Here is a 52383-nt window from a genome sequence, read left to right on the forward strand (position 1 = left end):
TTATCTCTTAACACTTCCATTATGAGCCGCTTTCTGCTCTATCAGGAGGTTATAAGTTACGTGTTTTACTTGCACAAAGTCTATTTAATAATCCCGATGTTTTACTACTCGATGAACCGACAAATCACTTAGATATTATTTCAATATATTGGCTTGAGAATTATTTAAAAAACTCGTTTAAAGGAATATTAATTTTTATATCACATGATTTAGCTTTTTTAAATAATGTCGCAACGGATATTTTAGACATAGATTATGGAGAGATAAAACTATATACAGGAAATTATGATAATTTTGTTTAAGAAAAGCAGATAATAGCTGCTCAAAAATTAAGCGAGAGAAATTTCTTAGAAAAGAAAATAGAAAATATGCAAGCTTGAGTTGATAAATTTAGAGCAGGGACGAGAGCAAGGCAAAGTGCCTCTAGAGAAAAGCAGTTAGAGAAAATAGAATTGCCGGATATACAAAAATCTTCAAGAATTAGTCCGTTATTTAGATTTAAACAACTAAGAAATTCAGGAAAATTAGTATTAAAAATCGATCAAATAACTAAAAGCTTTGAGGATAAGCAAATATTAGACCTTTTGCATAACGAAGCTAATAAAGAGGAATTTAAAGGAGACACGGAACGCAGCACCGCAGCGTACACAAGCGTACGTGAGGATGCGAGTACCGGATCGACGTATAAATTACCTTTAGAAGCAAGTTATGCAAAAGGTCTATTAAATAAAGTTAGTTTTAACGTATTACGAGGAGAAAAAATTATTATTATCGGTGCAAACGGTATTGGTAAATCTACTTTGTTAAAAATCTTAATGAATAAAATATCAGCAGATCAAGGTAGCTATGAGTGGGGATATGAATCACAAATATCTTATTTCGCTCAAGACCATCATGAGCTACTTAATGAAAATATTAGTATTATTGATTGGCTCAAAAAGCAATCTGAAAAGGAAACAGAAAATACTATTAGAAATACGCTTGGACAAGTATTATTCCGTAGTGATGAAGTAAATAAAAATATTTTGAGTTTAAGCGGAGGTGAGGGTGCAAGGTTATTACTTGCTAAAATGATGCTAGAAAAAAGCAATATTTTGGTTCTTGATGAACCGACAAACCATCTTGATATAGAGTCAAGAGAAGCCCTTAAAAAAGCTTTAATTGATTTTGAGGGTACGGTAATATTAGTAACGCACGATCGTGATTTTGCAAAATTCATAGCAACAAGAATTATTGCTCTTTCCCATAGGAAAAATATTGTTGATTTTAAAGGTAAATATGATGATTATATTGAGAAATACGGTAATGATTATTTAAGTTCCGCTATTAAATTATCTTAAGTTTTAGGCATTGTTCATTAAATATAGATATCGTCATTGCAAGAAGAATTACGCAGTAATTCGACGAAGCAATCCAGTTAAAAAATTCTGATTTACAGAATTTTTTTAATCTTTTTCTGGATTGCCGTGCAGTCTGCGACTGCTCGCAATGACGGGGTGGTATCCACGCAGGAATGACATAAATGTTACTCCACATTATAAAACTCCAAATGATGACCGCTAATAAACTTTTTTACTTCAGCATGGTTACCATACTCATCAAACTTTAATAATAACTCTTGTTTGTTAAAATATAATATATTTGTAAATAGTCGATCATCACAGTCCCACTTAGATTTAAAAGCCTTGTCCTTGATAAGTTTAACTCCGTTTACTCCTTGTTTATGATATATTATTCCTTTTTTTAAAGCAGAAACAAAAGACATAATTTTACTTTCATCAAAAATATTATAGATTTTTTTAGAAATTGTACCGTAACACTTGAATTCTCTATATTTACCGATGAATATAGCCGTACCTTTATCTAATTCTTTATCAATTTTAATCTGTCCTTCTTTAGGAATATTCCAAGAATTATTATTGAAGTGGATAATTTTTTGAATGGCTAGATAAAATTCATGTTTCTTTTTTAGTTGATAATATTGATGAATTTTTTTTGCATCATATTGATCAATTAATTGTTCTAAATTTTCTATTTGCTTATTATCGGGGGAATAGCTTGCAATAATTTCTTCTTTTTTTTCTAAGCTTAATTTATTTGTGTATTCTTGTACTTTTTTTTGATTATTATTTAATAGGGCGGTAACTATCCCAATCTCTAAAGTGCTTTCATTACGATCATCATTTTGTAAAGCATCTTCAACATTTTGGAAAATCTTTTTAGACTTTTTAGTAGTTAATTTATTCTCATTATCTGCTATTAAAGAGGTATTAACAGCATTAAGAAGTTCTGCTTTTTCATCGGGCTTCAGAGTATTATTTTGAGGCAATATATAATTGGGGTCTACGTAACTCCGAAGCTTTATAATAGCCTTTTCATACAAATTTATTTGATGCTCAGGCATATTATTTAAAAGATCGGAAGCAGTTTTAAATTGCTTACTACATAGGGCGAGTGAGAATGCTAGAAGTATATTGCTTGGGTCATCACTAATTGCTTTTAGTTTTTCAGTTAATATTGATTGTTGGTTTTTATTAAATTTTTTTATTGAAAATTCTGTTATAAAAAGCCATGTATTCACTGTCTAATTTATATTCAAAAAAGCCGGCATTTTTATTTATTTCATATTTTTTTAACAATTCATGATTTCTGTAGCTTTCATATGAATAATTATATATTAATCGCTGCATTAGTGAATGCTTGAGTTCTTTAGATTTCATGTTACTAACTATAGCTTTTTCGCTATCTAAATGCCTAAATATATAAGTAATCACTTCTATAGCGGCATCAACAGTAGGTATACATAAAAAGTTTTTATCTATTGTTTCTACATCAAGACCACGACTAGTTTGTCTAAAATTTTTTATACTAGTTTGTGATAATATATTGGTGGTGTTATTAACTTCAGCAATATTAAGCTTAAAAGTAATCGAAGGCTCTGTATTTTTCATGAATATAGTTTAGTATTGTAGTTGGGCTTAAGAACTATTAGATTTCCTGCATAACTTGTTTCTAAAGATAATTTGTACGTCAATCCTAGCCCTTCATCCTCATGTTACTTGCGTGTACGCTGCGGGTTGGGGCTTCGTGTTTCCGGAGGAATTCCACTTTATTAACTACGTTATGCAGGAAATCTGTTACAATAATGATGAGAAAAGTTTGAAACTTTACATAGAATTATTATTAAAAGATTAATCTAAAAATAATAACAAAGGAGTTTAAGAAGACAATAGATTTTTTAATTTAAAATGATAGCGAATGTTTAGTTAGAAATAAATGTATTGATTTTTTTATTGTCACCCCATGGCTTGACCATGGGGTCCATAAAAACAATAAAAAATACTAATAATTTTAGTATTTTTAACTGGATACCGTGGTCAAGCCACGGTATGACACCGAACGGATTTTTCGGTCCACGCAACAAAGCTACGCGGGAATGACATTGAAGAGCTAAATTAACTTATAAAGTAATATCTATTCAAACTCAAATCCAGCAAAATATTTATGAAAATATCCTTCCTGTAATTCTCTGCTTAATTCCTTATCTCTCAACACTTCCTTTATCGGATTTTTGTATAGTTTCTGATTTCAGTATATTGGTTTCCTTAATAAATTATTATTTTATTATATAATTTTTATATCTTATCACAAGAATAATTATAATAGTTATCTGAGCCTAGAAATTCAAATTTATAAGTTGTCGTATTATATTCATAAGGATATTCTAAATATTTTTGTAATTTTACGGTATTTTCTTGAAATAATGGGTAATTATTTGCCGGTTCGTGCTTTGATAAATTGAAATATTTCCTTGCTAACCATTTCTTATCTTGAACATTATTAAAAGCTTTGATTTTTGAATATCCACCTTGTTGTTCTTCTTGTAAAAAATAATCTTTATAATCCTTATAATCTTTGGGAAGATTTAATATAAATCTAGAATATTGCTCTAACTGAAAGTCAGTTAACCAAGTAAATATACGATATAAATGTTCTCTATGATCCAAAGAAAAAATAACTGCAGCTTCTAATTGATTTATATTTTCTCCTACTTCTGTTTCAATAACATCATTAGATAATATAACTAACTCTTTATTAAAATGTTTTTTATTATTCTTTGATTGAATCATTATATCAAACATATCGGTCTCAAGTTCCTTCATGGTAAATAATTTTTTGTATTTATTTAGCCATGGACCAAAAGCTATAGATTCAAGTTTTTTAAAATATTCGGTTAATTTCATTTGCAATTCTAAGTTAAATTTAAGAGCGGCGCTTTATATAAAAATTGAGATAAGTCAAGAGATATTAAATTAATGATTTAAAAAATATGTATCATCCCGTGATTTATTCACGGTATCCAGTTAAAAATGCTAATTTTTAGCATTTTTACATTTTTTTCTAGATACCGTAGTCAAGCCACGGTATGACAATGAATTGATTACTAAAATTTTTCACATAACTTAATGACAAAAGTAAAATATGAATATATTATTTTATATACTCGTTTAATTTGAAAAATTGGCTACGTTATTTTTTACTTTTAATCCTCACGTACTAAATAATGTACGCTGTGGTTAAAAGCTTCAAAATGCCTTGCTTTTTTCCAAATTAAACTTCGTCTATCATTTATCAAGGAAGTTATGAGTACGGATATTAATAATATTAGCGATAGCTTAGAAGTCGTTACGCAAGGTCATTTATCGATTTTTTCTTTAATAAGCTCCTCCGACATTATCGGTAAGTCGGTTATGTTGATGCTTCTTATTGCTTCCATTTGGTCATGGGCTATTATTTTGGATAAAATATTTAAGCTAGCACAAGTGCAGCGAAGAATGAAAAATTTTGAAAATGTATTTTGGTCCGGTGGAGTATTAGAGCAATTATATGAAAGCATAAAGAGGTCGGTTAATAATCCGCTAGCTTTGATATTTGTCTCGGCTATGGATGAGTGTAAGAGTTTAAGTACTAGAGGGCTTTCCGATGCATTAAAAAACAACCATAAAGAGCGTATAACGGGTGCAATGTACTTAGCTCAAAATAGGGAAGTCGAAAAGCTGGAGAAAAATTTAAGCTTCTTGGCAACCGTCGGGTCAAGTGCTCCTTTCGTGGGTTTATTCGGCACTGTTTGGGGAATTATGCACAGCTTCCAATCGATTGCTACTTCCAAAAATACTTCTCTTGCCGTAGTAGCTCCCGGAATCGCTGAGGCGTTACTTGCAACTGCAATAGGCTTGTTTGCAGCTATTCCGGCAGTAATTTTTTATAACTATCTTATTTCCCGTATTACTCTTATAAATAATAAGATTGAAGATTTTAGTAGCGAGTTAAATTCTATACTTTCTAAGGCAATTGATCAGGAGAAAATGTAATGGCTATAAAGCTTGCCGGAAGTAATAGAAAAAGTAAAAGGGCAGTAGTTAGTGAAATTAACGTTACTCCGCTCGTTGATGTGATGCTTGTGCTATTAATTATTTTCATGATTACTTCTCCAATGCTTGTTTCGGGTGTAAATGTGGATTTACCTGAGACAAATTCAAGTCCGATTTCAGGGCAGGATGAACCGCTAGTCGTTACTATCAATAATAAAGGTGAAATTTTCCTGCTTGAAACTCCTATAGAGAGAACACATTTAACCGACAAGCTTGCAAATATCACTAAAGAAAAAAAGGATGCTAGAATTTTTGTAAGAGGCGATAGGAATGTTTCTTATGGGCAGGTGGTAGAGATAGTTGCCGAAATTCATGCTGCCGGCTTTTCTCGTGTAGCTCTTATTTCAAATATTAAAAATAATGAAAAGTAACCAAAATAGGGATAATTTTACGGTTTTCCTTAGCTTCTCTGTTGTTCTGCACTTACTTCTTTTATATTTTTTTCTATTCGGTATGCCGTCACTTTTTGAAAAATTACCGGGAGAGCAAACTATAACTTTTGAAATGCTACCTGTTAGCGATAAATCAAATATTATAACGACGACAAAACAGAAAGAAGCTCCTATAGAAAACGAAGATGCTAAAAAGTCTGAGCAGAATAAGCCAAAAGAAGAAGAACCGCAACAAGATTTGCCAAAAGAAGAAAAAGCAAAAGAGCCTGAGGCTAAAACAATAGAAGAAAAGCCAAAAATAGAAGAGAAAAAACCTATAGAAGAACCAAAGCCTGAAGAATCGAAAGAAGCGTTACCTGAGAAGAAGGAAGAAGTAAAGGAAGAAAAGCCTAAAGAAGAGAAAAAAAAGCCGATAGAGGAAGTGAAAAAACCTGCAGAAAAGAAAGAGGAAAAGAAACCGGCAGAGAAACCTAAAGAGGTAAAGAAAAAAGAGTTTAAAACCGATGAGCTTGATTCTTTACTGAAGAATTTAGAGCAATCTTCGGAAGGAAATAATGTAAAATCCAATAAGCATCAAAGGTCAAAAAAAGTTGATAATGCAAAAGAAGCTAAAGGTGTTTATACGGATGGGCTGCCTCTTTCCGATAGCGAAACATCTTTGATAAAAAGACAGATTGAAAGACATTGGAGTAATGTACCGGCAGGGGTTAGAGGTAATAATAAGGTAAAAGTTATTATTAGTATTACGCTAGATAAAGCAGGAAACGTTGAGCAAGCAAAGGTTAAAGAAAGAATTTGTCCTAATATTCCGGCTAGTGTTTGTGAAGCTTTAGCGGATAATGCAATTAGAGCGGTATGGCAGGCAAGCCCTATCGAAAATCTTGACCCTGCTCGTTTTAACCATTGGAAAGAGATTAATTTTAGCTTTGATCCAAGTAAATTGTAGGCTGGGTATTGCCTGTGTGGATACTAAAGGTTATCATTGCGAGGAGGTATTGGCTGCGTGGATCAGTTTTACCTCTGTCATCCCGTGGCTTGACCACGGGATCCAGTTAAAAATACTAATATTATATTAGTATTTTTTATTGTTTTTATGGACCTAGTTAGCAAGCCACAGGGTGACACAGTAGGTTTTACCGGTCTACGCAACAATGCTTTCCCGCGTAGGCAGGAATCTAGTAAAAACCTATAAAAAACTTGTTTTTTTAGGTTTATTTTTTAAACAAATAACTCCCATATCGATATTTGAAGTTATTTTTCTGGATTCCCGCTTTCGCGGGGATGACATTAAGAACTATGAAATAATTTAAAAATATTATTCATCATGTTCGTGGTGGTCACCGATTAATTCAAGCCCCATATCTTTTCGTTCATTATCAAAACAACAGTAGCAGCAATAACCTATCAAGAATAATAAAGTTGCTCCCATTAAAAGTAGAGTCAAAGCAGTATTACTAGAGCTTGCTAACTCATATTCTGAAGGTAATAAATCCGTAGGGATGTCTTTGTTCATAAAACTTAGTTATTATGTTTACTATTTATAAATAAAAAAACTATATAACTTTGTCTATTAAAATTACATTTATTTCACAAAGTTTTAAGAGCAGGATAAGTAAATAACAATAAATGGCATAAATTTAGACCAAAATGGACTATCATAGAGCATAATATTTTACTGGTCTTGTAATATGTATAACCATAGAAAAAACCGCATATAGTACTTAAGGCTATATATATTAGCCCGCCTTGAAAATGTGCGACTCCAAATATTAAAGATGCTATAATAACAGCTAAAATTTGCCGGTTCGGTAAAAGATTTTGTAATGTTCTTTGTAAAAATCCTCGAAAGAATGTTTCCTCAGCTATACATACGAAAAAGAAATTATTAATTGCCCATATCGGTAATATGCTTGGGATTTTAGGTTCAAATAAGACGTAACCGCTTATTAAAGATAGAACCATAATTATTACTATACATAGTAATAGAGAAAGAGAAGTATATCTTATAGCATTCGTATGTTCTTGTTTTTCTAAAATATATAAATCACTGACAGAAAAAATTATTAAAGCCGGCATTATCTTGTCAAAATTTAGATACATAGAAAACGGTATGGATAATTCCGATAATTGTATTTTATTAATAGCAAGTATATTAAAAAATCCTGGAACTTTATGAAAAGCAAATAAAATAAAACAAAGGGAGATTAATATAAATAATGAGGTTTTTAGTACTTTATTTAGCTGTAAATTAAAATAGGCATAGGTAATAGCAGTAAAAATAGATAAAGCCCCAACTCCTATAATATTTATTACGCCTTGATATAAAGCGGCTAAAATCGTAACGCCTATTCCTAAATATGCAGGTCTTTTATCACGACAAAATAAAGATATTAAGATTATTGTAATAAGAAAAATATAGGTGATAGTTAAGGATGACATATAAATCTTTGTAAAAAACTATTTTTAATATATAGTTATTTTTTAGCATTAAAAATAGAAAAATTATTAAATATTGGATTTTAAAAAGAAAATATAAAAAATAATCATAAGAAAAACCAATAAAATAATATATATGTAATTGGAATATTTTATGAAAGATATAGAATATTGGGAAAAAAATTTTGAAAGCTGTAAATATTCAAATAAATTAATCGAAAGGCTTTTATTTTTAAATAACCAAGTAAAACAACCTATTGATATTAGAGAAGTTAAAAAAGGTATTTATTATGCTCGTAAATATCATGGTGATCAAATGCGTCAATCGGGTGATCCTTATTATTCTCATCCAATCGCAGTAACAATTATGGTAGCGGAATTTGTAGCAAAAGAAGTGCCTAAACTCTTTACTTTTAGAATGCTACAAGCTGCATTACTTCATGACACTATTGAAGATACTGAACTTACTGAAGAAATGATTAGTAACATTTTTGATGAAGAAGTAGCAAGGCATGTAGAAGGTCTAACTAGAATTAAACCTTGTGGAAAAATAAGTAGCGAGAAAAGTCTTATTTTATTAATTAAACAAGAAAGATACGATACTGCTCTTATAAAACTTTTTGATAGGATACATAATTTACAAACTTTAGAAGCAAAATCGCCTGAAAAAGCTCATAAAATAATTAAAGAGACATTAAAAAGCTTTTTAGTGTTAAGTGAAATACTTGAAATACCTTCAGTTTCAGAGCTTATATATGCTGAATGTTATAAAAATAATTTAAAGTTTAATATAAATTCTACTTTTAATAAAATTATAAATTTTGATTCTTTTCCATTCTCTCAAAATAAGTTACTCCCATAAAGAAAGTTATACCTACCGGAATGAAAATTAAAAATAATCCCCAATATCCTAGATAATTGGTAATATAAACTAAACCAAATGACGTTATAATATAAGTAAATAATTTTGCTATTGCACTTAGCATACTAGTATATGTAAATCTCTTAAAAACCGGAAAATATTTATAAAATATAGGAGCTGCCGGTACGTGATCAAATACGAATAATGCAGCTAAACATTGAAAAATAAAAATATATAAAGGAGTAGGGTTATAATTTAACATTATAGGAAAAAAAATGAGAGAGGTAAAAAATAGATATAATTTTACCTTTAGGATTTTTAAAGGATGGATTTTATAGCTAATAAATGCAAGACCGATAATACCGAGTAAATCTATTATAGATACCCAAAAATTTTGATTTATAATTTGATTCGGAGTAAAACCACATTCTCTTTTTAATATATCAGCACAATATATATACACGAAATAAAAACACGGAGGTCTAGCACATTGGATAAAGAAATACCAAATAGAAGTGGCGTTTGGAACTTGTTGATCTAGAATATCTTTGTCAATTTCTTCAAGCGTAATATTATTTTCTTGAAGTCTTAGTTTTAATTTATTTTTTTTATTTGAAAATGCCTCTGCTTCTTTTAAACTAGTCCTCGCAATAGTACCTACAAAAGCAATAGTTGCACCAACAAAAAAGGCTATACGCCAACTTGATTCATGTTGATAAATATTTTGATTAGTAAAAATTGATGCAATACCTAGTGCTACCGTCGTGCCTACGGCAGAAAATACGGTTATAATTGCTACTAATGGATATTGTATAGGAGGAGATGAATTTTCGGTTAAATACAGCTCTGCACCTCGTGCTTCTGCAGTTGCCGACATACCTTGAATTATACGACATATAGTAAGAACCCAAGAGGCTGTTATACCTATCTGTGCATATGTTGGCATACTGCCTATAATCACACAAGTAATAGCCATTAATAGAGTAGTAAAAACAACTACAATCTTACGTCCAAAATGATCTCCTATATATCCGAATATTAATGCTCCTATAGGTCTTAACAAGTAGGTAGAGCAGAAAGAAAAAGCAGTAAGCAGCGAAAAAGTGAAAGGATCATATTCCGGAAAAAATAAATTATTTAAAAGCACCGCCATATGCACATAAAGCATAAGGTCAAAATACTCTAGAAATGTGCCTATAGAAAGTAATCCAATAGCTTGTTTTTGTTCTTTACTTAAACTTCTTTGTTCTTTTTCATAGCCTAACATAACCTTTCCTTTATATATAATTAAATAAGCTATACTTTATTTGGTTAAAAGTCAATAAAGGATTAAGAGTTTTAATAAATTATTACAAAATATTTAGGTTCCGTAAAGTTATCTAGCCTAAAATCTTCAAATTATCTATTTTTCTCTGAAAGCTTTAAATGCAGTATCAGTAACGGGATCAAGTAAATATCTAAGTAGTGTTCTAGTACCGGTTACGATTTGTACCTCAGCTTGCATACCGGGATGTAATTCAAGATTTTTAACTTTAGCAACTTTGTTAAATTCATCCATATCAATTTCAACTCTTGCAACATAATAATTATCTTGCTGTTGTCCCGGATGTTGTCTTTCATCTTGTACGATATCGGGTGATATACTTACTACTTTACCGGTAAATGTTGGAGTCGTTCTTGATTTAAATGCACTGAAACGTATTTTTGCAACTAGTCCCTCATATACTGAGTCAATGTTTTTTTGAGATACCTTTGCTTCTATTATTAATGGATCATTAATTGGTGAAATTTCCATAATAGGTTGTCCGTGACTTATAACACCGCCTATTGTATGATATTTTAAATTATTAACTATACCGTCAACAGGTGATCTTATTATCACACGATTAAGTGAATCCGTCAGGGAATTATATTTTTCTTTAAGAGATGCTGTTTGTACTTGAGCTTCACGAAGCTCTGTTAAGGTTTTTTCCGTGTATTTATTTTGTAAGCTAATTATGCTAACTTGAGCTTCGGTAATAGCATGATGTGTTCCTGCTATTTCTGTTTCGTTTGTTGCGACATCGCTTTTTGCAGCTGCAACTTTAGCTTCTTGTTCTAATAATGCTGCTTTTTGTATAAATCCCTTTTCTTTTAAGGCTCTTAAAGCTTTTAAGCGATCTTGATAAACTTCAGCTGTTTTAGAGGCTGCAACCTTTCTTGCTTCTAGACCTTCAATTTTTTTCTCAAGCTGAGAAATACGTTGATTTAAACCGTCTTTTTCTGAATTAAATAATTCTTTTCTAGATCTAAATAAATTTTCCTGTGTATGAATTATTTTAGCTACTTCCGGTAAATTTATATCCTGCATTAGAAAATCAGAGAATTCAATTTGTTCTAAATTATCACGTTCGGCAATTAAACGATTTTCAGTTGCTAAAAAATTACGGTACTGACCAAGAATATTTTCATGTTCGCTTTTTATTCTAGTTTCTTCAAGCTCTATTAACTTATCGCCTTCTTTGACTTTGTCACCTTGCTTAACGTAAATAGCATTGATTATTCCACCTTCATTATGTTGAATCGTTTTTTTATTTGTGCTTGGCATTACGATACCGACAGCTACAGCACCGCTATCAAGAGGGGCAAGAGCCGCCCATAATCCGCCTATTAATACTAAAAAGATAATAACATAAATACCGAAAAGTATAGGCGATCTTGCAGCTTGGGCTACGTTATTACGATCTTTATCTGTTTTTTTGGTAGTAAAATTAACAAACCTGTCAAGCTTTACTAATAAGAACTCTATAACGTGAGAGGTTTTTTTTAATGTGGTATTTATTAAAGCTTTACGTTTAGAACTTTGACCTTTAAGGTTTAATGAACCTTCGCGTAAGGACAATAATTGTTTCAATTGTTCCGGAGTAATTTGAGGTTTATTGTGTTTTAAGTCCTGCATAATATTTAATCATTATTATTTTTAGTCGGTGTTTGTTGCTATGTTCACCCTGTGACTTGTATCTACTTTGTTGCATAGCTCAAAAAACGTGTTCAATGTCATTCCCGCGAAAGTGGGAATCCAAAAAAATAACTTCTTAAAATAAACCTAAAAAAACAAGTTTTTTATAGGTTTTACTGGATTCCTGCTTTCGCAGGAATGACATAAACGAGCTGTGCAACAAAACTATGACTTAACCACGGTATGACATTATTAGTTATTAATATGAATTGTACCGCTTTTTAAAGTTTTAAAGTGTTTTTGAATCTCTTCTTCCGTTCCGTAAACTGCAACGGCTCCATCCTGTAATATTAGAATTTTATCAACAACGGATAATACGGATGGTCTATGTGAAATTACAAGAACTGCTATTCCTTTAAGTTTTGCTTGTTTTAAGGCACTTGCAAGGGCAACTTCACCTGCCTCATCTAAATTAGCATTAGGCTCATCTAAAATGATGAGTTTTGGATTGCCGTAAAAAGCTCTAGCAAGCCCGATACGTTGTCTTTGACCACCTGATAGATTAGAGCCTGCAGGACCGATATCAGAATCATAACCGTCAGGGAATCTTAATATCATTTCATGAGCTCCGGCTATTTTAGCTGCTTCAATAACTTTTTGCGGATCGGCATCTTCTTCCATTCTAGCTATATTTTGTTTAATACTACCGCTAAAAAGTTCTATTCCTTGAGGAAGATAGCCAACATGTCTACCAAAATCTTCTCTATTCCAACGATAAATTTCAGCACTATCTAAACGTACGGAACCTGATGATTCTTTCCATACCCCGACTATGATTTTAGCTAAAGTTGATTTTCCTGTAGCTGAAGGACCGATAATTGCTAAAACTTCGCCCGGCTGCACTGCAAAACTAACGCCTTTTAAGATATATTTCGGTACGGGAGGTTGTGGTAAATGTTTCGGTATAGGATGAGCATAATAAATATTTTCAACAGTAAGATGACCATCAACGTTCGGAATTGGCATCGCTTCATCTCTAGAAGAATAAGTATTAAATAAATTATTAATGTTTTTGTATGATTTAATAGCACCGCTCATACTTTTCCATAAATCAATAGCATTATCGAAAGGAGCAAGAGCTCTACCGACTATGATAGAACTCATAATCATATTACCGGGAGTCATATCTGCACTGTGAGATTTTACAACAATGTAAGCGCCGACTCCGGTAACAGCCATTTGCATTATGTTACGGATAAACCTTGAAAAGTTAGAAATAACACCGTTACGATAGCTAGCAACTGATTGTTTATCAAGTGCTAATATGTTAAATTTATGCCAATTTTTTGTAACATTCTTCATCATTCCCATTGCTTCAATTGCTTCTGCATTTCTGTTCGCAATATCGGCTTGTGTCATACCTTTTATCGAAAATTCGGTAGCTTCACCGAGCGTTTTATTAGTAGCGGCAGCGTTAAAGAAAGCGGTTGAAACTATGATAACTACACCAAAAACGGTAATAAGACCGATATATGGATGAATTGAGAAAATAACGGCAATATAGATAAGGCTCCAAGGGGCATCGAATAAAGTATTAATTCCGGTACTTGTTAGGAATGTTTTAACGGCTTGAAAATCACGTAATAATTGGCTAGAACCCATATTTGCTCGTGTTGCAGCTGCAGAAATTGAAGAAGCAAAAATTATGGGAGCTACTGTTCTATCAAGCCATTCTCCTACCTTTATAAGTGTAAAAGAACGAGCAATTTGTAATAATCCATAAACAAAATAGATATATGCGATTATTATTGATAAAAATAATAATGTTTGTAGATTACCGCTTCCAAGGACTCTATCAAGAACTTGTAGCGAGTAAAGAGGAGTAATTAACATTAGTAAGTTGATTACAAAAGCAAACCAAAAGACTATCCAAAAAGCTGTTCTACATTCACCTAATGCTATTACTAGCGGTTTTTTTTTATTTAGATTATTATTGTTATTATCCATATTAGTTACATTATAAATAATTATTAATTAGTTCTTCAGCAATTTGAACGCTGTTTAAAGCTGCTCCTTTACGTAAATTATCACATGTGATCCATAGATTTATCGTATTAGATTTACTTACGTCATTTCTAATGCGGGAGACATATACGGCATCTTCGCCTACTACTTCAACGGGCGAGATATAAGCGAGGTCATTATTATTAGAAATTGTAACAATTCCATCTGCGTCTTGTAATATTTCTTCAGCGATGTTAGCATCCATTTTGTCGTTAAATTCTATGTTAACCGATATAGAATGACCGATAAATACCGGTACTCGCACGGAAGTAACACTAGCTTTAAAGTGATTGCCCATAATTTTGTTTAGTTCAAAAGCAATTTTTGCTTCTTCACTTGTATAGCCGTCTTTATTTAAATCACCTATATGAGGAAAAAGATTAAATGCAATCTGTTTTGGAAATTTCTTAGGATCATTCTCTCCAAAAACATATTTAGATTTTGTTTGGTCGTAGAGTTCGTCCATTCCTACTTTACCTGCTCCTGATACTGATTGATAAGTAGATATCACTACTCTTTTAATCTTTATTTCATTATCTAGCGGTTTTAATGCTACTGCAAGCGGAATTACTATACAGTTAGGGTTAGCTATGATATTTTTAGTATTAAACTCTGTAAGTGTTGATAAATTAACCTCAGGTACAATTAACGGTACTTCATTGTCAACTCTAAAAAGTGAGGATTTGTCGATAACTACACAATTACTAGCAGTAGCTTTAGGTACAAATTCTTTTGAAACTTCTGAACCGACACAAAAAAAAGCAATATCGATATCATCAAAATTTAAATTAGTTAAACTACTGATTTTCAGTATTTTTTCTCCATAACTTATTTCTCGTCCGATAGAGTTATCTGAAGCTATAGCATAAATTTTATTAACGGGAAAATTACGCTCAGCTAGAATATTTAGAGTTTCACGCCCTACATTTCCTGTAGCTCCGATTACTGCAATATTGTATTTTTTAGTCATTTATTTATTAATCCGATGAGTTTTTCGCCTCCGATAATATGGAAGTGAAAATGAAAAATAGTTTGTCCCGATTTTTCGCCTTTATTAGTTATTAAACGATAACCGTCTTTATCTAAACCCCCTTCATTCGCTATATCGGAAATTTTAGCAAAAAAATGTTTTATTTCGTCTATTTGAGCTTTAGAGATAAAATCCGCATAATCTATATATTCGTTTTTAGGTATAACGATAATATGTACAGGTGCTACGGGTGCTATATCTTTAAATGCTAAAATTTGTTCGTCTTCATAAATTATTTTTGCCGGAAGATTTTTATCTATAATTTTTGCAAAAACATTTTCTTTGTTATACATCATTTTATTCCTGTTGCCATCATTGCGAGAAAAATTAGGTGTTGTTGTATGAACACTAAATCGTCATTGTAAGGAGCAAAGCGACGTGGCAATCCAGAAATGCGTAGCATTTTTATTATTTTTCTGGATTGCCACGCAGTCTACGACTGCTCGTAATGACGTTACCTTCTAAAAATTTCAATTCAGCTTCAATGCTAGAGTTGGCGATTATTATATCTTCTAGTCGGTAATTATTTCTTTTTAAATAATTTTCTCTAATATCTGAAGCAAAAAAGCCGAAGCCTAATATTAAGACTATTTTAAATATAAACTTTAACTCTTCGATATTAATCGCCGTAACGATTATATTCGCTATTACGGCAATAGCAACAACTAACCACATTTTATGGTATAATGCCCAAAATATACTTAAAAGAGCAGCTATCCATGAAAAGCCTTCTTCAATAACAATAAAATTATTATTTTTTTGTGTGGAGTTAATGTATATTGCGTATATATTCATTATTTAAGTTTAAGCCTTGAAAATTCAAGGAACAATAATTAATTAAACCTGATTAGTCAAGTATACTCTGCTGCTTTCAAGAATTGCTCTTTGTTATCTTCATGGATTCACGTACTCACTTATTAAGTATAAGCTGCATGCGTTCACCATTTGATAACAAATTCAATTCTTGAAATCATTTGAGTATATACTAAGATAGAACTTCAAAAATTGGTGACAATGTTCTACAAGAGCTGCGGTACGAACTATATTAAGTAACGGCTTTCGTTCCGAGGACTTTGAACTCCTAGCTCTTTTTGAAGCTGTGTCGAATAACTCTTCATTTTATTTAGGAGTAATTCAATACTATATAGTACCTAATTAACAACTTAATATCAATAAATTTTATATTATGTCAGATAATTTAGCCTTACACGGCACAACAATACTTTGTTTAAAAAGGAACGAAGAAATAATTATAGCAGCAGATGGACAAGTCTCGCATGGTAATACTATACTAAAATCTACAGCACGAAAACTTCGGACTATAGCAAATAATAAAATTATTGCTGGTTTTGCGGGTTCTACGGCTGACGGTCTTGCGTTATTTGAAAAACTTGAAGTAAAGATAGAGCAACATAAGCATAATCTACTTAGAAGTGCAGTTGAGCTTGCAAAAGATTGGCGTAGCGATAAATATTTGAGACGTTTGGAAGCAATGATGATTGTTGCCGATCGTAATCATATATTAATTTTAACCGGTAACGGTGATGTCGTAGAGCCTGAAAATAATGTTGCGGCAATAGGTTCAGGCGGTTTATTTGCACTATCTGCCGCTCGTGCTTTAATGTCTTACGAGAACAATTTAACTGCTGAAGAAATTGCTTTAAAATCTATGAATATAGCTGCAGATTTGTGTGTATTTTCTAATCATAATATTATAATGGAAAAAGTTGTATGAAAGCTACTAAAACTACTTATCAAAAAGACCCTATGGGGCTTACCCCTTCTCAAATAGTTAATGAACTTAATAGATTTATCGTAGGTCAAGAAAAGGCCAAAAAAGCTGTTGCTATTGCACTTAGAAATCGCTGTCGTCGTAAAAGAGTAGAAGGTAATTTACGTAATGAAATAGTACCAAAAAATATTTTAATGATCGGTTCAACCGGTGTCGGAAAAACGGAAATAGCAAGACGCCTTGCAAAGCTTACTAATTCTCCTTTCTATAAAATTGAAGCAACTAAATTTACCGAAGTCGGATATGTAGGGCGTGATGTAGAATCAATAATTCGTGATTTAGTCGAAATAGCCGTTAATACTGAAAAAACTTTAGCAAAAACAGAAGTAGATATTAATGCACGTGAAAAAGCGATAGAGAGAATATTAGATAGTTTAGTAGGTAAAACTTCTAGTAGTGAGACTAGAGAAAAGTTCAAAGAAAAAATTTTAAACTGCGAACTTGATGATACGGAAATCGAAATTAGCGTAGCTGATACTACACCTGTCGGTGGTGGAAGTTTTGAAATACCGGGCATGCCGGGAGCATCTATGGGCGTTCTTAATCTTGGCGATATGATTGGACGAGCCCTTGGTAGCAGTAAGACTAAAACAAAAAAAATGCTAGTTAAAGATGCTATGGCTATTATTATACCTGAGGAATCAGAAAAATTAATAGATCAAGAAAAAATTATTCAGCAAGCTATAAATTTAGCTGAAAATGATGGGATAGTTTTTATTGATGAAATTGATAAAATAGCTTCAACCGGTAGTTCCAGAGCAAAAAATGCTGAAATAAGTAGAGAGGGAGTGCAAAGAGATTTGCTACCTTTGATAGAAGGAACAACGGTTAATACTAAATATGGACCGGTTAAAACTGATCATATATTATTTATTGCTTCAGGTGCTTTCCATATTGCTAAACCTTCTGATTTATTACCGGAGTTACAAGGAAGATTACCGATTAGAGTGGAATTAAATTCACTCACCAAAGATGATATGATTAAAATATTGCTTGAGCCTGAAACTAGTTTAATAAAGCAATATTCGGCGTTAATAGGTACTGAAGACGTGCATCTTGAATTTGCTGCTTCTGCTATTGAGAAGATAGCGGATTATGCGATCACCGTTAATTTAGAAGTCGAAGATATAGGGGCTAGAAGGCTGCATACTATACTTGAGAATTTGCTTGAGGATATAAGCTTTGAAGCTAGCGAAATGAAAGGCAAAAAAATAACTATCGATGATAAATTCGTAGAAAATCAATTATCAAAAATAATAACTAATCTTGACTTAGCTAAGTTTGTTCTATAGTATGCTTTTTTGATTAATGATTGTTGTTTTCGTCATTGCGAGCAGCCGTAGGCCTTGTTGCATGGATCGTTTTATGTCATTCCCGTGTAGAGGCGGGAATCCAGGGTAAAGCGAGATAAATCGAGCTTTTAGCTTTAAAAATCTACCGTATTCATACTTTTTTTACTGGATTCCCGCCTACGCGGGAATGACATCGAGTAGGTTCTTCCATCCGTGCAACAAGGTCTTCAGTCGCTCGCAGTGACGATTTGAGCCTCCAACAATACTTGTCTCACAAAATAGCATTTGAAGAAAAATTTTCATGATAATTCATATAGCAAGTCTAACGTTTAATGGAATTGATATTATTGATGTTGACGTGCAGGTACAAATATCACCGGGTATCCCTGCTTTTACTATAGTAGGGCTTGCCGATAAAACTATAGCTGAATCAAAAGAACGAGTTAAAGCAGCGTTATCTTCTATAGGGCTTGCACTACCTACTAAAAAATTTTTAATAAATTTAGCTCCGGCAGATTTAGTAAAAGAGGGAAGCCATTTCGATCTTGCGATTGCCTGTTCGATACTTACCGCAATGAATATTTTACCTGAACTTGAAATTGCGGAATATTTAATAATAGGAGAGTTATCATTAGACGGTTCAATCTTACCGGTAGGCGGAGCTCTACCTGCAGCGATTGGGGCTTCTGCTAGAGGTAAAGGACTTATTTGTTCAAGTAAAAATAGTTCAGAAGTTGCTTGGTCGGGTAATGATAATATACTTGTTCCAGGTAATTTAATTGAACTAGTAAATCATTTTAAAGGTTCACAAGTTTTAACTCCTCCGGAAGCTAAATTGCAAGATGAGCCGATAAATTATCCCGATTTTAAAGATATAAAAGGTCAAAAAATTGCTAAACGGGCTTTAGAAATTGCAGCATCAGGAGGGCATAACCTTTTAATGTTCGGTCCTCCCGGAACCGGTAAATCAAGGCTTGCTGCCTGTCTTCCCAGTATACTACCTAAAATGTCTACAAAAGAAATTTTAGAATGCAGCACGATTACAAGTATCGCTGGAAAATTTTCAGACGGTAAGCTTACAAAAGTAAGGCTGTTCAGAACTCCGCATCATTCATGCTCGCTTGCTGCTATGATCGGTGGGGGTGTGGGAAAAAAAGTAAAGCCAGGTGAAATTACGCTTGCTCATAACGGCGTATTATTTTTAGACGAATTACCTGAATTCCCACATAATGTTATTGATTCCTTAAGACAACCTATTGAAAACGGTGAAATATTGATTTCAAGATCAAGTGCTCATATAAAATATCCAGCGAATTTTCAGTTAATAGCAGCTATGAATCCTTGTAAATGCGGTTATTTGGGTGATACTTATAAAGAATGTATGAAAGCCCCCAAATGTGCTAGCGATTATCAAATGAAAGTTTCAGGACCTATTATGGATAGATTTGATTTGCATATAGAAGTATCAAATATTAATATTTATAATTATGACTTTATTACAGATAATTCTGAGGAAAAATCTGAAGATATAGCTGCAAGAGTCGAGAAAGTGCGTTTGATTTAAGAAAAAAGATATGATGGTATAATATTAAAACAAATAACAGATTAGACGGGCAGTTATTAATAGATTACGCTATGCCTGCAGATGAAGGTAGGGATTTACTGAATGAAGCGGCAAATAAATTTCGTTTATCAATGCGTGCTTATAACCGAATACTTAGAGTAGCACGCATGATTGCCGATCTTGAAAATTCATATTGCTGAAGCTTTGAGTTACCGTAAAATGGAATTTAATAATATGTATACTCGGTGAATTTCAAAAATTGGCTACGTCGTTCTACAAGAGCTGTGGTGCTCACGTATTAAGTATACGCTCCGCTCCTCGCCTTGTGAACTCCTTGCTCTTTTTGAAATTGATCTTCGTATACCAACTCTTCATTTATTTATAGTATTAGATAAAGAGGTTACTGCATGGTCGCCTATGCCATGCTCGCAAAAGAGCGTTGTTGCATGAATTGAAAGACCTACTCAATGTCATTCCTGCGTAGGCGGGAATCTAGAAAAAAGCGAAATGTCATACCGTGGCTTGACCACGGGATGACGGTGAAAAGTACTGGATTCCTGCTTTCGCAGGAATGACAAATAAAAGAATATTATATATATGACAAAAATTTACTTTATAGCCGGTGAGATGTCAGGAGACTTTATCGGTGGACGCATAATTCAGCATTTAAAAAACAACACGGAATTACAGTTTATTGGCGTCGGCGGTAAATATATGGAGGAAGCTGGTATCTTTAAAAGCTTATTTCCTATTACTTCCATAAATTTAATGGGTTTTGTAGAAATTTTGCCTCATATTTTTAAGCTTAAAAAATTAATTGATAAAACTGTGGAGGATATAATAAATAGTAAAGCCGATTTATTAATCACCATAGATTCACCAGGGTTTACTTATCGTGTGGCAAAGCGAGTAAGAAAACTTTTACCAAAGCTGAAAATGATTCATATCGTTGCACCGTCAGTTTGGGCGTATAAAGAGGGCAGGGCAGTAAAATACGCTAAAATTTATGATTGTTTATTTGCTTTACTACCCTTTGAACCTCCATATTTTACTAAAGTTGGTCTTGACTGTAGATATATAGGTCATCCGATTATGGAGCAGGAGTTTTATAGTGATAAAATAGCTTTACGTGAAGAGTTTAAAATAGATGAGAATGAGAGAGTTTTATGTGTTACTCTTGGAAGCAGAAAAGGAGAGATTCTAAGGCATTTACCGGTTTTTATTTCTTCAATAGAAGAAATATTCAAGAGTTGTAATAATCTTAAAGTTATATTTACTCTTGCAAATCCTGCTCATGAGGCAATAATAAAGCCGTTTTTAGAAAATGTTAAGTTTAATTATTTATTTTCAAGTGAGAGACTTAAAACTTATGCTGTCGCGGATGCAGCTTTAGCAAAATCCGGTACTAATACTTTAGAGATAGCAGCTTCCGGTACTCCTATGATTGTGGCTTATAAAATTAATCTTATAAGCTTTTTTATTATCAGGCTATTGATAAAAATAAAATATGTTACGTTGATAAATATTATAGCAGGTAGCGAAATAATTCCAGAATTTATCCAATTTAATTGCCGAGCTAGTCTTATGAGTAATAAGCTTCAAGAGTTATTATTTAATTTTAAAAAAGCGTATGAGCAGGTAATAGAAAGCCAAAAAATTTTGCAGCAATTAGGATTTAAATCAAAACGATTACAGCTAAAATCAGAAAGCTTTAGACACGATGAATTTAAAGGCAAGCTAGCTAAGCGTACAAAAGTACGTGAGCACAGGCTTAGCTTAGAAAATTCGCTTGTATCAAGTGATCTAGATGATGCTATACCTTCTTATATAGCTGCAGAAATTATTAAACAGGAGTTCTTAGAACCTAAAATAAAGTTGTTAAAAGAGAAAGATTAGTACTTGAACCGGTGGTCCACAACATTTTCTGAATTATAATAAACATTAATATTAATATAATAACAAAATATATTTCCATATTTTTTCTTATAGTATTAATTTGTTTCATTAAAATTTCTAAATCATTGGAAATTTTTTTGTATTCCTCATTGTTATCAGAACGCATTGTTGTCAAGAAACCGGATAAGTTTCCTAACTTATTTTGTAAAGCTTTTAACCTTTCAGTATGTTCTTCGTGTTTTAGATCGGTATTGTGATCTTGTATCATAATATATAATGCCCATTATAAGATCAGTATTAACGCCGGTATAGTAATATGAACTATGAATAAAGATTTATATTTTTTGTTTGTAATAAAAATTTTAACTTTTCATTTTACAGGAGTATACTATTGTTATAGTAAATTGGTTTACATTATTAATTTGTTGCTTGTTAGTTATCTAATTTTAATATTTTAATTACTAAATATTAAAACTATTGATTTATTTAGCAAAAACTATATAATTTTCAGCAAATATTTAACTTCAACCAAACTTTAAGTTAGTTTTACTATATGTTATTTCAAATGTCAAGAAAAAAACCATATTTCGTGGTAATTTTTTTTGTCAATATTTCTAAGTCTTATAAAAATAATAGTTATTATGTTAAAAAACCTATTAAAAACTAAACTTTTTTTAGTTATAGTATCTCTAACTATATTTATTACTTTGCTAAATTTTGGTATATTTTATATTTTTGTGCCGGGTAATCTTACTCAAAATAAAACGATAATTATTGAACCTAAATTATCCGTAAATCAAATAGTTACAAAACTTTATTCTAATGAAGTAATCAAATATCCGAGAATTTTTAAGGTAATTGCTAAAATTTATTCTATAAAAAGACCTCTTAAAAGTGGTGAATATGTGTTTACTCGTAATATATCGCCTCTGCAAACTTTAAGAATATTAGCAAGCGGTAAATCTATAATACATAAGATAATTGTCCTGGAAGGTACGGTAGTTAGTGAGGTTATAAAAAAAATTAATGAAGAAAATCGTTTATTTGGAGAAATAAAAGGGATAATACCGGAAGGGTTTTTAATGCCGTCAACGTATTTTTTCTCTTATGGAGATCAAAAAGAGCAGATAATCGATCAAATGAGAAATTTAATGTCTGCTAATTTAGATAAGGTAATGCAAAATCTTGCACCGGATTCTCCGTTAAAAACTAGACTTGAAGTATTAACTCTAGCTTCGATAATTGAAAAAGAAGCCGGCTCAAATGCAGAAAAGCCTATTATAGCAGCAATATTCATTAATCGTTTAAAGAAAAATATGAAGTTACAAGCCGATCCGACTACTATATATGCTTTGACTGAAGGAAAATTTAAATTAGCAAGAGCTTTAACAAAAAAAGATTTATTGCAAGAACTGCCGTATAATACTTATTATAAAAAAGGTTTACCACCCGGTCCGATTTCTTGTCCGTCGTTAAAATCTTTAGAAGCAGTGGTAAAACCTGCTAAAACGGATGCCTTATTTTTTGTGGTTGACGGTAAAGGCGGACATAATTTTTCTAACAATCTTAATGATCATAATAGATTTGTTGAAACTTATAGAAAAAGTTTGATTAGAGTACCTGAGCCGGAAATTGATCCTGACAACCATCTACTCGATGAACTTCAAAAATTGGCTACGTCGTCTTATAAGATCTGCGGTGCTCACGTATTAAGATACGCTCCGCTCCTCGTCTTATAGACTCCTTGCTCTTTTTGAAGTTGATCTTCGTATATTTTTATCCATTTAATGGATGTTCTCATGAATAATACAGAATTTAGTAAAATAGCTGAAACAACAATTGCATATATAGCAGACACGATAGAAGAGCAAGACAAAGAAGCAAGTATAGACGTAGATTTACAAGGTAATATATTAAATCTTGATACTGATAAGGGTATATATGTAATAAATAAACAAAGTGCCGCTAAAGAAATTTGGTTATCGTCACCGGTTAGCGGTCCTTATCATTTTTTTTATGAACAAGGAAAATGGAAAAATAGAGTAGGATTTGAGCTGATGGATATTTTAACTAAAGAGCTTAGGATTGAATTTAATAACATATGAAAGATTTTGAAACTGCCGATAGTGCCGCAAAAATCTATGATTTAATAATAAAAAATGCCCCTGATGATGTATCTATATTTATTGATGTTGACGATACTATTATAACTCCTAAATCAAAAACTTTTAAGAAGCTGCCTTATAATAAAATGATTGATAGAATTAAGGAAAATAAAAGTAATTATGATAATTATGAAGAAATTGTCAGTAATTGGCGACTTCAGCGAAAAGTAATATTAATTGATGAAGAGTGGGTAGAAGTTATAAATAAGCTTAAGGCAGAGTTTCCTGTTTATGCTCTTACACAAATGAATACGGGAGAGTTCGGCAATATTCTTTCGATGCAAGATTGACGATATAAAGAATTAAAGAGTCTAGGTATAGAATTTTCAGATAATGAAGAATTAGCAGCATGTAATTCAGGACAAAAGGATGATGCTATTTGTTATAAAGGGATATTTATAACAGGTAATCATTCAAAGAGCGGGACTTTATCAAAATTTTTTGAAGAACTAAATGCTAGTTTTATTGTATTTATTGATGACCGTGAAAAGCATGTTGAAGATGTAAGAGATTATTGTAAAAAAATAATATTGGATTTTTAGGTATTTTATTTGACGGGCTTAAACATTTAATGGGAGAACCTGATCCAAAACTCGCCGCATTTCAAGAATTATATTTAATAGAAAACGCTAAATGGCTTGAAGACGAAGAAGCTTATGAGTTAATGGTCAGGAATAATTATTAAATAGAATATATGCCTACATAGATATCGTCATTGCGAGCAGCTATTGTTGTGTGGACCAGCTTATCCGTCATTGCGAGGAAATTGCGGGCTTGTTGCATGGCTCTTATGTCATTCCCGCGAAAGCGGGAATCCAGAAAAAAAGGTATAAATACAACAAATTTTTGAAATTAAAAGCTCGATTTATCTCGCTTTATGCTGGATTTCCGCTTTCGTGGGAATGACATCGAGCAGATTTCTTGAGCCATGCAACAATACCTCCTCGCAATGACGACCTTCAGTATCCATGCAACAATGCCACGCAGGAATGGCATCGAGAGTCGTACAACAATCTAAATAATCTCTAAAATCCATGAGTTTTGAAAATGTACTTTCTAAAAAATTTTTTGATAATATTCATAATTCTAATTCCAAATCTAGTATTAGCAAATACTTATCGGCAAATAAATTACAAAATAACACCTTTGTCTAATATGCCTGTTTCAGCTGTTAAAGTTGAAACGGAAATAATAGGCGATATGAGCGGTGAAGTTATTTTAGATTTACCCTATGCTTGGGCAAGCGGTTCATACTATTAGCAAATCAAAAATGTTAAGCTAGAATATCCTATTGGAAAGTTGCAGTTTAGAAATCAAGACTCAAATGAAGCTATTTTAAATACGGGAAAAATCAATATTATTTGTTTAAGCTACGAAATATATCAAAAAACCGGTAATCCTTGTGATATCCACGAAGCAATAATTAGACAAAATTTAATTCATTCACCGGGTTACGGGCTTTTTGCTACTCCCGGCGATTTAAATGGAAATGACATAGTAGAGTTTAATATTGGATGGAATAATATTCCTGATAGCTGGAAAACAATATTAGATTATGGTCTTGGTAAAAGCATGAAATTTAAAGTTACGCCGATTGAATTATATAGTGCAGTTTATGCAGCAGGTGATTTACGTGTTTACAAAATTGTCGATCAAAAAAATCCTGTATATCTTTCTCTGCATGGTCAGTTTGATCTTAAAGATGAAGAAATAGCTTCTTATATAAATAAAATTATCAAGGGACAAAGAGCATTTTTCCATGATAATGATTTTCCTTATTATCTAATAAGCTTAATCGAGGGGAATCAACCTAGACATATGGACAGAACAGGTTTAACAAATAGTTTTACCGCGTTTATTCCTCAAGGTTTGGACAAACAGGATTATATAATGTTACTTGCTCATGAACATTTGCATAATTGGACAGGGAAGAAAATACGTAATAACTTAGGAGGATTAAATTATTGGTGGAGTGAGTGGTTTACCGATTATTATTCACGTGTTTTAGCTTTGCGTGCCGAAGTTATAACACTTGAAGAGTTTGTAGAAGCATTTAACCAATTCTTTCAGGATTATTATTTATCACCTGTAATAAATGAACCTAATAATTTAATCAAAACAGATTATTGGAAAGATTATGCAGTACAAAGATTGCCATATTATCGTGGGTTTGTTTTTGCACTTTATTTGGATAATCTCATTAAAGAAAATAATAGGAGTAAATCGCTGGATAATGTTATGCTTGATTTGTTTAAAAACTCAAAAGAACAAGAATTTTCAAGCGATTATTTTAAAAAAATAGTTAAAGATTATGTTCCAAAAGGGATAGATAAAGAGATAAATGAATATATAGAACAAGGTAAAACTATAGATTTAGCTAATGTTGCTAAAGTGCTGCCGATTGAGAAAATAAAAATGGGGGCATATGACCGTGGTTTTGATAAAGATGCTTTAATAAATAATTATATAATAAAAAATATTGATGAAAATAGTAACGCTTATAAATCCGGACTTAGAAACGGGGACATAGTTATAAAATATGATTTTCTTAAATGGGGTTCTCCTGATCAGATAGTTACAATCAAAACAACTAAAGGTAAGTTTAAATTTAGACCTGAAAGTGCTAATAAAAAAGATATATGCAGGTTCAAGCCTAATTTGTCTAAAGAAGATAAGCTAAAAATCAAAAAGTTTTTTAGTTTTTAAATCTTTTGCAATAAAATAATTAACAATTAATAATAGAAAATTCATGTTGTAAAATATTACTTTTCTTTTTTTTATTTCTTTATATTATCCAAAAGCAAAATATAAACTAAATAATGAGGTGTGTCATGAATTCTCTATTAAAAGTATTATATCCGAATAGAGTTGTAGAACATTTAAATACAAATTCTTATGCTCTAGATATTGTTAAAATAATTATGGGAGTAGTGGCTATTTTTGCTTCATCCCAAATAAGTATTCCTATAAAACCGGTTGCAATTACGATGCATAGCGTAATACTTTGTATTATCGCTTTTACTTATAGTCCACGCCTTAGTTTTCTAACTATGCTGACTTTCATTTTTGTAGGTGTAATGGGTTTGCCGGTATTCTGTAAATTTTCCAGCGGAATAAATTACTTTTTAGGAGCAGCAGGAGGCTATTATCTCGGCTTCTTAATCGGAACTCCCGTTATGAGTGCTTTAAATGATAAGTTACCTAAGAATTTTGTAAACATTACTATAATTTGTATTATCGGTCATACTATATTTTATCTATTCGGCGTTAGCTGGCTTGCAAGTATGATAGGTTTAAAGCAAGCAATTTATAGCGGATTTATAATTTTCATTCCAAGCGGTCTTGCTAAACTTTTTGTTTTTTCTTCTTTATTTTCTTACGTTAAAAATATAAAGCGAAAATAATAACGAAAGTAATTTTTAGAAATGAAAAAATGGATTTTTGATGAGGTTAAAGAAATCTTTAGCCTTCCGTTTATGGAGCTGATCTATCAAGCTCAAACAGTGCATCATGCCAATTTTGATCCAAGTAAGATCCAAATCAGTAGCCTTTTAAGTATTAAAATAGGAAGTTGTCCTGAAAATTGTAAATTCTGCCCTCAATATGCTCACTATAAAACTTATGTAAAAAAAGAACCTTTGATGCAAATTGAGGAAGTGATTACGGCAGCAAAACGTGCTAAAGAAGCAGGTAGTACCCGCTTTTGTATGGGAGCTGCTTGGCGTGGCCTACGTGATGAAGACTTAAAGCTGGTTTGTGAGATGATTAAGGAGATCAAAAATTAGGTTTAAAACCTGCGTTACGCTTGGGTTATTAAAAGAGCATCAAGCAATTATTTTAAAAGAAGCAGGGCTTGATTTTTATAATCATAATATTGATACTTCAAAAGAGTTTTACGATAAAATTATTACAACACGCACTTTTCAGGATAGGTTAGATACTTTGCACTATGTTCGTGCTTCCGGGATGAAAGTATGCTGCGGCGGTATTTTAGGAATGGGAGAAACCAACGATGATCGTATTAATATGATCTTAACTCTTGCAAACCTTGAAGAACCTCTGAATCGGTAACTATCAATAAGCTAATAAAAATTCCTGGTACGCCATTAGAAAATGTGCAAGATATTGATCCTTTTGATTTTGTTCGAGTAATAGCTTTGGCAAGAATAATGATTCCAAAATCGTATATTCGTTTATCGGCAGGTAGAAAACAAATGTCTGATGAATTACAATCTTTATGTATTATGTCAGGCGTTAATTCAATATTCTATGGGGAAAAGCTTTTAACTTCTGCTAACCCCATGCCTAAACAAGATAATGATTTATTTCAGAAATTAGGAATTATATATTAACTCCCACTTACTTATTTATTAATTTTTTATTAATAATATTCATTGACACGCCCCAACATTTAAGTTATAATGTGTCGTCACGATTTAATTTTAAGGGGAAAAATCATGACAAAAATCTATACAGGGCCACAAACCTCAAAAAAAACATCTAGTTACTTTGATAGTGTTACAATTCATTTTCAAAATGCTACCAAAGCTGCGGCAGATTTCACAATGTATGCTACCTTAGCAACAGAACATGCTATTAATGTGATAGAGAATGGTGCAAGTGCTGTATGTTCTTTCAAGGTGTTATTTCTGATGTAAGCACTAATTATTCTTTTATATCTACATTTGCTCAAGCAACTGTAGCAAGCCTTGCAACTTTTGCTTATTACAATCCGCCTGTTCTTATAGGTGCTTGTGCTTTAGGAGCAATTGCAATTTCGCCGTACGATTCTATCAAATGTGCAGAAAATACAATAAAAGCAGGGATAGCTGCAGGATATGTAGCTTGTGAAACTGTGGAAGGTTTAATGGCAGGAGCAGCAGGTATAGTTTCTCTTATCGCTGATAATATCTACGGCGATACTGCAGAACTTGCCGGTGCTATTAATACTAATATGATAGAGTATTATAGTTAAAATATTAGACTTCTTGCAAACCTCCTTCTAAAGGTAATTTATACGTCAATCCGGTACTAGTATCCTCACGTATGTTTATATACGCTATGGTGCTGCATTCCGTGTTTCCTTCAAATTCCTCTTTATAAGATAGGTTATGCAAGAAGTCTATTGTTTACTCAATCGTCATTGCGAGCAGGCATTGTTGCATGGACCGGTAATGCTCTTTATGTCATTCCCGCGAAAGCGGGAATCCAGAAAAAAAGTATAAATACAGAAAATTTTTTAAATTAAAAGCTCGCTTTATGATGGATTCCTGCTTTCGCAGGAATGACACCGAGCGTGTTTTTCGAGCCATGCAACAAGACATTCAGTCGCTCGCAATGACGACCTTCAGTATCCACGCGGGCAATGCCTTGCGGGAATGACATAGAGAGTTACGCACTAGTTAATCGTTTTATTATCTCTTCCCGATCAATCAAAGGTAAAACTCCTGCAATTTCCGGTCCTGATTCTCTACCGGTTAAAGCAAGGCGAAGAGGCAAAAATAACTCCTTACCTTTCTTGCCTGTTATATTTGTTATTTCTTTAGTCCAAATACTCCAGCTATCTTTAGTAATTTCTCCTTGCGGTAATAATTCTGCAGCTTGCTTTAAATAGTCCTTATCTAAATTTAGATTTTCTACATTCGGAGTTTTATGACAAATCTCCCACCAATCTTTTACATCACGTAATTTTTGTAAATTAGGTCTTACCGATAACCAAAAATTTTCATCAATATACTCGGCATCGATTTCTTTAAGGCGTTCTTTTACTTCGTCAAAATCTAAACTTATCAATAATTTATGATTTAGTCTTTCCAAATCTTCCGGCTGATAGATAGTCGGGCTTTTAGAAAAACTACTTATCTCAAATTGATTTGCTAGCTTCTCCATTGATTTATAAGGTAAGATTTGTGCCGATGAACCAAGTAAGCTAAAAAAGCTAGCTATTGCCATAGCTTCGATTCCGATTTCTTTTCTAAGAGTTGCAATCTCAAATCCCCCGACTCTTTTAGAAATTTTCTCATCCTTGTTAATAATTAGGCTTAAATGTCCAAAAGTCGGAGGAGTAGTATATAAAGCCTCAAACATTTGAATTTGAATAGCGGTATTGCTAACGTGATCTTCACCCCTAATAATATGAGTAATATCATAATCAATATCGTCAATAACCGAGCATAACATATAGGTCATACTACCGTCTGCTCTTATCACTATTGGATCACTTAAAGCCTTGCCGTCATATTTAACTTCGCCTTTGATCATATCATGCCAGCTAATCGGTTCATAATTTACCAAAAATCTATAATGCGGTTTTCTTCCTTGCTCTGTATATTTTTGTGTTTGTTCTTCAGTTAGATTTAAACTAGCACGGTCATAAATTGGTGGTAAACCTTTAGATAATTGAAATTTACGCTTTAATTCTAGCTCTTCAGGAGTCTCATAGCAGGCATATAATCTTTTTTTGTCTAATAATAGATTTTTGATTTCATCATATCTACTTAAACGACTTAATTGATTAAATGTCTGATCCCAATTAAGATTTAAAAATTTTAAATCTTCTTCGATAGCGTCTTTATATTCCTGTTTACTACGCTCTAAATCCGTATCGTCAAATCTTAAAATAAACTGCCCGTTATGCTTCTTTGCATATAGCCAGTTAAGTAGTGCCGCCCTGATATTTCCGACATGTAACATACCAGTCGGTGACGGAGCAAATCGTGTTATAACTTTTGTCATTTTTACTTATTTTTTTAGTGTTTCGTACTATTTTCTCGTCATTGCGAGGAGCGAAGCGACGTGGCAATCCAGAAAAATAATAAAAAAATTCTGATTTACAGAATTTTTTACTGGATTGCCACACTCCCTGTGGTCGTTCGCAATGACGAGGGCGGCAATGCTACATCCTCTTACGCCTGTTTCTTTTCTAACTTCGCTTTATTATCTTCAATTAGTTTCATCGCATCATCTAAGCTTAAATTTAGAAAATCATATTTTTTTGGCACTGAAATAAATTTACCCATATATTTTATGTAAGGACCGAATTTACCGTATCCTATCATAATTTCCTCGCCGCTATCTTTATGAATACCTATTTTTAGCGGTAAGCTTAGAAGCTTTAATGCCATCTCAAGTGTGATGTCGTTTTGATTCAAGCTAGCAGGCACGGGGCTACGTTTTGGCTTTACTTTGTCTTCTTGTTCGCCGTGTTGAATATAAGGTCCGTAAGGTCCTTTTTTCAGATATATTTCTATCCTGTCTTTATCAGTGCCTAAAATTTTATTCTCATTAGGAGTAGCGGCAAGGTCGCCATCATTCTCGTTACCGCTAACAATAGATTTTCTGAAAATGCATTCAGGGTAATTACTACATGCTAAAAATGCTCCGAACTTACCGAGCTTTAAACTAAGCTCGCCTGTTTTACATGAAGGACAAACTTTAGATTCTTTATTTTCACCGAACAAGTGATAATCAAGGGCTTTCTGTACATAGCTAATAATCTCGGTTATTTTTTGTTCGTTTACCGATTCAATATTATGGTTAAAACCGCTCCAAAAATTATTTAAGGCAGCTTTCCACTCAAGCTTACCTGCTGCTATTTCGTCTAACTCATTTTCAAGACCTGCGGTAAAATCATATTCTACATATTTCTTGAAAAAACCGACTAAGAATACCGTTACCAAACGTCCTAATTCTTCAGGCATAAATCGTTTTTTCTCAAGAGAAACATATTTTCGATCTTGTAAAACTGATAAAATACTAGCATAGGTCGAAGGGCGACCGATCCCAAGCTCTTCAAGTTTTTTTACTAAGCTTGCTTCCGAATATCTTGGAGGAGGTTCTGTAAAATGCTGATTAGGAATAATTTCTTTAGTTTTAAGCGGTTCTTGTTCTTTTAAAGGCGGCAGCATTTTATTTTCTTCTTCAGCCTCATCGTCCACACTTTCACGATAAACCTTATAAAACCCGTCAAATGCTATAGTTGATCCATTTGCTTTCGCCAAATATTCTTTATTTTCCGAAGCCAAACTTGCAACTACCAAATCCATTATCACATTTTCCATTTGACAGGCTATAGTTCTTTTCCAAATTAGTTCATAAAGCTTATAATAATCCTTTTCTAGCTTTTCTTTTAAGCTATCAGGAGTATAAGTAATATTTGTCGGTCTTATAGCTTCATGAGCTTCTTGAGCATTTTTTACTTTGGATTTGTAAATTCTAGGGCTAGTCGATAAATATTTGTCACCGTAATTTTTATCGATTAACTTACGTATATCAGCTATTGCATCATTTGATAATGTAACGCCGTCAGTTCTCATATAGGTAATAAGCCCTATAGTTTCCTTACCTATGTCAACGCCCTCATAAAGTTTTTGTGCTATTTGCATAGTCTTTTTAGCACTAAAACCTAATTTTCTTGCTGCTTCTTGTTGTAGTGATGAAGTAATAAAAGGAGGTTGCGGCTGACGTTTTTGTTGTTTCTTTTCTATCTTATCAACATGAAAATTTTGAGATTTTAATTTTTTAGTTAAATTTTTGGCGTCTTTTTCATTAATAATTGAGAATTTTTCTAACTTCTGATCATTTACGTGAGTCAATTTAGCAGTAAATAGTTCATTATTACTATTTTGCATTTTAAGGCTAATATCCCAATATTCTTCCGACTTAAAATGCTCTATTTCATCTTCTCGCTCACATATTAATCGTAGAGCCACGGACTGTACACGTCCCGCCGATTTACATCCAGGTAATTTACGCCATAAAAGAGGTGAAAGGGTAAAGCCGACTAAATAGTCTAAAGCTCTTCTTGCTTGCTGGGCATTTACTAAGTTAGCGTCAAGTTTTCTAGGGTTATCAACGGCATGAATAATTGCTTTTTTAGTGATTTCATTAAAGGCTACCCTTTTGAAAAAATCATCGGATTTAACCTTATTTTTTTCTTTTATTACCTCTGCAACATGCCATGAGATAGCTTCACCCTCACGATCCGGATCGGTTGCAAGATATACTGCATCAGCTTTTTTAGCATCTTTAACTATGGCATCTACATATTTACCGGCTTTATCGGAAATATCATATTTCATCACAAAATTTTTATCAGGTAACACTGAGCCTTTTTTAGAAGGTAAATCTCTAATATGACCGAATGATGCAATGACCTTAAACTCATCACCTAAATATTTATTTATCGTTTTTGCCTTTGCAGGCGATTCTACTATTACTAATTTCATCGATAGTTATTTTCCATTATAAAAATAATTATTCTATTATTATTTGCCCCACTCTTTACTATGTCATTCCCGCGAAGGCGGGAATCCAGCGTAAAGCAGATAAATCGAGCTTTTTAAAAAATCTTTTTGATCAAGATTTTATTCAAATAAAGCTTTTTAAAAGCTTTAAAGTATTGGATTCCCGCCTACGCGGGAATGACATAGAGCATTAGGCGTAAACTAATGATATTTTATTGCCGGCGTGACATATTGCTTTGCCGGCGAGTTCTAATTCTAATATTACCGTATATATAATAGGAAGCGGTAATTCCGTTTCTTTTTGTAAATATTCAAAATCTATAGGTACTGCCGATAATAGATAATAATTCCAATATAGCGGTACGCTCCTTTTGTGACGGTTCTTTAACATATCTCGTATTTACTGTTCCTAACTCAACAAAATCCTTAAATAATCCATCATCTTTTTTCATAAATTCTTCATATTGCGGTAAATTAGCTACAATATCGTCCACTGATTCCACTAAATATGTTCCCTCTCTAATCAATTTATTTGTACCTTGACCTCTTGGATCTAAAGGAAAGCCGGGAACGGCAAATATTTCCCTATTTTGTTCAAGTACAAATTTTGCAGTTATTAATGAATCGGATTTTAAGCTTGCTTCTACTATCACTACTCCTAAGGCTAGCCCCGATATTATCCTATTACGCTGTGGAAAATGTTTTCCAAGCGGGGTAGAGCCGATAGGTAACTCAGCTAATATTAAACCTTCTTCTGCTAAATTTTCAAATAGTTTTTTATTTTCCGGTGGATATATATGATCAATACCGCCTGCAATAACTCCGATAGTTTGAGAAATTGCAGCTTGATGTACGCTGCTATCTATCCCCCTTGCTAATCCTGAAATAGTTATATACCCTTCTTTTACTAAATCATTTGCAATTTTATGAGCAAAACTTCTTCCGTTTGCAGAAGCGTTTCTTGCACCTACTATTGCAACGCATTTATTATGATTTAATAACTCTATATTACCTTTATAGCTTAATATTGGAGGTGGATCATAAATTTCAAGTAATAATTTTGAATATTCCGGAGATTTATATGTGATAATCTTAGCATTGTCTTTTTCAAGAAGCTCTAACTCTTTTTCAGTATCACTTTTACTGAAAATTTTAATTGGTTTTGACTTTCCGCCTCGCAATGAAAAATCCGGAGCGTTATCTATGGCAGTTGCTGCATCACCGAATAATTTAATTAAACTAAAGAAAGTTTTAGGACCGATATTTTCACTCCTAATAAGACGTAAAATATTAATTGTTTCAATATCATAAGATATTTTAGGAGCAGAAAATAATTCTTTTAGCATTAGGTAAGTTTAATTAGTATTGTGGACGCTTCTAAAAAAGTGTTGTGTCATCCCGTGGCTTGTCCACGGTATCCAGAAAAAAATTATAAAATAATTTTTTCATATAAATCATCCCACGCTGGATTTTAAGACTCATTTTAAGACTCAATGTAAATTTAATTTCCACTGTCTTTTATATTCTTTTAATAATTTTTCACGATTAATTGCAGCTATAATATCGTCATATTGCTCAAAATAAACTAATTTATTTATGTTATACTTAGAAGAAAATCCTTTGATTATTTTATGCTTATGCTCATAAGTACGCTTTATGATATTTGAAGTCACTCCAATGTATAATGTACCATTACGCCCACTAGCTAATATATATACATAATATTGCTTCATTATATTATTAAGTTTCCTGGATCCCGTGGCTTGTCCACGGGATGACAGTTTTCCACTCTAAATAACATAGTAGTATACTACAGCTTCTCAGCATGTGAGCTTAAATAATGTGCTATACCTTCATGTGACGGGGTAATTGCTTCCTCACCTTTATGCCAGCCGGCAGGACAAACTTCGCCGTGTTTTTGATGATGAGTTAAAGCATCGATTATTTTTAATGTATAATTAATATCACGACCGATAGGTAAGTCGTTAACTAGTATGTGACGTACTATGAAATCCTTATCAATTAAAAAAGTTCCACGCAAAGCAACACCGTCTTCATTAAGTACGTTATATTTTGAAGAAATATCCTTTTTTATATCGGAAACCATTGGAAATTGTACTTGTCCAAGTCCGCCTTTATTATGCGGAGTATTTTTCCAAGCTAAATGGCTAAAATGAGAATCAACGCTAACAGCTACTACTTTAGTACGTCTTTCGGTAAATTCACCAAGCTTATTGTGAAATGCTATAATTTCCGATGGACAAACAAAAGTAAAATCTAGGGGATAAAAAAATAACACTATATTATCCCCTGCAGCATAATCGCTAAGTTTAAACTTTTCGTCTATATTATTATTAGGCATAATAGCTTTAGCTGTAAAATCCGGAGCAGTTTTGCCGACAAATACTGACATATTCATAACCTTTTATTAATTAATAATCTGATATGATATATAAAACTAATTATTATTACAATAATAAATCTTTATAAATTGCTACTTATCTATTTTCTTTTCTGAAGAAGCTTTTAATTGGTTAAATATAGTTAACGCTCCGGTTACAAAACTACTCGGTTCTGAAAGATTTGCAGGTAAAATTACGGTGTTGGTATCTTTAGCCAAATTACCGAATGCACTAATATACTGCTCGGCTATTTTAAGAGCTACTGCATCGCTTCCTCCTGTTTTTTGTACGGCAGCTGCGACAATCTCAATACTATTTGCCGTAGCGGTAGCGACTAAGCCTATTGCTTCAGCTTCACCTTTTGCTCTGTTAACTTGATCGGTATAAGAAGCTTCTGAATTCAGTACGATTTGTGCTTTTTCACCTTCTGCATGGTTAATTTTTGCTTGTCTATTACCTTCCGACTCTAGAATTTGAGCTCTTTTTTGACGTTCGGCTGCTACCTGCAATTCCATAGCTTTAAGTATAGTTTGCGGAGGTTGAATATCTTTAATTTCATAACGCATACATTGTATGCCCCAATTTATAGCAGCCTGATTAATAGCTGCCACAATTGCTACGTTTAAAGTTTCTCGTTCTTCAAAAGTTCTATCTAAAGGAAGTTTACCGATTTCTGAACGCATAGTAGTTTGAGCAAGCTGCGTTATAGCATAGTAAGGATTATTAACACCGTAAGATGCTGCCATTGGATCAATAATTTTAACATATAAAACACCGTCGATAGATAATGTTACGTTATCGTTTGAAATAGCTGTTTGAGCGGTAACGTCTATAGCTTCTTCTTTTAAAGTATGTTTGTATGCTACTCTCTGAATGACAGGGATTAGTAAATTTAAACCGGGTTGCAGTATTTTGTCAAACTTCCCCAATTTCTCTACTACCCATGCTTGTTGTTGAGGTACAACTTTAACCATTTGTATTATAACTAAAATCGCTATAATACTGAAAATTAATAATGCATATTCCATAATTCAATACCTTTTTTTATTTCCACTCTATATTATTTTTAATTATAAAAAAAGGATTTAAATTAAACGGTACTTAAATTATATATTTTTTTATCAATAAAATGGGTTTTAATTACTTTGAGTAAAGAAAGAATGCTTGAATATTCTTCAAGTTGTTCATTTATATTTTTTATCTCATTTAAAGCACTATTAAAATCTTTCTGTAATAAATAAGTTTCAGCAGCTTTATTTTGTTCCAGTGTTTTAAGTAAAATATTTTGTAAAAATCTATAATAATAGTCGTCTAGTTTAGGTATATCAGACATAATAATAAATCATATAATTATTGAGATTTTAATTTATATATAAATTTTTTAATAATTCAATAATTTTTAACTAGATTTACATATACTTAAATCTTTATCTATTATGTCGGAATCTATATTTAAACAGTCAAGGATTGAATGAAATACATAATCATGGCTAATTTCGGTATTAGCATAATTTTTAATTGAGTCTACCGATTCAGGATATTTTTCTCTAAAATCATCTGATACCCAAACTATAAGCGGTACTGTTATTTGTTCTGCAAGTAGTGGACCACCGTGACCGTAATAACCATTTTCTCCTAACGATTCGCCGTGATCGGATACATATAGTAAAAATGCATTTTTATCTTTAAGCAAATCTATTAAATTAGATAAAAAAAATCGGTGTATAAAATTGAATTATCATAGCTGTTAACTAAAGCAAGCTTATCGCAATCACTCGCATCTCCTTTAACTTTAATAGGGCAGGTAGGAGTGAAATGTTCAAATTCTTTAGGATATCTTGCATTATAGTTCCAGTGACTTCCTGAGGTATGAACTACTAAAAATTGTTTCTCTGAATTTGTTATTATTCCTTTTATAAAAGGCAATATTTTTTCATCATGATCATTTAAAGAAAATAGAGCAGAGCCGCCCGGTACTATAGTAAAATTAACATCATTATATATATTACTTAGGTCAAAATTTGCAAAACTCCTCATTAAAGTTTGAGTACCGATCCAGGTAGTATTAAAGCCAAGATTTGTTAAAATTGATAAAAAGCTGTTCTCTTGTCTAGTATTTTCAATTTGACTTGCAGGATAACGTGAAAGTAATGACGGTACGGAAAGATAGGTAAGATTAGAAGAGGATTTAGCTTTGAAAGAAGTTAGATTTTGGGCAGTTTTTAAGTAAGGAGTCGTATCTCTTTCATAACCGTTAATACCGAAATGATCAAATCTTGCCGATTCTCCTATAACTAAAACACCTATAATATCTTTATCTGACTTATCTATAAAGTTATATTGCTTACTAATATCTATACAGGCATAATTTTTACCGGTTAGGTTTCCGACAAAATTAAGGTAGCTATTATGTAAATACTGAATGGGAAAATAATTTTTTAGTATCTTAAATGAAGGAGTAATAATATTATATACAAAAATAAGTAAGCAAGCGGCAGATAATAATTTTGTTATGAATGATTTAGAATTTTCGGCAGCAAAAGATTTGAGAATATAAAAACAGCTAAAAAGGCAAAAAATTATCCATATTATTAATTTAATGCTGACTAATTCATAAACTTCGTTTAAATCCGTTGAGAAAAAACTCCCTATTACTTGTTTAGTAGGATTGATTTTGAAGAAATAAATGTAATAACTAGCAATAGCGGATGTTATAAATAAAAACCCTACGCCGATTTTTAACACTAATTTATGTACGCTAAGACCAAAAAATGCTATAAAAGAAAATATATAAATATAACAAAAATCTTTTGATAGCTCTAATATCCCTCTAAAAATCGTTGCTTTATAATAATCAAATTTATAAATCAATATTGCGGTATTAAATAACAAACAATAAATAAAGGCTAAAATCGCTGATAATTTAATTAATTTCGTATCTAAATGTTTTTGAATAGTTTTTAACATATATAATAATTAATAAAGTAATTTTTATAACTACCATGATCATAAAAAATCTTCAAGAATTTTATCGGCTTTTAATACCAAATGCTCCGCTTATCGCTATTGATTACGGAAGCAAAAAATTAGGAATCGCATTATCTAATCAAGAACATAATATTGCTATGCCCTTAAACACTATAATTGAGATAAATAAAAAAATCGTTATTACTTCCTTGCTTAATATTATAGAAAAATATAAAGTTTGCGGTGTTGTAGTAGGTCTACCGATTGATATGAACGGAGCAGTAACGGAGCAAACAAATATAGTGATAAAATTTGCAGAAGAATTAACAAAATCTATAAACTTGCCCATATATTTACAAGATGAAAGACTAACTACAAAAGCTGCGAATAATTTCCTTAAATCATTCGGTGTTAAAAGAAAAGACCGTAATAATAACGATGATGCCGTAGCTGCTAGTATGATTCTTGAAACTGTGCTTGATTCTATGAAAAAACTTTAGATTATATTTGTGTATATTTTTTAAATCTTCTTGAAAGAAAATAAAATTTAATATAAAAGTTATAACGCTTGAAGTTAAACTGATAATGTTATTAAATGATAATAAGCTTTAAATGTAAACATACTGAAAAATTGCATAATAGAGAATTAGTAAAACGTTTTGAAGTTTTTGCAGAAATTGCACGTAAAAAACTCTTCATGCTTCATACTACAGTTAATTTAGAGGATTTACGTGTTCCGCCCTCAAATCGTTTAGAATCTCTTAAAGGTGATCGTAAACATCAATATAGTATTCGTATTAACAGTCAGTGGCGTATATGTTTTATTTGGCATGATGGAAATGTTCACAATGTTGAAATTGTAGATTATCATTAATTAGGAAAAAATTTATGACAAACAAATTACCTCCTATTTCACCGGGGCAAATTCTACTTGAAGAATTTATGGAACCTATGGGTATTAGTCAAAGTAAGCTTGCTCGTGATATTGATGTACCTGTTACTAGAATCAATAATATAATTAAGCATCATCGTTCAATTACTGCTGATACAGCACTCCGCTTAGGTAAATATTTTAATGTTAATCCTCGCTGGTGGATGAATATGCAAAATCAATATGATTTAGAACTCGCAGAAGATGAAGGTTGGAAAGTTAAAGAAAGTAGAATAAGAACCTTTTCTATGGCAAGTTAATTATTGTTATGCACTCAAAACACTATTGTAAAGATATATTATTTATGATAGAAATGATGCAAAATAAATAAAATATATCATGAAAATATTAATTCTAGGTGTTACCGGTATGCTGGGTAACAGTATGTTTAGATTTTTAAGTCAGGATAGTAAGTTTGACGTTTATGCGACAGCTAGAAATAATTCCACTCATTCTTATTTTTCTAAAGATTTATCCGATAAATTAATTACAAATGTAGATGTTGAGAATCATGATTCGTTAGTTGAGGTATTTAATAAAGCAAAACCCGAAATCGTCATAAATTGTATAGGTCTTGTAAAGCAATTAGCTGATGCAAACGATCCGTTAAAAGCATTGCCAATAAATAGTTTGTTACCGCATAGGCTAGCTAATTTATGTAAATTAGCTAATTCAAGGTTAATCCATATTAGTACTGATTGTGTATTTTCGGGAAAAAAAGGTAATTATAAGGAAAGCGATTTTCCTGACTGTTATGACCTTTACGGTCGTTCTAAATTCCTTGGCGAAGTAGATTATCCGCATGTTATTACATTACGTACTTCAATTATAGGTCATGAGCTGGCAGGTAATAGAAGCTTAATCAATTGGTTTTTAAGTGCAGAAGGGCAAGTGAAAGGTTTTGAAAAAGCTATTTATTCAGGATTCCCGACAGTAGAGCTTGCAAGAATAATAAGGGATTTTGTATTACCGAATAAAGAACTACATGGGCTTTATCATGTTGCATCAAAACCGATTAATAAGTTAGAATTGTTAAAATTAGTAGCGGAAATATATAATAAAGAAATCGATATTATTCCATCGGATGAGCTTGTGATAGATCGTTCTCTAGATGCTACTAGTTTTAACAAAGTGACGGGGTATACTCCGCCTGATTGGCGTGAGCTTGTAAAGCGTATGTGTGAGTTTGGGTAGTAAGGCCGTCATTGCTAATGGTCTTTATGTCATTCCTAGCTAAAGGCAGGAATCCACTTTGTCATCCCGTGGCTTGTCCACGGGATCCAGCATAAAGCGAGATAAATCGAGCTTTTTATGTTTGTATTTTTTATAACTGGATCCTGTGGACAAGCCACGGGATGACAGTTAATTTTTAAAATTAGGTATTTATATATAATGTTTGTAGATAAAACTTTAATGATTACAGGAGGCACCGGTTCGTTTGGTAATGCGGTGCTTTCTCGTTTTCTTAAATCCGATATTATCAATGATATTAAGGAAATTAGAATTTTTAGTAGAGATGAAAAAAAGCAAGAGGATATGCGTATTGCTTTAAATAACTCAAAACTTAAATTCTATATCGGGGATGTACGTAATTATAAAAGTATTGATGAGGCAATGCATGGTGTAGATTATGTATTTCATGCCGCCGCTTTAAAGCAAGTTCCGACTTGTGAGTTTTATCCTATGGAAGCAATCAATACTAACATCTTAGGTGCTGAAAATGTTTTAAGTGCTGCTATTAATAACAAAGTTACAAAAGTTATTGTACTGAGTACCGATAAGGCTGTATATCCAATTAATGCAATGGGATTATCTAAAGCATTAATGGAAAAGTTAGCAATAGCAAAAGCACGTATGCGTTCTTCAGGTAAGACTGTGCTTTGCGTTACTAGATACGGTAACGTTATGGCATCTCGTGGTTCAGTAATTCCTCTTTTTATCAATCAAATAAAACAAGGTAAGGAATTAACCATTACAGAACCGTCAATGACGCGTTTTTTAATGTCGCTTGTAGATTCCGTAGATTTAGTTTTATATGCGTTTGAGCATGGGCGTCAAGGAGATATTTTTGTACAAAAATCTCCGGCAAGTACAATTGAGGTGCTTGCAAAAGCGTTACAAGATATATTCGATAGTAAAAATGAAATACGTTTTATCGGTACACGTCACGGCGAAAAACATTATGAATCGCTAGTATCATCTGAAGAAATGGCAAAAGCTCATGATTTAAGGGATTATTACCGTATTCCTATGGACGGGCGTGATCTTAATTATGCAAAATATTTTGTTGAAGGTGAAAAGAAAGTAGCTCTTTTAGAGGATTACACTTCTCATAATACAAAACGTTTAAATTTAGAAGAAGTAAAAGAGTTATTACTGACGCTTGATTACGTACAAGAGGAGCTAAAAAATGCTTAAGGTAATGACGATTGTCGGTACTCGTCCTGAACTTATTAAACTATGCTGTGTGATTTCCGAGTTTGATAAATATACTAATCACCTCCTAGTTCACACCGGTCAAAATTATGCATATGAATTAAATCAGGTTTTTTTTGATGATATGGGAATTAGAAAACCTGATTATTTCTTAGAAGTAGCGGCAGATAATACGGCAAAATCTATCGGGCTTATTATCGAAAAAGTAGACGAGGTACTTGAGAAAGAAAAACCCGACGCCGTTTTATTTTACGGCGATACTAATTCGTGTTTATCGGCGATTGCTGCTAAACGCCGTAAAATTCCGATTTTTCATATGGAAGCAGGAAATCGTTGTTTTGATCAGCGTGTACCTGAAGAAATAAACCGTAAAATCATTGATCATATTAGCGACGTTAACATTACGTTAACCGAGCATGCAAGACGTTATTTAATTGCTGAAGGTTTGCCCCCTGAGCTTATTTTTAAATCAGGCTCGCATATGCCTGAAGTTCTTGACCGTTTTATGCCTAAAATATTAAAGTCGGATATTTTAGATAAATTATCGTTAAAATCAAAGCAGTATTTCTTAATTAGCTCACATCGTGAGGAAAATGTCGACGTCAAAAATAATCTGAAAGAATTATTAAGTAGTTTACAAACTCTTATTAAAGAGTATAATTTCCCCGTAATCTTCTCAACACACCCAAGGACTAAAAAAAGGCTTGAGGATTTAGAGGGGTTTAAGGAGCTTGGTAATAAAATAGGGTTTTTACCGGCTTTTGGTTTTACGGATTACGTCAAACTTCAGATGAATGCTTTTTGTATTTTATCCGATAGCGGTACTATTACTGAAGAAGTATCAATACTTAATTTACCGGCTTTAAATATTAGAGAGGCACATGAGCGTCCTGAAGGTATGGATGCCGGAACGCTTATTATGTCGGGCTTTAAAGCTGAACGGGTACTACAATCGGTAAAAGCTATTACGGAAGAACACGAGAATAATAAACGCTTGCAAGATATCGTGTCGGATTATGCTGAAGCGGGTCTTGTATCAAAGAAAATATTGCGTATAGTTTTAAGTTATGTGGATTATGTTAACCGTACGGTTTGGTTTAAAAAGTAATCTTATTCATTATTATCATATCAAAAACATGAAATTCTTTAAATTAATAAAACTTAACACTTTATTTTTAGGTGTTTTTTTACTAATAACTCTTATATCTTCTTTTTGCTATTCCAAAGAAAATTCTTATAAAAAAATAGTTTTTCTTGTTAGTACGGAGACATTCGGTGGCAAAGGCATATACGCAATGTATAATGAGATGAAAAAAATAGGTCATGATGTCAAAATTGTAATAGTACCTCATCCTCATCCCAATATTCAAGGAGGAATAGATACCGAATTTATTAGTAAATTTGATACACAAGATGTAATATATCCATGCGGCAAGTATGCTTCTTATTCAAATGTTAATACAAAATGTGAAATTTCTGAATTAAAAAATTATCAGCCAGATTTTATCTTTACGCAAAACCCTTACGAAAATTTCCAAGGCTATATATTAGAACCTTTTACGGCTGCTAATTTGTATAAGAGTTTTAGAGGAACTAAAACAAAAATTATGTATATAGTCTATGGTCCGCATATCTTTCATCAAAAAAATATTGAAGATGATAAGTTATCAAGTTTTATAGAAACGGTATTTGTTGACTCAGAAAGTACAAAAGATATCTTTATTAGTAATTATAAATTTCCTAAGGATAGAGTTATTGTTTCAGGTTATCAACCATACTATGAAGTAAGAAATTATAATATTAAAGAAAAACTAAACTCGGAAACTATTTTATGGCTTTCTAGATAGGAATTATCATTTAAAAATAGAGATTTATATGAAGGAGGTTCTACTTTCTTAAATTATCACTATTTTTTCTATAATTATGCATTACAACATCCTAATATTCATTTTATTATAAGACCGCATGTTACACTATTTACCTATGCGGTTTTTAAAAACTACTTAAGCCAAAGCGATATGGATAATATATTAATTAAGTAGATTTAATTCTTTAAAGAATGTTACTGTTTCTGCACATGCATTCAGGTCGTTACTGGATGATATAATGGTGTCGGATATTGTAATAAGTGACGGTACTTCATCTCTTGCTGAAGTAGTAGTTGCCGATAAGCCTATAATTTACTTAAGTAATGGTTGGAATAATGAATTTAATAGTAATGCTCTATCTAAAGAATTAAAAAAATATATGTATTTTGCTTATGAGCCGCAAGATATTATTAACTCTATAGAATTTATTAAGCAAAATCATTATTTACCTTATCATGAAAATAGTGTTGGCAGAAATCAATTTAAAAAGATGCTTGATCCTGTAGAAAACCCTGCTACATTTATCGCCGAATATTTATTAAAGTTATAATAGTTTAAATAATTTATGTTAGAAGAAATTTATAATGATGGAGAAAGATTAATTCCTAGGGAAACTCATGATATTTTAGAGGTAATTCGTCATAAAAGTAGCTATAAGATTTTTAAAAAAATTATAGAAGCCGATATATTTAATAGCACATTAATGCTAAATCAAAAAATAAAAATTCTAGATATAGGTTGTGGAACAGGACACGGAACTTTCATGCTTAGCGATATATTAGGAGTAGAAATTACAGCAATAGATATCAGTAAAGAATCTATAATTTATGCTGAACAAAATTATGGAGCATCTAATATAAAATATATTAAATCTGATTTAGTTAGTTTTATTAAAAAGGCAGAAGAATATGATTATATTGTATCACGACATGCACTTGAGCATATTGAAGATGGGTTAAATTTAGCACTTAATCTTAAATGTAAAAAACGATTAATAGTAAATATACCTTTTAATGAACCGGAAGGGAATATATATCATTTAGTTAATTGGATTACTGAAAAAGACTTTGAATCATATCAGAATAAAGAATTTTTATATGAAGGATTAGATGGCGTAACTAACGACACACATTCTGAAAAAATCCTCCTAATTCTATAATCTGTATATCCAGTAACTCAGATTTAAAGCCTATAAAACAATTATTTAACTATTCAATCTCAGCTTGGGCTCCGGAATTTTTAGAAAAGCTAGGTTTGCAATTCCAAGATATATTAAAACAATTGTTGCAAACTAGAGATGCATTTAATAATAGCGAAGAGAAAAACTTAAACTATGAAATTAAATTAAATAATACTATAACAGAGCTAAATAATGCTTTAGAAGAAATAAAAATTCTTAAAAATAAACTAATTATTAGTGAAGAAGAAAAATCTATTTTTTTAAAGTTCTATAGAAAATTTAAACAATAAAGGCATTGCTAACTAAAGAGAGATGTCATCCCATGGCTTGGGAACTAGATCTAGGAAAATAACTTAAAATACTAATAAATTTAGTATTTTTAACTGGCTCTAGTTCATAAATCACGGGATGACATCGAGCTTTTTATTATCATCTTTCTTTAGTTAGCAATGCCACAATAAAACTAAAATTTTATAAATTATTTCTAAAAGTTATGATAACTAAAAAAGATAAACCTTTAAATATTTATTGTCCTTTAGTTTCCATTATTATACCTGTCTATAATGGGGCTAATTATATGCGTGAAGCGATAGATAGTGCTTTAGCCCAAACATATGAAAATATTGAAATTGTAGTTGTTAATGATGGCTCTAAAGATAATGGAGAGACAGAAAATGTAGCATTATCATACGGTGATAAAATACGCTATTTTCATAAAGAAAACGGTGGTTGTGGTTCGGCTTTAAATTACGGTATAAAAAACATGAAAGGGGAGTATTTTTCGTGGCTTAGCCATGATGATATATATTATCCTAATAAAATCGAGCATCAAGTTAACATATTAAATAAATTAGATAATAAAGATACTATCATTTACGGCGGTTATGAATTAATTGATGAAAAAGGAAGCTCTCTACGTTATATTAAACCGGATAGTGTGCTACCTATAGATAAACTTAATATTTCTTTATTATCTTTATTACGAGGATTAATACATGGTTGTTCGTTATTAATTCCTGCTAAATATTTTCATGAAATCGGTATATTTAATGAAGCTTTACCGACAACTCAAGATTATGATTTATGGTTTAAAATTTTCCGTGTTGCCCCTATTCATTTTGACGAGTCTATCCTAATTAAATCTCGTTTTCATTCAGAGCAAGGTAGTAAAAAAATATCAAATCATAACGAAGAATGTAATGTATTATGGTCATCGTTTCTTCACGAGTTAACAGAAGAAGAAATGATCAAAATGGAAGGTTCTCCTTATTTATTTTTAACTCGTACAGCTACTTTTTTATCAAATAATACTCCATATAAAAAAGCTTGTGATTTAGCAAATATTATGGCTAAGCAAGTACTACATGATACTAAAGTTAGTGTTATTATACCGGTATATAATAGAATAAATTGGGCAATTGAAGCTATAGAAAGTGTACTTATTCAAACACACAAAAATTTTGAGATACTTATAATAGATGATGGATCGACTGATGATATATCAGAATTAACTTCAATATGCAAAAAAGATAAAAGAATAAGATATTTTCATAAAAAAAATCAAGGACCTGCTGCTGCACGTAACTTAGGTATTAAAAATGCTATAGGAAAATATATTGCTTTCCTTGATTCAGACGATTTATTTTATAAGGATAAAATAGAAATTCAATTAAAGTTTATGGAAGAAAATAATTTTATATTTTCTCATACTTCATATCAAAAAATAAATGAAAAAGGAAAATATATAGAATCTGTTCATTCTGGGTTTTTTAGTGGAAATGTTTTTCCTCAAGTTATACAAACTTGTCCAATAGCAATGCCGACAGTTATGGGAACTTTGACATTATTCCAAGAAAATTTATTTCCTGAAAATATAAGAAGCGGTGAAGATTGTTGTTTATGGATATCTATTGCTAGTAAAAACTCAATAGGCGGTATAGACAAAGAATTGTCTAAAGTACGAATTAGCGGTGTTACTAATACGTTTATGGACCCAAATAAATATTCAGTAGGTTTAATAAATATTACTTCTTATGTTCTTAATGATCCTTATTTAAGTAAATTTAGTCCGTTTACTATTAATTTGTTATTAGCGGCTGTTACACAATTAAGATTATTAGAAAATAAAAATAAAGACTATAAAAAAAGTAATATTTCTTTTTTCAACAATAATTATGTAATTCAAAAAATACAAACCTATTGCTTTGTGACAAAAATTTTGATTTTGTTAACTATTACCTCTATAAGGCAAGAAGGAATACGTGCAACAATCTCTAGAATACAGAGATGGCTTAAAAGCATATATAAATAACTATTCCTCAAGTATCTTAACTTTTGAGCCGTCGCCGATTTTAGTCATACCTTCGGTAACGACTAAGTCACCTTCTTTAATATCGTTAGAGGTAACTTCAATTAGACCTTCTGTACGTGTGCCGATTTTTACATATAATTGTTTTACCGTATCACCCTCTATTTTATAAATAAAGTTACCTTGATTATTTCGTTGAATACAACTTTCAGGAACGGTTAGATTTTTATGAGGATTAATTATAAGCCTAACATCTACAAAGCTATTATGCAGGATTTTTGTCCCCATAGGTAAAATAATTTTAGCTGTTAAAGTACCGTTATCTGATAAGTAATGCGATACTGCCCCGATTGTACTTTTAATTTTTCCTGCAATTAAAACTTCAGTATCAACTCTAACTTTTCCGTTTAAAGACTCCGGCAATTCAATAAAAATACTTTGTGAGTTTTCTGTTCCGGTAATACTAAAAAGATAGTCGCCTATTTTTACTTCATCTCCGACCATAGACTTAATTACGCCTATTTTACTGGAGTAGGGTGCAGTAATTATCATATCGTTATATGTTTTTAGAGCTTTGGAATAATTAAATTTAGCATCTTCAAGCTTGCTTTTTGACCTTTTATATTCCTCGTTGCTTACAAATTTTTTAGCAAATAAAGCTTCTTTTCTATTATAATCTTCTTGTTTTGTATTTAATAAAGCTGCTGCTCTAGATTTAGTGGTTTCTGCTATGTTTTTATCTATAACTAGCAATATATCGCCTTTCTTTACTAGTTCTCCTTGATGTGCTGAGACTTTTTCAACTACTCCGGTGGCATTAGCATAATAATCACGGCTATTATCATTCTGGCATTGCCCTACAATATTAAATATGTCGTAAAGCTCGGCAATTTGTACTTTAGTTGCTTTTACTCCTGTAATTTTTTCTTCTTCCTTTTTACTTGCCATAGTAGGAAGGGAAATAAGTAAGGTAAAAAGAACAATAAGTTTTACGGGCATAATATTATACTCTAAGTTGAATAGATGTCATCTAGTTAGTTTGTCTGTGTTAGGTATTATCCGCGTGGATTAATTTCACCTCTGTCATCCCGTGGCTTGACCACGGGATCCAGTTAAAAATACTAAAATTATTAGTATTTTTTATTGTTTTTATGGACCCCGTGGTCAAGCCACGGGGTGACATATTGGGTTTACCGCTCCACGCAACAATACCTTCAAGTTATGATAAAGTATGCTTTTTAAGTTCCTCATCCGTTAACCATTTATATTCTTTTTCTAGAATTTCAAATCTGATTTTTTCTAATTGTTCATCAAGATCAGGTTCAGGAATGATAGCAGAACCCATAAATTCAAATCCTTGATAGTTAATTTTTAGTTTCTTACAAATTTCTTGTAATGATAGTAAATTTTCTTCTATATCATCAATAAATATTATTGATTGCGGATAATAATCTGTTTTGCGTAATACATATTCAAGTACGCTTCCTTTATCATATTCCGCAGTATAAATTATGCCATCTTTTAATGTAGGTTTACCGTAACCGATATTAAAATCCTCGATTGTTATTTCATCTTCTAAAGGTGAAAATTCTTGAAAATTTACCTTTAATTCAGTGAGTTCACGAATTCTCCATTCGATTATATCTTCAATTACGCCGAATTTACCGGTAGGAAGTTTAGTAAGCCCCATTGCCGGAATATTTTTTTCTTTAAGTAGAGTAAATATTTTTAAAATATCTAAATTAACGAATCTAGATTTTTTTCCTTTAAGAATAACACTAAGTAATAATTCACATTCTTTTCTAGTAAGTCTTTTTTCAATGTTATTCATTAATTCTTTTCTATAATCATGTGTTAACCTAGATTCATCACTATCCATTACAATTACTTCATCTACATCAAAAAGCACCAAGCTAGTATTATCGGCTTGTTTTACCGCTTCTATAACTTCTTTAAAATCATGAACTTTATTTATTTTACTATACATATTCTTTATTTTTTATTTATGATTTAAAATCTAGATCGTGTTATTACCCTTGGATATTATCTATGTGAATCGTTTTATGTCATTCCCACGTAGGCGGGAATCCAGTAAAACATATAAAAAACTTGTTTTGTATACGTTTATTTTATCAAATATGTAACTTAACTATATCAACATTAATGTTATTTTTCTGGATTCCCGCCTACGCGGGAATGACATAAAGCAAGTTGTCTAATTCATACAACAAAGTTCTAAATAACTACGGGTATCTATATTTATTTTGTAACGTCACTTATCACTTCTTCTAAGGAATTTGTCATTACCTTTAAATCTTCTTCTCTAGATAAATTATGGTGACCGTCTTTAATTAGCTTCATTACTATTTGTTTACTTATTATTTTTTCTAATAATTTTACTGAAACATTATAAGGCACGTCTTCATCTAACATTCCATGAATTAGATGTACCGGTATATTTATATCAATCTGTTTCTTTGTCAATAATAAATGTTTTTTTGCATCTTCTATCAGTTTATAGCTTATAGGATATTTATGCTCACAATTTTTACCTCTTACTTCTAATATTCCCTCTTTTTGCATCTTATTTTGATCATCTAGAGATATATTTTGCCAAATATCTTCAGTAAAGTCGGAAGCGGGAGCTAAACACACAAGCCCTTTTATTTTATTAGGGAATTTTAAAGCTGCAAGAAGTGCTAACCATCCTCCCATGCTCGAACCTACTAATATTGCCTTCGTATCAATTAATTTGTCTAAAATTAGTGATACTCCTTCTAACCAACCACTAATTGTTTGCTCCTCAAATTGTCCAGATGCGTTTCCATGACCGAAATTATCAAAAACAATAAAATTATAATTGTTTTTTTTACAATAATCTATTAAATAGATAGCCTTAGTTGATTGCATACTAGACATCAAGCCGTGTAAAAAAATTACAGATGGAATATTTGTATTAATTATTCTATAATTATCATAGACAATAAATTTGTCTTGTGTTTTATTATAAAGCTTGTGCATTTTAAATAATTATTTTAATAGATTGAGATTTAATGCCTTCATTAAAGTCAAGTAAACGATACAATAAATATACTATTTTACAAGTAGTTCCTGCTCTAGTCTCGGGAGGGGTTGAAAGAGGTACTATAGAAGTTGCAAAATATCTTAAAATTCTCGGTCATACTCCTATCATAATTTCAGCAGGCGGTACTCTAGTTAAAGAGTTAGATAAGGAAGATATATTGCATATTGAAATGAATAGTAGCAGTAAAAATCCTTTTGTAATTCTGAATAATGCAAAATTGATAGCAGAAATAATCAAAAAATATAATGTTGATATAGTTCATACAAGATCAAGGGCACCGGCATGGAGTTCATATCTAGCAACAAAATGGACGAACGCTAAATTTCTGACTACTTTTCATGGGGTTTATAATATTCCGAATAGTTTTAAAAAATATTATAATAGCATAATGCTAAAAGGCGAGAAAGTTATTGCCGTATCCAATTTTGTAAAACAACATTTGCTTGAAAACTATAAAATTGATGAAGACAAAATAGTAGTAATTGAGCGTGGAGTAAATTATGATTATTTTGATCCGGCAAATTTAACGCCTGAAAAACTTAAAAAATGTCGTGATAAATATGATGCACCGAGCAACGTGCCGATAATATTAATGCCTTCTAGAATGACAAGCTGGAAAGGGCATCTTGTTCTAGTAGAAGCATTAAGTAAGTTAAAACATAGAGATTTTTATTGTTTAATGGTTGGCGATATATCTAGACATCCCAATTTTACTAATAGAGTCAAAGAGCTTATAGCTACTCTAAAACTTCAAAATAAAATTCAAATTTTTGGTAATGATTCGGATATAATAAACCTATACGGGATTTCCGATATTATCGTTTCTGCCTCGATCGAGCCTGAAGCTTTCGGACGTACTATTATAGAAGGGCAGGCGATAGAGAAGCTTGTTATTGCAACTAATATCGGCGGGGCAGTAGAAACGATAAATAATAATATAACTGGTTTCCACGTAGAACCAAATAATGCCGAAGCGTTAGCAGAGAAAATTGATTATTGTTTCTCGATTTTAGGTACTGATACTGCTAAGAAAATCCAAGAAGCAGCAAGACATACGGTAATTAATAATTTCTCTCTTGATCTGATGCTAAGAAAAAACCTTGAAGTCTATAAAGAAATCTTAAAAAACTCTCATAATTGAACACCTAGATTTAGTATATACTCATGATAAATGAAAAGTAGAGTATATATGGTTGAATAGAATAGCTATTCTCCTAATAATTTTATTTCAGCGTACAAATCTTCAAGATTTATATACTGATCATAAAAATTATTATAATCATGAGATTTACCGTCATGATGTACTACAAGCATTAAAGTTTCCGGTAAAAATTCTTTTAAAGCTTGTTGTGCATTTTCTATAGATATTTTATCAAGATTGGCAAACACCTCGTCTAAAATTAATATTTTAGGGTTTGAAATTATAGCTTTAATGATTCCAATTTTTTTCTTTTGACCGCCGCTCGGTGCATTTATTACATCATAATTTTTATCACTTAAGTGCGTAATTAATGTACCTAGATCCAATTTTATAAATAGTGTGTTAATTTTTTCTTCTAATGATTGTTTATTACTTTTAATGATTGATTGATCAAGACCAGAGCTTATTACTTCAAATAAAGTAGATTGAGCCGGTATGTAACTATTCTGATCAATAAATATTATTTTTGGATTTTGATAATGGGTAGGTATGGAAATTTCACCAACACTATGGCATGGATCAGCAATACAATTTACTAAACTCTTTAAAAAAGTGGTTTTGCCTTTTCCTGAGGAAGCTGAAAGAAGATAATGTGCTCCTAATTTTAATACTAATTTTTCAAAACTCAAAATAGTTATTTCTTCTATAATTAGGTTATAATCAGAAATTACAAATTCATCATTTGTATCATTAGTAGTCCATGTTATTCCTTTTTTATCTTCAGAAGAAAGTGCCTCTATTAATTTTGTAATTCTCTCTTGTGATATAACTGCTCCACTAAAGATTATTTTTAATGAGGAACTTGTTACGAATGGTTTTAAGGTTTCAAGCCAAGGATTAAGTAGTAGAGCTTGCTCAAATGTAATCTCTCCATTTTTTACTTTAGGGGAGTGTTGA

General features: G+C 31.7%; 56 protein-coding genes and 8 pseudogenes. 33 read left to right on the forward strand and 31 right to left on the reverse strand.

Translation table 11 applies throughout. From position 1 onward, the window contains the following. Window positions 1-32 precede the first annotated feature (32 nt). From SB78_RS07500 to SB78_RS07215, 3 pseudogenes are all read left to right on the forward strand, one after another. A pseudogene (locus SB78_RS07500) lies at window positions 33-302 on the forward strand (ATP-binding cassette domain-containing protein); the annotation flags it as partial. A gap of 282 nt (window positions 303-584) precedes the next feature. Continuing rightward, window positions 585-734, forward strand: a pseudogene (locus SB78_RS12065) (palindromic element RPE1 domain-containing protein); the annotation flags it as partial. Then, window positions 735-1340 (forward strand): annotated as a pseudogene (locus SB78_RS07215) (ATP-binding cassette domain-containing protein); the annotation flags it as partial. Here SB78_RS07215 and SB78_RS09035 read toward each other — a convergent pair. The 3 genes from SB78_RS09035 to SB78_RS01170 are packed head-to-tail and all read right to left on the reverse strand — an operon-like array spanning window position 1327 to window position 2951. Then, window positions 1327-1536, reverse strand: coding sequence for a hypothetical protein (locus tag SB78_RS09035; RefSeq protein WP_041077871.1), 210 nt, complete (start codon window positions 1534-1536; stop codon window positions 1327-1329). The pseudogene SB78_RS07215 and the gene SB78_RS09035 sit on opposite strands and share 14 nt — an antisense overlap. Next, window positions 1526-2581 (reverse strand): hypothetical protein, encoded by a 1056-nt coding sequence (locus tag SB78_RS10485; protein WP_241773642.1) that lies wholly within the window; start codon window positions 2579-2581, stop codon window positions 1526-1528. The genes SB78_RS09035 and SB78_RS10485 overlap by 11 nt, the downstream gene beginning before the upstream one ends. Beyond that, window positions 2535-2951 carry a hypothetical protein gene (locus tag SB78_RS01170; protein ID WP_241773643.1) on the reverse strand — a complete coding sequence of 139 codons (417 nt, stop codon included), beginning with the start codon at window positions 2949-2951 and terminating at the stop codon, window positions 2535-2537. The genes SB78_RS10485 and SB78_RS01170 overlap by 47 nt, the downstream gene beginning before the upstream one ends. A 330-nt stretch (window positions 2952-3281) precedes the next feature. Between SB78_RS01170 and SB78_RS09555 the strand changes: the two genes are divergently transcribed. Continuing rightward, window positions 3282-3440 (forward strand): hypothetical protein, encoded by a 159-nt coding sequence (locus SB78_RS09555; protein ID WP_158510072.1) that lies wholly within the window; start codon window positions 3282-3284, stop codon window positions 3438-3440. Between the two features lie 195 nt (window positions 3441-3635). Here the strand turns inward: SB78_RS09555 and SB78_RS09890 are convergent, their stop codons facing one another. Then, window positions 3636-4244, reverse strand: a complete 609-nt coding sequence (locus SB78_RS09890) for a hypothetical protein (RefSeq protein WP_041077873.1) — start codon at window positions 4242-4244, stop codon at window positions 3636-3638. A gap of 399 nt (window positions 4245-4643) precedes the next feature. Between SB78_RS09890 and tolQ the strand changes: the two genes are divergently transcribed. From tolQ to SB78_RS01195, 3 genes are read left to right on the forward strand one after another with little or no spacing between them, the layout of a single operon-like run. Next, window positions 4644-5372 carry a protein TolQ gene (tolQ, locus tag SB78_RS01185; RefSeq protein WP_041077875.1) on the forward strand — a complete coding sequence of 243 codons (729 nt, stop codon included), beginning with the start codon at window positions 4644-4646 and terminating at the stop codon, window positions 5370-5372. After that, entirely contained in the window at window positions 5372-5803 is a 432-nt protein-coding gene (tolR, locus tag SB78_RS01190; protein WP_040257432.1) for a protein TolR, read from the forward strand. The genes tolQ and tolR overlap by 1 nt, the downstream gene beginning before the upstream one ends. Continuing rightward, window positions 5793-6770, forward strand: a complete 978-nt coding sequence (locus tag SB78_RS01195; protein WP_041077877.1) for an energy transducer TonB — start codon at window positions 5793-5795, stop codon at window positions 6768-6770. Before tolR ends, SB78_RS01195 begins: the two co-directional genes overlap by 11 nt. A 77-nt stretch (window positions 6771-6847) precedes the next feature. On the opposite strand, the gene SB78_RS07530 is transcribed toward SB78_RS01195, so the two are convergent. From SB78_RS07530 to SB78_RS01205, 3 genes are all read right to left on the reverse strand, one after another. Beyond that, a complete protein-coding gene (locus SB78_RS07530; RefSeq protein ID WP_241773644.1) occupies window positions 6848-6973 on the reverse strand; it encodes a proline/betaine transporter in 126 nt (41 codons plus the stop codon). A 166-nt stretch (window positions 6974-7139) separates the two neighbouring features. After that, a complete protein-coding gene (locus SB78_RS01200; RefSeq protein WP_041077879.1) occupies window positions 7140-7337 on the reverse strand; it encodes a hypothetical protein in 198 nt (65 codons plus the stop codon). 74 nt (window positions 7338-7411) lie between these two features. Then, entirely contained in the window at window positions 7412-8263 is an 852-nt protein-coding gene (locus tag SB78_RS01205; protein ID WP_041077881.1) for a CPBP family intramembrane glutamic endopeptidase, read from the reverse strand. 151 nt (window positions 8264-8414) lie between these two features. Here SB78_RS01205 and SB78_RS01210 point away from each other — a divergent pair, with 151 nt between their 5' ends. Beyond that, window positions 8415-9122 carry an HD domain-containing protein gene (locus tag SB78_RS01210; protein ID WP_041077883.1) on the forward strand — a complete coding sequence of 236 codons (708 nt, stop codon included), beginning with the start codon at window positions 8415-8417 and terminating at the stop codon, window positions 9120-9122. On the opposite strand, the gene SB78_RS01215 is transcribed toward SB78_RS01210, so the two are convergent. From SB78_RS01215 to SB78_RS01240, 6 genes are all read right to left on the reverse strand, one after another. Further along, window positions 9073-10389: an MFS transporter gene (locus SB78_RS01215; RefSeq protein ID WP_041077885.1), complete on the reverse strand. Its 1317-nt coding sequence runs from the start codon at window positions 10387-10389 to the stop codon at window positions 9073-9075. The genes SB78_RS01210 and SB78_RS01215 overlap by 50 nt on opposite strands. Before the next feature lie 135 nt (window positions 10390-10524). Next, window positions 10525-12060, reverse strand: a complete 1536-nt coding sequence (locus tag SB78_RS01220) for an HlyD family type I secretion periplasmic adaptor subunit (RefSeq protein WP_041077887.1) — start codon at window positions 12058-12060, stop codon at window positions 10525-10527. A 252-nt stretch (window positions 12061-12312) separates the two neighbouring features. After that, on the reverse strand, window positions 12313-14067 hold the full coding sequence (locus SB78_RS01225; RefSeq protein WP_041077889.1) for a type I secretion system permease/ATPase: 1755 nt from the start codon (window positions 14065-14067) through the stop codon (window positions 12313-12315). 10 nt (window positions 14068-14077) lie between these two features. Continuing rightward, window positions 14078-15094, reverse strand: a complete 1017-nt coding sequence (gene asd / locus SB78_RS01230; RefSeq protein WP_041077891.1) for an aspartate-semialdehyde dehydrogenase — start codon at window positions 15092-15094, stop codon at window positions 14078-14080. Continuing rightward, a complete protein-coding gene (locus SB78_RS01235; RefSeq protein ID WP_041077893.1) occupies window positions 15091-15447 on the reverse strand; it encodes an HIT domain-containing protein in 357 nt (118 codons plus the stop codon). Before SB78_RS01235 ends, asd begins: the two co-directional genes overlap by 4 nt. Window positions 15448-15562: 115 nt before the next feature. Next, window positions 15563-15949: a DUF2628 domain-containing protein gene (locus SB78_RS01240; RefSeq protein WP_041077895.1), complete on the reverse strand. Its 387-nt coding sequence runs from the start codon at window positions 15947-15949 to the stop codon at window positions 15563-15565. A gap of 391 nt (window positions 15950-16340) precedes the next feature. On the opposite strand from SB78_RS01240, the gene hslV reads away from it, so the two are divergent. The 5 genes from hslV (at window position 16341) to lpxB (ending at window position 21698) form a co-directional block, all read left to right on the forward strand. Next, complete coding sequence (gene hslV / locus SB78_RS01245) at window positions 16341-16889, forward strand: ATP-dependent protease subunit HslV (protein ID WP_041077897.1); 549 nt, start codon at window positions 16341-16343, stop codon at window positions 16887-16889. Beyond that, the gene (hslU, locus tag SB78_RS01250) at window positions 16886-18238 is read left to right on the forward strand and encodes an ATP-dependent protease ATPase subunit HslU (protein ID WP_041077899.1); all 1353 of its coding nucleotides are present in this window, start codon (window positions 16886-16888) and stop codon (window positions 18236-18238) included. The genes hslV and hslU overlap by 4 nt, the downstream gene beginning before the upstream one ends. Window positions 18239-18539: 301 nt before the next feature. After that, on the forward strand, window positions 18540-19802 hold the full coding sequence (locus SB78_RS09895) for a YifB family Mg chelatase-like AAA ATPase (protein WP_338390870.1): 1263 nt from the start codon (window positions 18540-18542) through the stop codon (window positions 19800-19802). Between the two features lie 71 nt (window positions 19803-19873). Beyond that, complete coding sequence (locus tag SB78_RS11640; protein ID WP_338390871.1) at window positions 19874-20002, forward strand: magnesium chelatase subunit ChlI family protein; 129 nt, start codon at window positions 19874-19876, stop codon at window positions 20000-20002. Window positions 20003-20399: 397 nt separating this feature from the next. Beyond that, window positions 20400-21698, forward strand: a complete 1299-nt coding sequence (lpxB, locus tag SB78_RS01260) for a lipid-A-disaccharide synthase (RefSeq protein ID WP_041077901.1) — start codon at window positions 20400-20402, stop codon at window positions 21696-21698. On the opposite strand, the gene SB78_RS01265 is transcribed toward lpxB, so the two are convergent. Next, window positions 21667-21966 (reverse strand): hypothetical protein, encoded by a 300-nt coding sequence (locus SB78_RS01265; protein WP_032139557.1) that lies wholly within the window; start codon window positions 21964-21966, stop codon window positions 21667-21669. The two genes, lpxB and SB78_RS01265, sit on opposite strands and share 32 nt — an antisense overlap. Window positions 21967-22339: 373 nt before the next feature. Here SB78_RS01265 and mltG point away from each other — a divergent pair. From mltG to SB78_RS10495, 4 genes and pseudogenes are all read left to right on the forward strand, one after another. Then, window positions 22340-23358: pseudogene (mltG, locus tag SB78_RS01270) on the forward strand (endolytic transglycosylase MltG). Between the two features lie 139 nt (window positions 23359-23497). Continuing rightward, complete coding sequence (gene cyaY / locus SB78_RS01275) at window positions 23498-23803, forward strand: iron donor protein CyaY (RefSeq protein ID WP_041077906.1); 306 nt, start codon at window positions 23498-23500, stop codon at window positions 23801-23803. Continuing rightward, window positions 23800-24153: a hypothetical protein gene (locus SB78_RS10490; protein WP_241773645.1), complete on the forward strand. Its 354-nt coding sequence runs from the start codon at window positions 23800-23802 to the stop codon at window positions 24151-24153. Before cyaY ends, SB78_RS10490 begins: the two co-directional genes overlap by 4 nt. A gap of 27 nt (window positions 24154-24180) precedes the next feature. Then, the gene (locus tag SB78_RS10495) at window positions 24181-24405 is read left to right on the forward strand and encodes a DUF2608 domain-containing protein (protein WP_241773655.1); all 225 of its coding nucleotides are present in this window, start codon (window positions 24181-24183) and stop codon (window positions 24403-24405) included. 310 nt (window positions 24406-24715) lie between these two features. Here SB78_RS10495 and SB78_RS09560 read toward each other — a convergent pair whose 3' ends face one another. After that, window positions 24716-24859: a hypothetical protein gene (locus SB78_RS09560; RefSeq protein WP_158510073.1), complete on the reverse strand. Its 144-nt coding sequence runs from the start codon at window positions 24857-24859 to the stop codon at window positions 24716-24718. Window positions 24860-25162: 303 nt separating this feature from the next. On the opposite strand from SB78_RS09560, the gene SB78_RS10500 reads away from it, so the two are divergent. The 5 genes and pseudogenes from SB78_RS10500 to SB78_RS10510 all read left to right on the forward strand — a co-directional run bounded on the left by SB78_RS10500 (window position 25163) and on the right by SB78_RS10510 (window position 28838). Further along, on the forward strand, window positions 25163-26569 hold the full coding sequence (locus SB78_RS10500) for a M61 family metallopeptidase (RefSeq protein WP_241773646.1): 1407 nt from the start codon (window positions 25163-25165) through the stop codon (window positions 26567-26569). A gap of 113 nt (window positions 26570-26682) precedes the next feature. Continuing rightward, window positions 26683-27267, forward strand: coding sequence for a biotin transporter BioY (locus tag SB78_RS01295; RefSeq protein WP_096334731.1), 585 nt, complete (start codon window positions 26683-26685; stop codon window positions 27265-27267). A gap of 21 nt (window positions 27268-27288) precedes the next feature. Further along, window positions 27289-28215 (forward strand): annotated as a pseudogene (gene bioB, locus SB78_RS01300) (biotin synthase BioB). 105 nt (window positions 28216-28320) lie between these two features. Continuing rightward, the gene (locus SB78_RS10505; protein ID WP_241773647.1) at window positions 28321-28521 is read left to right on the forward strand and encodes a hypothetical protein; all 201 of its coding nucleotides are present in this window, start codon (window positions 28321-28323) and stop codon (window positions 28519-28521) included. After that, window positions 28491-28838, forward strand: a complete 348-nt coding sequence (locus SB78_RS10510) for a hypothetical protein (protein ID WP_241773648.1) — start codon at window positions 28491-28493, stop codon at window positions 28836-28838. The genes SB78_RS10505 and SB78_RS10510 overlap by 31 nt, the downstream gene beginning before the upstream one ends. Window positions 28839-29107: 269 nt before the next feature. Here SB78_RS10510 and SB78_RS09565 read toward each other — a convergent pair whose 3' ends face one another. The 10 genes and pseudogenes from SB78_RS09565 to SB78_RS01345 form a co-directional block, all read right to left on the reverse strand. Next, entirely contained in the window at window positions 29108-29248 is a 141-nt protein-coding gene (locus tag SB78_RS09565; protein ID WP_158510074.1) for a hypothetical protein, read from the reverse strand. A gap of 6 nt (window positions 29249-29254) precedes the next feature. Beyond that, window positions 29255-30598, reverse strand: coding sequence for a glutamate--tRNA ligase (gene gltX / locus SB78_RS01310; protein ID WP_041077910.1), 1344 nt, complete (start codon window positions 30596-30598; stop codon window positions 29255-29257). A 170-nt stretch (window positions 30599-30768) separates the two neighbouring features. Then, entirely contained in the window at window positions 30769-33090 is a 2322-nt protein-coding gene (topA, locus tag SB78_RS01315) for a type I DNA topoisomerase (protein WP_041077912.1), read from the reverse strand. Window positions 33091-33298: 208 nt separating this feature from the next. Beyond that, window positions 33299-33499, reverse strand: a complete 201-nt coding sequence (locus SB78_RS10515; protein ID WP_241773649.1) for a DprA-like winged helix domain-containing protein — start codon at window positions 33497-33499, stop codon at window positions 33299-33301. After that, complete coding sequence (dprA, locus tag SB78_RS01320) at window positions 33420-34454, reverse strand: DNA-processing protein DprA (RefSeq protein WP_241773650.1); 1035 nt, start codon at window positions 34452-34454, stop codon at window positions 33420-33422. Before dprA ends, SB78_RS10515 begins: the two co-directional genes overlap by 80 nt. 144 nt (window positions 34455-34598) lie before the next feature. Next, complete coding sequence (locus tag SB78_RS01325) at window positions 34599-34841, reverse strand: GIY-YIG nuclease family protein (RefSeq protein ID WP_052458456.1); 243 nt, start codon at window positions 34839-34841, stop codon at window positions 34599-34601. A gap of 77 nt (window positions 34842-34918) precedes the next feature. Continuing rightward, window positions 34919-35521 (reverse strand): peroxiredoxin, encoded by a 603-nt coding sequence (locus SB78_RS01330; RefSeq protein ID WP_041077913.1) that lies wholly within the window; start codon window positions 35519-35521, stop codon window positions 34919-34921. Window positions 35522-35602: 81 nt separating this feature from the next. Beyond that, the gene (locus SB78_RS01335) at window positions 35603-36538 is read right to left on the reverse strand and encodes an SPFH domain-containing protein (protein WP_041077915.1); all 936 of its coding nucleotides are present in this window, start codon (window positions 36536-36538) and stop codon (window positions 35603-35605) included. A gap of 62 nt (window positions 36539-36600) precedes the next feature. Then, window positions 36601-36843 carry a hypothetical protein gene (locus SB78_RS01340; RefSeq protein WP_041077917.1) on the reverse strand — a complete coding sequence of 81 codons (243 nt, stop codon included), beginning with the start codon at window positions 36841-36843 and terminating at the stop codon, window positions 36601-36603. Between the two features lie 66 nt (window positions 36844-36909). Next, window positions 36910-38477: pseudogene (locus tag SB78_RS01345) on the reverse strand (phosphoethanolamine transferase). A 35-nt stretch (window positions 38478-38512) separates the two neighbouring features. Here SB78_RS01345 and ruvX point away from each other — a divergent pair. The 4 genes from ruvX to SB78_RS01365 all read left to right on the forward strand — a co-directional run bounded on the left by ruvX (window position 38513) and on the right by SB78_RS01365 (window position 40602). Then, on the forward strand, window positions 38513-38977 hold the full coding sequence (ruvX, locus tag SB78_RS01350) for a Holliday junction resolvase RuvX (protein WP_041077919.1): 465 nt from the start codon (window positions 38513-38515) through the stop codon (window positions 38975-38977). Between the two features lie 95 nt (window positions 38978-39072). Then, a complete protein-coding gene (locus SB78_RS01355; protein ID WP_041077921.1) occupies window positions 39073-39351 on the forward strand; it encodes a type II toxin-antitoxin system RelE/ParE family toxin in 279 nt (92 codons plus the stop codon). Between the two features lie 14 nt (window positions 39352-39365). Then, the gene (locus tag SB78_RS01360) at window positions 39366-39668 is read left to right on the forward strand and encodes a HigA family addiction module antitoxin (RefSeq protein WP_041077923.1); all 303 of its coding nucleotides are present in this window, start codon (window positions 39366-39368) and stop codon (window positions 39666-39668) included. A gap of 79 nt (window positions 39669-39747) precedes the next feature. Next, window positions 39748-40602, forward strand: a complete 855-nt coding sequence (locus tag SB78_RS01365) for a dTDP-4-dehydrorhamnose reductase family protein (protein WP_041077925.1) — start codon at window positions 39748-39750, stop codon at window positions 40600-40602. Window positions 40603-40637: 35 nt separating this feature from the next. Here SB78_RS01365 and SB78_RS07560 read toward each other — a convergent pair whose 3' ends face one another. Next, on the reverse strand, window positions 40638-40760 hold the full coding sequence (locus tag SB78_RS07560) for a hypothetical protein (protein WP_410524488.1): 123 nt from the start codon (window positions 40758-40760) through the stop codon (window positions 40638-40640). Between the two features lie 40 nt (window positions 40761-40800). On the opposite strand from SB78_RS07560, the gene capD reads away from it, so the two are divergent. The 6 genes and pseudogenes from capD to SB78_RS01390 all read left to right on the forward strand — a co-directional run bounded on the left by capD (window position 40801) and on the right by SB78_RS01390 (window position 47203). Continuing rightward, a complete protein-coding gene (gene capD, locus SB78_RS01370) occupies window positions 40801-41826 on the forward strand; it encodes a UDP-glucose 4-epimerase (RefSeq protein ID WP_041077927.1) in 1026 nt (341 codons plus the stop codon). Continuing rightward, window positions 41819-42952 carry a non-hydrolyzing UDP-N-acetylglucosamine 2-epimerase gene (wecB, locus tag SB78_RS01375; RefSeq protein WP_041077929.1) on the forward strand — a complete coding sequence of 378 codons (1134 nt, stop codon included), beginning with the start codon at window positions 41819-41821 and terminating at the stop codon, window positions 42950-42952. The genes capD and wecB overlap by 8 nt, the downstream gene beginning before the upstream one ends. Next, window positions 42912-44262: pseudogene (locus SB78_RS01380) on the forward strand (hypothetical protein). The gene wecB and the pseudogene SB78_RS01380 overlap by 41 nt, the downstream one beginning before the upstream one ends. A 15-nt stretch (window positions 44263-44277) precedes the next feature. Then, window positions 44278-44760 (forward strand): annotated as a pseudogene (locus tag SB78_RS10520) (class I SAM-dependent methyltransferase); the annotation flags it as partial. A gap of 206 nt (window positions 44761-44966) precedes the next feature. Next, window positions 44967-45182, forward strand: a complete 216-nt coding sequence (locus tag SB78_RS10525) for a hypothetical protein (protein WP_241773652.1) — start codon at window positions 44967-44969, stop codon at window positions 45180-45182. A gap of 203 nt (window positions 45183-45385) precedes the next feature. Beyond that, complete coding sequence (locus tag SB78_RS01390; RefSeq protein WP_041077931.1) at window positions 45386-47203, forward strand: glycosyltransferase family 2 protein; 1818 nt, start codon at window positions 45386-45388, stop codon at window positions 47201-47203. Here the strand turns inward: SB78_RS01390 and SB78_RS01395 are convergent, their stop codons facing one another. The 4 genes from SB78_RS01395 to SB78_RS01405 form a co-directional block, all read right to left on the reverse strand. Further along, window positions 47204-48202 carry an efflux RND transporter periplasmic adaptor subunit gene (locus tag SB78_RS01395; protein ID WP_199402691.1) on the reverse strand — a complete coding sequence of 333 codons (999 nt, stop codon included), beginning with the start codon at window positions 48200-48202 and terminating at the stop codon, window positions 47204-47206. Window positions 48203-48248: 46 nt separating this feature from the next. Then, complete coding sequence (locus SB78_RS07570) at window positions 48249-48383, reverse strand: proline/betaine transporter (protein WP_081420887.1); 135 nt, start codon at window positions 48381-48383, stop codon at window positions 48249-48251. A gap of 36 nt (window positions 48384-48419) precedes the next feature. Continuing rightward, the gene (locus SB78_RS01400) at window positions 48420-49187 is read right to left on the reverse strand and encodes a DUF2608 domain-containing protein (protein ID WP_041077935.1); all 768 of its coding nucleotides are present in this window, start codon (window positions 49185-49187) and stop codon (window positions 48420-48422) included. 272 nt (window positions 49188-49459) lie between these two features. Further along, window positions 49460-50221, reverse strand: coding sequence for an alpha/beta hydrolase (locus SB78_RS01405; protein ID WP_041077937.1), 762 nt, complete (start codon window positions 50219-50221; stop codon window positions 49460-49462). A gap of 32 nt (window positions 50222-50253) precedes the next feature. Between SB78_RS01405 and SB78_RS01410 the strand changes: the two genes are divergently transcribed. Further along, on the forward strand, window positions 50254-51426 hold the full coding sequence (locus SB78_RS01410) for a glycosyltransferase family 4 protein (RefSeq protein ID WP_041077939.1): 1173 nt from the start codon (window positions 50254-50256) through the stop codon (window positions 51424-51426). 65 nt (window positions 51427-51491) lie between these two features. On the opposite strand, the gene SB78_RS07575 is transcribed toward SB78_RS01410, so the two are convergent. After that, on the reverse strand, window positions 51492-52383 hold an 892-nt coding region (locus SB78_RS07575; protein WP_241773653.1), incomplete at its 5' end, for an ATP-binding cassette domain-containing protein.

Source organism: Rickettsia asembonensis, from assembly GCF_000828125.2.
Taxonomy (GTDB): domain Bacteria; phylum Pseudomonadota; class Alphaproteobacteria; order Rickettsiales; family Rickettsiaceae; genus Rickettsia; species Rickettsia asembonensis.

Bases quoted from the DNA above. Each gene is read 5' to 3' on its own strand.
- SB78_RS01200 (WP_041077879.1), bottom strand. From the start codon at position 7,337: ATGAACAAAGACATCCCTACGGATTTATTACCTTCAGAATATGAGTTA.
- lpxB (WP_041077901.1), top strand. From the start codon at position 20,400: ATGACAAAAATTTACTTTATAGCCGGTGAGATGTCAGGAGACTTTATC.
- SB78_RS01410 (WP_041077939.1), top strand. From the start codon at position 50,254: ATGCCTTCATTAAAGTCAAGTAAACGATACAATAAATATACTATTTTA.
- SB78_RS01340 (WP_041077917.1), bottom strand. From the start codon at position 36,843: ATGTCTGATATACCTAAACTAGACGACTATTATTATAGATTTTTACAA.
- cyaY (WP_041077906.1), top strand. From the start codon at position 23,498: ATGAATAATACAGAATTTAGTAAAATAGCTGAAACAACAATTGCATAT.
- SB78_RS09895 (WP_338390870.1), top strand. From the start codon at position 18,540: ATGATAATTCATATAGCAAGTCTAACGTTTAATGGAATTGATATTATT.
- SB78_RS01295 (WP_096334731.1), top strand. From the start codon at position 26,683: ATGAGGTGTGTCATGAATTCTCTATTAAAAGTATTATATCCGAATAGA.
- ruvX (WP_041077919.1), top strand. From the start codon at position 38,513: ATGATCATAAAAAATCTTCAAGAATTTTATCGGCTTTTAATACCAAAT.
- SB78_RS01240 (WP_041077895.1), bottom strand. From the start codon at position 15,949: ATGAATATATACGCAATATACATTAACTCCACACAAAAAAATAATAAT.
- SB78_RS01365 (WP_041077925.1), top strand. From the start codon at position 39,748: ATGAAAATATTAATTCTAGGTGTTACCGGTATGCTGGGTAACAGTATG.
- SB78_RS07570 (WP_081420887.1), bottom strand. From the start codon at position 48,383: ATGTCACCCCGTGGCTTGACCACGGGGTCCATAAAAACAATAAAAAAT.
- asd (WP_041077891.1), bottom strand. From the start codon at position 15,094: ATGACTAAAAAATACAATATTGCAGTAATCGGAGCTACAGGAAATGTA.
- SB78_RS01220 (WP_041077887.1), bottom strand. From the start codon at position 12,060: ATGCAGGACTTAAAACACAATAAACCTCAAATTACTCCGGAACAATTG.
- SB78_RS01390 (WP_041077931.1), top strand. From the start codon at position 45,386: ATGATAACTAAAAAAGATAAACCTTTAAATATTTATTGTCCTTTAGTT.
- wecB (WP_041077929.1), top strand. From the start codon at position 41,819: ATGCTTAAGGTAATGACGATTGTCGGTACTCGTCCTGAACTTATTAAA.
- tolR (WP_040257432.1), top strand. From the start codon at position 5,372: ATGGCTATAAAGCTTGCCGGAAGTAATAGAAAAAGTAAAAGGGCAGTA.
- SB78_RS10510 (WP_241773648.1), top strand. From the start codon at position 28,491: ATGTTCTTTCAAGGTGTTATTTCTGATGTAAGCACTAATTATTCTTTT.
- capD (WP_041077927.1), top strand. From the start codon at position 40,801: ATGTTTGTAGATAAAACTTTAATGATTACAGGAGGCACCGGTTCGTTT.
- SB78_RS01235 (WP_041077893.1), bottom strand. From the start codon at position 15,447: ATGTATAACAAAGAAAATGTTTTTGCAAAAATTATAGATAAAAATCTT.
- SB78_RS01265 (WP_032139557.1), bottom strand. From the start codon at position 21,966: ATGATACAAGATCACAATACCGATCTAAAACACGAAGAACATACTGAA.
- tolQ (WP_041077875.1), top strand. From the start codon at position 4,644: ATGAGTACGGATATTAATAATATTAGCGATAGCTTAGAAGTCGTTACG.
- SB78_RS01335 (WP_041077915.1), bottom strand. From the start codon at position 36,538: ATGGAATATGCATTATTAATTTTCAGTATTATAGCGATTTTAGTTATA.
- SB78_RS11640 (WP_338390871.1), top strand. From the start codon at position 19,874: ATGCCTGCAGATGAAGGTAGGGATTTACTGAATGAAGCGGCAAATAAA.
- SB78_RS01330 (WP_041077913.1), bottom strand. From the start codon at position 35,521: ATGTCAGTATTTGTCGGCAAAACTGCTCCGGATTTTACAGCTAAAGCT.
- SB78_RS09035 (WP_041077871.1), bottom strand. From the start codon at position 1,536: ATGTGGAGTAACATTTATGTCATTCCTGCGTGGATACCACCCCGTCAT.
- SB78_RS01225 (WP_041077889.1), bottom strand. From the start codon at position 14,067: ATGGATAATAACAATAATAATCTAAATAAAAAAAAACCGCTAGTAATA.
- hslV (WP_041077897.1), top strand. From the start codon at position 16,341: ATGTCAGATAATTTAGCCTTACACGGCACAACAATACTTTGTTTAAAA.
- SB78_RS01210 (WP_041077883.1), top strand. From the start codon at position 8,415: ATGAAAGATATAGAATATTGGGAAAAAAATTTTGAAAGCTGTAAATAT.
- SB78_RS10505 (WP_241773647.1), top strand. From the start codon at position 28,321: ATGACAAAAATCTATACAGGGCCACAAACCTCAAAAAAAACATCTAGT.
- SB78_RS01355 (WP_041077921.1), top strand. From the start codon at position 39,073: ATGATAATAAGCTTTAAATGTAAACATACTGAAAAATTGCATAATAGA.
- SB78_RS09890 (WP_041077873.1), bottom strand. From the start codon at position 4,244: ATGAAATTAACCGAATATTTTAAAAAACTTGAATCTATAGCTTTTGGT.
- SB78_RS01360 (WP_041077923.1), top strand. From the start codon at position 39,366: ATGACAAACAAATTACCTCCTATTTCACCGGGGCAAATTCTACTTGAA.
- SB78_RS01405 (WP_041077937.1), bottom strand. From the start codon at position 50,221: ATGCACAAGCTTTATAATAAAACACAAGACAAATTTATTGTCTATGAT.
- SB78_RS01170 (WP_241773643.1), bottom strand. From the start codon at position 2,951: ATGAAAAATACAGAGCCTTCGATTACTTTTAAGCTTAATATTGCTGAA.
- SB78_RS09560 (WP_158510073.1), bottom strand. From the start codon at position 24,859: ATGCCATTCCTGCGTGGCATTGTTGCATGGATACTGAAGGTCGTCATT.
- SB78_RS09565 (WP_158510074.1), bottom strand. From the start codon at position 29,248: ATGTCATTCCCGCAAGGCATTGCCCGCGTGGATACTGAAGGTCGTCAT.
- SB78_RS01205 (WP_041077881.1), bottom strand. From the start codon at position 8,263: ATGTCATCCTTAACTATCACCTATATTTTTCTTATTACAATAATCTTA.
- SB78_RS10490 (WP_241773645.1), top strand. From the start codon at position 23,800: ATGAAAGATTTTGAAACTGCCGATAGTGCCGCAAAAATCTATGATTTA.
- topA (WP_041077912.1), bottom strand. From the start codon at position 33,090: ATGAAATTAGTAATAGTAGAATCGCCTGCAAAGGCAAAAACGATAAAT.
- hslU (WP_041077899.1), top strand. From the start codon at position 16,886: ATGAAAGCTACTAAAACTACTTATCAAAAAGACCCTATGGGGCTTACC.
- dprA (WP_241773650.1), bottom strand. From the start codon at position 34,454: ATGCTAAAAGAATTATTTTCTGCTCCTAAAATATCTTATGATATTGAA.
- SB78_RS01215 (WP_041077885.1), bottom strand. From the start codon at position 10,389: ATGTTAGGCTATGAAAAAGAACAAAGAAGTTTAAGTAAAGAACAAAAA.
- gltX (WP_041077910.1), bottom strand. From the start codon at position 30,598: ATGACAAAAGTTATAACACGATTTGCTCCGTCACCGACTGGTATGTTA.
- SB78_RS10515 (WP_241773649.1), bottom strand. From the start codon at position 33,499: ATGTTAAAGAACCGTCACAAAAGGAGCGTACCGCTATATTGGAATTAT.
- SB78_RS01195 (WP_041077877.1), top strand. From the start codon at position 5,793: ATGAAAAGTAACCAAAATAGGGATAATTTTACGGTTTTCCTTAGCTTC.
- SB78_RS01325 (WP_052458456.1), bottom strand. From the start codon at position 34,841: ATGAAGCAATATTATGTATATATATTAGCTAGTGGGCGTAATGGTACA.
- SB78_RS01400 (WP_041077935.1), bottom strand. From the start codon at position 49,187: ATGTATAGTAAAATAAATAAAGTTCATGATTTTAAAGAAGTTATAGAA.